A 56,443-nucleotide genomic window follows, 5' to 3' on the forward strand; every position below is an offset into this window, starting at 1 on the left:
CGGTATTGATGGACGGAGCTGGGGCAGCGACTTCCTTCTCGGCAAACATGTTGAATCCTTCCAGAGATGAACCCCCCGCGTAGCCCGGTATGGCCGCGCTGCGCTCATCCCCATAGGATCTCTACCCACCCCAAGATCGAGCGCGACGGCGCAAATCCGACCTGTTCGGCGACGATGATCCGTTTGAGGGTAAAAGCCGGATCGAAAACATCGGCCCCGAATTCCGCGCAGAGCTTTTGGCCCGCTATGGCGGAGCAGAATTCACCCCGGAACAGATTTTCGGCTACGTCTACGCCATTCTGCACGCGCCATCCTACCGCGCGCGCTACGCCGAATTTCTGCGCATCGACTTTCCGCGCATCCCGCTCACCGAGCATCGGGCCGATTTCGAACGCCTCGCCGATCTCGGCTGGTCCCTCGCCCAAATCCATCTGATGAAAACCCTGCCGCGTTCAACCCTCGGGCGCTATCGCGGTAAAGGCGATAATTCGGTCGAAAAACCCCGCTACGCCGAGGCCGAACCGGCGGTTTATATCAATGCGGCGCAAAAATTCGCACCGATCCCGCCGGAGATATGGGCGTTCCAAATCGGCGGGTATCAGGTGCTCGACAAATACCTGAAATCGCGGAAAGGGCGGGTGCTGACGCTTGATGAGGTGACGCAAGTCGAGCGGATCGCGGCGGCGCTGGAGGCAACCATCGCCGCAATGGCGGCGATCAATGTGACGTATCGCGCGGCGTTTGAAGCGGCGCGGGGTTGAGGCGCGGTTGTGCGGCGGAATGGATTGCTTCAGCCACTGCGCGGCTTCGCAATGACGTGTTCGGGCGCGGTACTGTGCGAGCAGGATAATGCGATGATCGGTGTGAGCGGCTGATGGCGAAACTGGTCACTGAATTGAATAGCGCTTCAGATCGCGTGCAGCGTTGCCTGTCGCTGGAGATCACCTATCGCACCTTCGAGTTTGGGTGGGTGTTCTATAATATCTTCCCGAGCTTCGATGATCAGCCGATCCTGAACGACGCGGTGCTGAAGAACAGCGCGGATCGCGGTGGCACGAAGCCGGGCTCGCTTCATGCAAACGAGGACGAATTCTGTAGCCTGTTGCCCGACATGCGCCGGTTTCTGGAAAACGGGGAGACAGTGTTCTGGATGCCGGTGGAGGCGGATGTGGCGCTGGAGATCAAGCGCTGGAGCTTCGGCGACATCGAGCCGTTTGATCCAAGTCGCGCGGATCAGGATCAGAGTAATGTCGAGCTGATATTGGACATCGATCACTACCAGTTCCGCGACGTCACCGCCTATGGCGGTGGGATGATCAAAATCGTTTATCTCTGTTCCTGGACCGCCTTGCGGCAATTCTACCGCGATCTACGTGCCGAGTTCCTGACGTTCCGCGATGCGAATGACATTACTGCGTATAATGTCACACGCGGTTTCGACCGGCCCGAGCACGACTGGTTCTGATGCGGCAGACTTGCGCCCTGGCGCTTTGAGCGGCGTGGATTGCTTCGGCACTGCGTGCCTCGCAATGACAGGGTGGGATTGATTCCGGGTTTCCAAAGGCCTGCGGCCTTTGGCGGGTCCAGGGCAGAGCCCTGGCCTCACCTTGGCTGATTGTCAGTCAGAACGCGGCGTCTTCGAATTCCATCATGGTGGCGGAGCCGGACTGGATCGCGGCGAGCAGGGCACCGGTCTGCGGCAGCAGGCGTTCCATGAAGAATTTTGCCGTCTGCACCTTGGCCCGATAGAACTGGCCGGCGCCGTTTTGCTCGTCCGCCTTGGGTGCGGCGATGGCGACCATGCGCGCCCAGACGAAGGCCAGTGCGGTCAGGCCGAACAGGCGCAGATAATCGACCGAGGCGGCGCCGATTTCGTCATGGTTGGACATCGCGTTTTCCATGATGAAGCCGGTCGCGACCTGGACGTGTTCCAGCGCCTGCTGCAGCGGCGGTAAAAACGGCTCCAACGCCGCGTTATCGGCGTTGGCTTCGATGAACTCCATCACCGGATCGAGAAAGCGGGTGAGCAGGCGCCCGCCATCCTGCGGCAGTTTGCGGCCGACCAGATCGAGCGCCTGAATGCCGTTGGTGCCTTCATAGAGCATCGAGATGCGCGCATCGCGGACATATTGTTCGATGCCGTGATCGCGGATGTAGCCGTGGCCGCCATAGACCTGCACGGCGGTCGAGGCGATTTCGAAGCCAAGATCTGTGAACATGGCTTTGACGATCGGCGTCATCAGCGCGGAGAAATCATCGGCGGCCTGTTTCGCGTCGTCGTCGGTCGATTTGTGCAGGATTTCCAGCTCGCGCGCGACCCAGCCGGCGAGCGCGCGGCAGCCTTCGATATAGGCGCGCATGGTGAGCAGCATGCGGCGCACATCGGGGTGGACCAGGATCGGGTCGGCCTGCTTGTCCGGCGCCTTGGTGCCGGTCAGCGCGCGGCCCTGGATGCGGTCGCGCGCATAGGCAACCGCGTTCTGATAGGCGGTTTCGGCGATGCCGAGACCCTGGATGCCGACCGACAGCCGCTCGGTGTTCATCATCTTGAACATCGCGGCAAGGCCCTTGTTGGGCTCGCCGACCAGCCAGCCCTTTGCATCGTCGAAGCTGATCGCGCAGGTCGCCGAGCCCTTGATGCCCATTTTATGCTCGATCGCGGTGCAGGACACGCCGTTGCGCGGGCCGAGCGAGCCATCGTCCTTGACCAGCACCTTCGGCACCAGGAACAGCGAGATGCCCTTCACCCCGGCGGGTGCGTCCGGCAGGCGGGCGAGCACCAGATGGATGATGTTCTCGGTCAGGTCGTGTTCACCGGCGCTGATGAAAATCTTGTTGCCGGTGATGCTGTAGGACCCATCGTCGTTCGGCACCGCCCTGGTGCGCAGCATGCCGAGATCGGTGCCGCATTGCGGCTCGGTGAGGCACATGGTGCCGGACCATTTTCCTGACACGAGGTTAGGCAGGTAGGTTTGTTTCTGTTCCTCGGTGCCCGCGTGTGACAATGCCACATAGGCGCCGTGCGACAGGCCGGGATACAGGCCGAACGCCACGTTCGCCGAGCAGAGCATTTCCTCGACCATCAGTGCCGCCGGAATCGGCATGCCCTGCCCGCCATAGTCGGGAGATGCGCCCATCGCGGTCCAGCCGCCGTCGCGGAAGGTTTTGTACGCCTCCTTGAAGCCGGACGGTGTGCGGACCACGCCGTTTTCGTAGGTGCAGCCCTCGAGATCGCCGGACTGGTTGAGCGGGAACAGCACGGTTTCGGCCAGTTTCGCGGCCTCTTCCAGCACGCTGTCGATCAGCTCGGGGGTGAACTCCGCGTTGCCCGGCAGTTCGGCGAGCGCGGTACTGTCATAGAGTTCGTGGAGGACAAAGCGCATGTCCTCAAGCGGTGCCTTGTAGATCGGCATGGTCAGTCTCCGTTTGGTTCGTTCAGTTCCGCAAGGGCCGGCCGGTGTCGAGAATGTGCTTGATCCGCGCCTGGCTTTCCCTGGTGCGGAACAAAGCCATGAACGCCTCGCGCTCCAGCGCCATCACGTCGGTTTCCGAAACCGGGTCGACGATATCGACATCGCCGCCGGTCAGCACGCGGGCGAGATGCGACGCCACCGTGACATCGTGCGGTGTCGCGACGCCTTTTTTTCGGAATTCCTCCACCGCCATGCCAAGGCCGACCCGGCCGCTCGCACCGGGCAACTGCAGCATGGCCGGCTCGGGCTTCGCGTAGCCGTCGACCAGCGCGAGTGCGCGGGATTTGGCATCAGCGAGAACCCGGTAGCGATTCATCGTAATGCCGTCCTCGGGTTTCAGAAATTTCAGGTCCTTCGCCTCGGCGGCGGAGGTCGAGAATTTCGCGGTGGAGACCATTTCGAAGACTTTAGCGACAGCGGGCATCGGGCCTTTCGGCGCGTCCTTCGCGGTCTGCCAGCGGGCCAGCATGGTGGCGCAACCGCCCCAGCCGGGAACCAGCCCGACGCCGCATTCGACCAGGCCCATATAGGTTTCCGCGTAAGCCTGCACCGCGGAACAATGCAGCAGGATTTCGCAGCCGCCGCCGAGCGCGCGCCCAGCCGGCGCGCCGACCACCGGGAACGGGGCGTAGCGCAGCGCCTGATAGGCTTTCTGGCCTTCCTTGACGCTGCCTTCGATTTTTCCCCACATGCGCAGATTGGCGGCGAACACGGCGAGGCCGAGATTGGCGCCGACCGAGAAATTCTCGCGGCCCGGACCGGCGCGCAGATCCTCGCTATGGATCACCAGCGCCTTGTAGGATTTCTGCACCAGCGCGATGGTTTTTTCGAGCAGGGCGAGAATGTCGCCGTCCAGCGAGTTCATGATCGAGTGGAACTCGAAGCAGAGAACGCCGTCGCCGATATCCCAGACCGAGGCGGATTTGTTAGTGAGAACCGGCTTTGCACCGCGTTTGACGTCTTCCAGCAGCAGAACGCCATCGGGGCGTTTGACCGGACGATAGGTACCGTCGGAGCAAAATTGCAGGAGCGCGCTGCCTTCGGTTTTGTAAAAGGTGCCTTTGCCGAGCCTGGTGAGAATCGGCGGCACCGGGATCGACAATGCGGCAAGTTTTTCCGAAACCCAGTCCGCGCCCAATTTGTCGATCAACTCGAACGGGCCGTATTTCCAGGTATAGCCGAGGCGCATCGCCTCATCGACGCTCGCGATATCGTCGGCGATTTCCGGGATCAGCGAGGCGGCATAGGCGAGCACGCGGCCGAGCACACCCCAGGCATACTGGCCCGGCTTGCTCTTGGCGCCGACGAGTTTTTTCAGATCCTTCTTCGCGTCCTTCACCTCGTCGATTTTCGGGCGGACCGTGGCGCGCCATTCGAGGCGGCCCTGCGCGGCCGCCTTGAGCGACAGGGTTTCCTTCACCTTGTCGGCGCCGCGGCCGGAGCTGCGATAAAAACCGCCCTTGCCTTTCTTGCCGGTATAGCCTTCGGCGATCAGTTTTTCGATCATCGAGACGTCGCGATTGATCGCGTGGAACGGATCGGATTTCGGCAACAGGCGGGCGAGCGATGCGTTGACATGCGGGCCGAGATCGATGCCGACCAGATCCATCAGGCCGAATACGCCGGTCGACGGGAATCCCATCGGCTTGCCCATGATCGCGTCGGCTTCCTCGACCTCCAGGCCCATATCGAGCGCCAGAACCATCGCGCTCTGAATCCAGTAGGTGCCGATGCGGTTGGCGATGAAGCCCGGCGTATCGCGGCAGGAAATCACCGATTTGCCGAGAGTGACGTCGCAGAATTTCGTTATTTTATCGATGGTATCTCCGCGCGTGTCTGGGCCGGTCACGAGTTCCAGCAGGCGCATATAGCGCGGCGGGTTGAAGAAATGGGTGATGACGAAATCGGGTTTGAGCGTGTCCGGCATGTCCGACATCAATTCGGACAGCGGAATGGTGGAGGTGTTCGAAGACACCACCGAGCCCGGCTTGCGCACCTCGGCGATCCGCTTGTAAAGCGCCTGCTTGATGTCGAGCCGTTCGATGACGGCCTCGACGATCCAGTCGCATTCGGCGAGGCCGGCGAAATCGTCCTCGGTATTGCCCGGTGTGATCAGCCGCGCCGCCTTGGGCGACATCAAAGGCGCCGGCTCGATTTTCTTGAACCGCTCGATCGCGCCCCTGGCGATCGCGTTGCGGTCCGCGCTGCCCGGCTTGACGATGTCGAGCAGCTTCACCTTGATTCCGGCATTGGCGACATGGGCGGCGATCGCCGCTCCCATCACGCCGGCGCCGATGACGGCGACGGATTTGATTTCGCTTGCCATGTCAGACCGCCTCCAGCACCGTCGCGATGCCCTGGCCGCCGCCGATGCATTGCGTCGCCAGCGCGTATTTGCCGCCCTCGCGCTTGAGCACGGACGCCGCCTTGCCGGTGATGCGCGCCCCGGTGGCGCCGAGCGGATGGCCAAGCGCGATCGCCCCGCCGTCGAGATTGACGGTGGCGGGATCGAGTTCGAGATCGCGGATGCAGGCGAGCGCCTGCGAGGCAAAGGCTTCGTTCAGCTCGACCACGTTGATGTCGCGCGATGTCAACCCGGCGCGGGCAAGCGCTTTCCGCGAAGCCGCAACGGGCCCGATGCCCATGATGTCCGGCGCGCAGCCGGCGACGGCGATGGACTTGATTCGCGCCGTGACCGGCAGCCCGTGCTTCATCGCGTAATCCTCCGAGCAGACCAGAACCGCGGAAGCGCCGTCGGTCAGCGGCGAGGACGTGCCGGCGGTGACCGTGCCATTGGCGTCGAAGGCCGGCTTCAGCCCCGCGAGGCCCTCGCGCGAGGCGTCGTGGCGGATGCACTCGTCCTGGCTGACATTGGCCTTGTTCAGTGTGATCGGTACGATTTCGTCGGTGAGTTTGCCAGCCTTCTGCGCGGCAGAGGCCTTGACGTGGCTCGCGAGCGCAAATTCCTCCTGCGCGTCGCGAGTGATCTGCCAGCGCTGCGCGACATTCTCGGCGGTATCGCCCATGCCCATATAGGCGGCGGGGTTTTTCGCATGGAGCGCGGGCGAGGGCATCGGGTTGTAGCCGCCCATCGGCACGCGGGTCATGCTTTCCACGCCGACCGCGATGAACGCCTCGCCGGCGTTCATCTGGATCGCTCCGGCGGCCATGTGGATGGCATACATCGACGAGCCGCAGAAGCGGTTGACCGTGGCGCCGGCGACGGTGATCGGCAGATCGGCGAGAAGCCCGATCAGGCGGGCGACGTTCAACCCCTGCTCGGCCTCGGGGAAGGCACAGCCGACGATGATATCCTCGATGTCCTCGGCCTTCACCCCGGTGCGGGTGATCAGCGCGCGCACGACCTCCGCCGCCATTTCGTCTGGCCGCACCCGCGTCAGCCCGCCTTTCTTGGCGAGGGCGAAGGGTGAACGGGCATAGCCTGCGATGACGACGTTGGTCATTTGTGTAACTGGCTCCTGAACCTGTGGGTTGGGACTATTTTGGGCGCTGCTGGAGAGCCGCCTCGGCCTGGCGTTCGATATCCGCGAGTTCGGCGAGGCTCTGCTCGAGGGCCGCGCGCTGCTCCTGCAATTTGGCGATCCGCTTGCGCACGCCGGTCAGCAATTGCCTGACCTGGGTGTGCTGGGTCGGGTCGATATCGTAGAGATCGAGATAGTCCTTGATTTCGCGGAGCGAAAAGCCGAGCCGCTTGCCCCGCAGGATCAGCATCAGCCGGGCTCGGTCGCGCGGCGTATAGACGCGCGTGGTGCCGGCGCGGCTCGGGTTGATCAGCCCCTTGTCCTCATAGAAGCGTATCGTCCGCGCGGTGACACCGAGCTGACGCGCCAATTGGCTGACCGAGTAGAGCGCGTTCGCCTGGCCGCCGGCCTCGGCCATCTCGCGTTGGTGCCGCTGGTGCAGAGCGGTCATCGCCGGGCTATCCGTTGTCGTCATAGTCATACCCCATCCTGTGCCGTTCGAGAGACGTTTTTTTGGTTCAGCGTGGACGAACATGACCGATTCCGGGAGTTAACGCAAAGAGAATAGCCATTACGTATAGGTCATGCCCATACCTTTGTCCAGTGGAGAATGTCAGGATTTGGCGGTCTTCGCCGCCTCCTCGGCCACGAGCTCCTTTTTCGATAATTTGCCGACCATGGTTTTCGGCAGGGTTTCCCGGATTTCGACCGATTTCGGGATTTCGATCTTGTTCAGGTGGTCCTTGAGAAAGGCGAGAATCTCCTCCGGCGTCGCTTTGGTTCCGGGACGCAGGGTGACGAACAGCTTGGGCGCCTGACCGCGATAGGTGTCCGGGATGCCGATGGCGATCGCGTCCTGCACCGACGGGTGCTGATACGCCGCTTCCTCGATCACGCGGGGATAGACGTTGTAGCCGCCGCAGAGGATCAGATCCTTGATGCGATCGACGATGAACAGATAGTTGTCGGCGTCGAGATAACCGATATCGCCGGTGCGCAGCGCGCCGTCGACGAAGACCTTCGCGGTCTCGTCCGGGCGGTTGTAGTAGCCCTTCATCACCTGCGGGCCGCGCACGCAGATCTCGCCGCGTTCGCCCTGCGGCATCAGCCGTTCGGGGTGTTCGGGGTCGCGGATTTCGACGATGGTGCCGGGCAGCGGCGTGCCGACCGAGCCGCGCCTGACCCCGCTTGGCGGAGTCGCGGTGACGACCGGCGAGGTTTCCGACAGGCCGTAGCCTTCCAGCACGGCGCATTTGGACAGGCGCTCGAACCGCTCGGCGCCCTCGATCGAGATCGGCGCGCCGCCGGAGATGCAGAATTTGATGAAGGACAGATCCTTCCCCTCGCCCGCCGCGTTGCAGATCGCGGTATAGAGCGTGGGCACGCCCGGCATGATGGTGGGGCGCTTGCGGGCGATCGCCGCCATCAGCATTTTCATGTCGAGACGCGGCATCAGGATGAGTTCGGCGCCGATCGAAACTCCGAAATTCATCACCGCCGTCATCGCGAAGACGTGGAAGAACGGCAGGATGCCCATGATCCGCTCGGCGCCCTCGTCCATCGGCGGGCTGCCGGCGAGAACCTGCTGGACATTGGCGGTGATGTTGGCATGGGTGAGCATCGCCGCCTTGGGGACGCCGGTGGTGCCGCCGGTATATTGCAGCGTGGCGATATCGTTCTCAGGATCGATCGCGACCGGGCTGGGTTTGGCGGCGCCTGAAATCAGGGTCTCGAAGCGGAGATAGGGTAGTCCGGCGGGGATTTTCGCGAGTTCCTTGCTCTTGAACAGCCGGAACAGCAGCCCTTTGAGCGGCGGCAGCGCCGCAGCCATCGAGCAGACGATAACCCGCTGAAACAGCCCATTGGCGGCAAGCTTGCCGATTTTTTCGTGGATCATCGCGACATCGAGCGAGACCATGATGGTGGTGCCGGAATCGCGAACCTGTGCGGCGATCTCGCGCTCGGTATAGAGCGGGTTGTAGTTCACCACGGTGCCGCCGGCCTTCAGGATGGCGAAGTACATGACGACGAAATAGGGCGTGTTGGGCAGGCAGAGCCCGACCCGCGTGCCTTTGGCGACGCCGAGTTTCTGCAGTCCGGCGGCGGCGCGGTCGGCAAGCGCTGCGATCTCGCCCCAGTTCCAGCCCCGGCCGAGGAAATCGATCGCCGGGCGGGTGCCGAACCGGCGCGCGGCATCGTCCAGCATCGTGCCGGCCGGGCGGGCGACGGCGGTGAACTCCGCGACGGGACGAGGGGCGGCGAGATCGTTCATGGCGTTTTCCTCCAGAGACGGCTTGCGACACGGCTCAAAGGCCGCGTTCACTCAGGATGCGTTTAGTTGCCGTTAACGTAAATGTCTATCAAAACCTGCCGGCATTCGCAAGGATTTCGGTATGAATCGATGAAAAAACGGGACAAAAAAAGGGGCCCCGAAGGGCCCCGTTCCAACCGGCCGAAGTATCGGGAACTTCAAACCGCCTTGAGGTTGATGGCCGCGGCCTTGCCGCGTTCCATCGCGATTTCGTAGGAAACTTTCTGGCCTTCGTTCAGGCCGCGCATTCCGGCCGCCTGAACCGCGGTGATGTGGACGAAGACATCCTTGCCGCCGTCTTGCGGCACGATGAAACCAAAGCCTTTCGTGGTGTTGAACCACTTGACAGTGCCGATCGCCATTGCTGCGTCGTCGCTCCTTAGACACACCCGCCGTACGACCGCCGCACGGCTCAAGAGGGACAACCGGGTTTTGGACGTCTTGGCCGCATACGGAAACCCCCGTCTCGCGCAACAAGGCAAGCCAAAGTCGATTGCAGCGTTAATGACGCAGAAACACTCCGGCCTGTCAACGCGAATACGCAATGGCGCGGCGGGATTCCTGGCGATTCCAGCATGAAAGCGATACATTCTTCCGATCGCATAAACCGCCGCCGGCCGATTGCGCGGGCGGGACGGCGCGGCGATAGTGCAGCCATTCCAACGGGAGAAAACGATGAGCGGACCGAAAATTTTGGAAACGATCTCCGTGCAGAAATGTTTCGGCGGCACCCAGGGCGTGTATCGTCACGAATCGGCCGAAACCGGCTGCGCCATGCGATTCGGCCTGTTTCTTCCGCCGCAGGCGGAGCGCGGCAAGGTTCCCCTGCTCTACTGGCTTTCGGGCCTGACCTGCACCGAGGAGAATTTCGTGGTGAAAGCCGGCGTGCAGCGCGTTGCCGCCGAACTCGGCATCGCCATCGCGGTTCCCGACACCTCGCCGCGCGGGCTGGGCTATCCGGGCGAGGACGATGCCTATGATTTCGGCTCCGGTGCCGGGTTTTATGTCGATGCGACCGAGGCGCCGTGGCATCACGGTTATCGGATGTATTCCTATGTGACGAAGGAGTTGCCGGCGCTGATCGGAGAAAAATTTCCGGTCGATCCGGCGCGGGTGGGGATTTTCGGCCATTCGATGGGCGGCCATGGCGCGCTGACCATCGCGCTGAAAAACCCGGCTTCCTACAAATCGCTCTCGGCATTCTCGCCGATCGTCTCGCCGATGCGCTGCCCCTGGGGCGAAAAGGCGCTGACGGGATATCTGGGCGCCGATCGGGCCACGTGGCGGGATTACGATGCGACCGCGCTGATCGAGGCGCGGGGCTGGCAGGGCCCGCCGATCCTGGTCGATCAGGGCGATGCCGATCCGTTCCTGGAGCGGGAGCTCAAGCCGGAATTGCTGCGCGAGGCCTGCGCAGCGAAGGGCGTTTCACTCGATCTCAGGATGCGGGAGGGCTACGATCACTCCTATTTCTTCATCGCCAGCTTCATCGAGGATCATCTGCGGTTTCACGCGAAATATTTGTAAATGGAATGACTGAGCAGCGGAACGAGCTGACGCTACGTTCCGCTGTTATGATCCGGTGTCAGTCGGCGCTGGGGCCTTCCACGCTGTTTTCCAGAACCGCGCCTGTCTTGGCATCGACGCCGATTTCATGGGTCGCGCCTGTGGTTTTGATGTCGAAGGAATAGCGCAGGCCGCTGCCGCCTGTCTCGCGTTCGAGTTCCATGGCGGCGATCGTGCCGGGCTGCGCGCGCAGCGCGATCTGCCGCGCCCGGACCGGAGTGACTTTGGCGTCCTTCTGCAATGCCTGGCCGCTATAGGCGAAGGCCGAACCAGTGGCGGCGAGCGACAGAGCGGCGGCGATGGCGAAGCGTTTGGTGATGAGGGTCATCGGTGTTTCCTTGTCCTGCGGCCCGATGCGGGCCGGGAGCGGATGAGGCGCCGGCGCGCCGTGCCGGATCGTGACCGCAAGCTTGTGTCTCGGTAAGCCGGGCGATACAGTCGGTTTTGCGACGGTTCCGCGCGAGCGGATCAAATGGGAATGCCGTGACGCCTCGGCCGGGACGCAATCCCGGAGGCCAGTCGGTAGCTGCCCCCGCAACTGTGAGCGGCGAGCAAGGATGCATGGGCCGGCAACGGCCCGCCACTGGGGATTTCCCTGGGAAGGTGCATCGGCGCTGTGACCCGCGAGCCAGGAGACCTGCCGGCGCGGCACGAACAGACCCACCGGGCGGGGTGCCCCGGTCAAGGAGGCAGATATGGTGTTTTCAGAATTCCGGTCCGGCGGAGGGCATCGCGCATGACCGTCGCCAGCAATCTCGGCTTTCCGCGCATCGGCCATCGGCGTGCGCTGAAGACGGCGCTCGAAGCGCACTGGGCGGGCAAGAGCGGCGAAGCGGCCTTGCTGCGCGAGGCAGCAGCGCTGCGGGAAGCCCATTGGCGGCATCAGCACGGCGCGGGACTCGCGCATATCCCGTCCGGCGAATTCTCGCTTTACGATCATGTGCTCGATACCGCGACGATGCTGGGCGCGGTTCCGGCTGGCTATGGCTGGGACGGCGGCGGGCCGGTATCGCTCGCGACCTATTTCGCCCTCGCGCGCGGCAATGCGGAGAAGCCAGCGCTCGAAATGACCAAATGGTTCGACACCAATTACCATTATCTGGTGCCGCTGCTCGCGCGCGATCAGCGTTTCGTCCTTACCGAGAACCGCCCGCTCGCGTCGTTCCGCGAGGCGGCCTCGTCCGGCCTGCGGACCAGGCCGGTGCTGCTCGGGCCGGTGAGCTTCCTGCGCCTCGCCAAGACCACCGACGGCTCCGATCCGCTCGATCTGCTGGACGCGCTGGTGCCGGTCTATGCGCGCATCCTGCGCGAACTCGCCGAGGCGGGGGCGGTGATGGTGCAGATCGACGAGCCGGTGCTGGCGCTCGATCTGCCCGCCCGCGCGCGTGACGCCTTCGCCCGCGCCTATGGCGCGCTCGCCAAGGCCGGCCCGGAGCTTCTGCTCGCCAGCTATTTCGGGCCGATCGGCGACAACCTCCCGACGGTTCTCGGCCTGCCGGTCGCCGGACTGCATCTCGATCTCTGCCGCGGCTCGCTGGATCTCGGGCCTGTGCTGGAACAGGCGCGGCCCGATCTCGCTTTGTCGCTCGGGCTGGTGAACGGGCGCAATATCTGGCGGGCGGATCTGCGCGCCTGCCTCGCGACGGCGCAGCGCGTCGCCGAGGCGCGCGACGCGCGGCTTCTGATGATCGCGCCCTCCTGCTCGCTGCTGCATGTGCCGCTCGATCTCGCCGAAGAAACCGGGCTGCCGGCGGAGCTTGCCGGAAATCTGGCCTTCGCGATGCAGAAACTGGTGGAAATCAAGCTGATCGCGCGCGGCCTCGACGAGGGCGAGGCCGCGATCGCGGCAGCGCTCGACGAGTCGGATGCGGCGATCGCCGCGCGGGCGGCCAGCGACTCGGTGCATAACAAGGCGGTCGCATCCCGGCTCGCCGAAGCGACCGATGCGATGACCCGACGGCGTTCGGCGTTTCCGGTGCGCCGGGTAGCGCAGCGCTCAGCACTCGATCTGCCGCGCTTTCCGACCACCACGATCGGCTCGTTTCCGCAGACCACCGAGGTGCGCCGCGCACGGGCGGCGCACGCCAAGGGGGCGATCGACGATGCGGCCTATGACGCGGCGATCGAGACCTGGACGCGCGAGGCGATATCCTGGCAGGAGGCGATCGGGCTCGACGTGCTGGTGCATGGCGAATTCGAGCGCAACGACATGGTGCAGTATTTCGGCGAGCGTCTCGCCGGATTCGCCTTCACAAGGCATGGCTGGGTGCAATCCTATGGCAGCCGCTGCGTCGCGCCGCCGATCATCTGGGCGGATGTGTCGCGCCCCGCGCCGATGACGGTGCGCTGGGCGCGCTTCGCCCAGTCGCTGACCGAGAAGCCGGTGAAGGGAATGCTGACCGGGCCGGTGACCGTTCTGCAATGGTCGTTCGTACGCGAGGATATTCCGCGCGAGACGACCTGCCGGCAGATCGCGCTGGCACTCCGCGACGAGGTCGCCGACCTGGAAGACGCCGGCATCCGGGTGATCCAGATCGACGAGCCGGCCTTGCGCGAGGGGCTGCCTTTGCGTGCCGCCGAACGCGACGCCTATCTCGCCTGGGCGGTGGACTGCTTCCGTCTTTCGGCTTCGCCGGTGCGGGATGCGACCCAGATCCACACCCATATGTGCTACGCTGATTTCGAGGATATCCTCGATGCGATCGCCGCGCTGGATGCCGACGTGATCAGCATCGAGGCGACGCGAAGCCGGATGGCGCTGCTGGAGGCGTTCGAGAAGCGCAACTATCCGAACGAGATCGGGCCGGGCGTGTGGGACATCCACAGCCCGCGCGTGCCGGAGGCCGCCGAGATGGCGGCGCTGCTGGAACGCGCGGCGGCCCGGCTCGACCCCGACCGGCTCTGGGTCAATCCCGATTGTGGCTTGAAGACCCGGCGCTGGGACGAGGTTCGGCCCGCGCTGGAAAACATGGTCGCGGCGGCGCGGCGGCTGCGGGCCGCGACTCACTCGACCTGACGCATCTTCGCCCCCTCGCCGGAGGCAAACTCCGGCGAGGTTTCGGCGATGATCGCGGCGCGGCGGCGGAAATAGCGTTCGCGCTTGGTTTCCGCCGCAACGACGCGGTGATGCACGCGCAGCAGATCGGCGCGCGAAATGATCCCCTGGAGCCGGCCTTCATGATCGACCACCGGGATGCGCGGCGTGTCCTCGGTGATCATGCGCGAAGCGACGGTGATCGCCATCTCGCCTTCCCAGGCGGTGACCACGCGGCGATGGGCGAGCGCCGCACCGAGTGGAATCGCGCGATCCGCTTCGTTGCCGATCCAGGCGAGGATATCGGCGCGGGAGACCAGGCCGGCCAGATCGCCGTTCTCGTCGGTGACCGGATAGGCGCGATGGCGCGGCTCGGGGGCGAGGAAATACTCGATCGCGTCGCCGATGCTCATATCGGAACCGAGCGTCTCCACCGGGGTCGCCATGATCTCGCCGGCGCGCGCGATGGCGAGCGGATCGACGCTGTATTCCCGCGTCAGATGATGGCCGCGCCGGGCGATTTTCTCGGTCAGGATCGAGCGTTTCATCAGCAATACGGTAACGCCCATGCTCGCCATGCTGGCGGTGATGACCGGGAGCAGGATGAGATGATTGCCGGTGAGTTCGACCGCGAACAGGGTCGAGGTGAGCGGCGAGCGCATGGTTCCGCCCATCATCGCCGCCATGCCGACCACCGCCCAGAAGCCGGGTGCCGCGTGCGGCATGAACGGCGCCAGCACGGCGCCGAGCGCGCCACCCATGATGAGCAAGGGCGCCAGCACGCCGCCCGAGGTGCCCGAACCGAGAGCGACCGACCAGATCACGCTTTTGACCAGAACCAGCCTTATCGCCGCCGCGCCGACGAGGCCGCCGGCGAGAAGCTTGGCGATATCCGGGTAGCCGACGCCGAGCGCGAGCGGATCGAAGATGCCGCCGATACCGACCACCACGCCGCCGAGCACCGGCCACCACATCCAATGGATCGGCAGTTTCAGGAATCCGTCTTCGGCGGCGTAGACCATCATGGTGAGCAGCGCCGAACCGAGACCCGCGATCAGGCCCAGCCCGACCCAGCCGAGCGCGTGGAGCGGGTCGATGATGACGTTGTCGACATAGGGAAACAGCGGCGCGGGCGTGAGCACGTAGCGCCGTTCGATCGCGGCGGTGATGCACGCGATCGCGACCGGCAGCACGCTGCGCGGCTTCCATTCGAACAGCAGAAGCTCGACGGCGAGCAGGATCGCGGCGACCGGGGTGCCGAACACCGCCGTCATGCCCGCGCAGGCACCGGCGACCAGAAGCGTCTTGCGTTCGGCGTCGGTGAGGGAAAAACACTGCGCGAGCAGAGAGGCAGCCGCTCCGCCGGTCATGATGATCGGGCCCTCGGCGCCGAACGGGCCGCCGGTGCCGATCGAGATCGCCGAGGAGATCGGCTTCAGGATCGCGACCTTGAGGTCGAGCCGAGCATTGCCGAGCATGATCGCCTCGATCGCCTCGGGGATGCCGTGACCGCGGATTTTTTCCGAGCCGTAGCGCGCCATGATGCCGATGATGACCGCCCCGGCGACCGGGATCAGGATGGTCCAGAGCGCCGGATGGCCATGATGCGGCACCCCGCCGGGCTGCATCACCCTGGTGGACCAGATGCCGTAATAGGAGATGTTGTTGATCAGCGCGATCAGCCGGAGCAGAATCCAGCCGGCCGCGACACCGAAGGTTCCGGCGAGCAGCGCAAGGGCGGATAGCGGGAACAGGCGCTTATCCGTCGTGAAATCGCCGAGATCCGCGATACCGGATGCCGGTCGGGTACTGGGTTTCATGGAGCTGGAATCCGATTGAAGAGGAATATCGTTCTGTCGCGGCGCTAATATCGTAATACGACATATATAGACAAGAGGCGTTTCGGGTTACACTCGCGTATGTCCGACATGACCCTTTCCGATCACGACTACCGGACGCTCGCGGAGTTCCGATATGCGCTGCGCCGGTTCCTGTCCCTGAGCGAGACGGCGGCGCGCAGCGCCGGGCTGACGCCGCGCCAGCACCAGGCGCTGCTCGCGATCAAGGGGGCCGATGGCGCCGCGCCGATCGGCCTCGGCGATCTCGCCGAGCGGCTGGCGTTGCACCACAACAGCATGGTGGAATTGGCCGACCGGCTGGCCGATTCGGGCCTGGTTTCCCGGATTCCCGACAGCACGGACCGCAGGCGGGTGCGGCTGGCGCTGACGCCGGCGGGGGAAGAAAAACTCGCCGCGCTGTCGGCGATTCATCTGGAGGAACTGCGCCGGATGCGCCCGGTGCTGCAGCGGCTGATCGACCGGCTCACATAGATGCGTCCCGTGCGGGTTTGCGAACCCGCGCGGGACGCGGTGCGGGGCTACTGATTGACCTGCTCGGAACGGCTGGTCGTCGTCGTTACCGTCGAGGGTGCCCCCGGCACGGCCATGGGCGGCGGTGCCGGCACCAGCACTGGTCTGGTGGTGGTTTCCTCGGTGCTCGTGATGGTCCGGGTCGGCGGCGGGCCGGAACAGGCGGACAGGGCCGCCATGCCGCCGATCAGGGAAAGCCCCAGCGCCAATCGTACGCCGGCTTTGTTCGCGATCATCGCCATTCTCCTGTTGCTGTCAGGCCGCATCAAGGCGTGGTCGTTGTCGTGGTGGTGCGCCGCGTCGAGGTTGCCACGTAAGGCGCCGGCTGGGTGACCGTGACGCTCCTGCTTTCCGAAGCGGCGGTATCGGGATTGCCGTAGGTGGTTTGCTGCGAGTAACTCCGCGTGCCGTAGCCGTTATCGGTGCGCCTGGTCACCGTGGTGCTGAGCGTGCCCGGCGGCGGCGGAACGATGGCGGGTGGCGCCGGAGGCACGACGGCGGTGGTGGTCGTGGATTGATAGGTGGTCGATTGCGCCAGCGCGGCACCGCTCATCAGAGCCAGGGCCGCCAGACTCGGCAAGATATATTTTTTCATAACAATATCTCCTCTCATTGCTTCGCGAAGACAAGTCACCATACGGGACGTGTCGCCACACGGAACAAGTCGCCTGCAAAATATAGGCAACCGAGCCGAATCGTTCCAATAAAATCGTCATTACAGATTCGACATTTATTATAAATCAACCAAAAATATGTCGCCATTATTTTGACATGAACATTTTTGATTTAACGCCTGTTTTCAAACACCGTCACAAAGATGCCGGAATTTTTGTTGCCGCCGGATTACCCGAATGCCAAAGGTCGGTGCCGGCGTTGTGAAGGGCGGGCAGTTGCATAAGCGCGCCAGGTTTCGCCGCCGCGGGAAATCGCCCTATAGTCGGATCATGAGCATCCTTTCGAAGCTGACCCTCACCGCCGTTCTGGGTGTTGCCGCGCTGTCCCTGTCCGGTTGCGGCCTCGCCGCGGCGCCCTGCCGCGTCACCTCCGCCGGGCTGAAGATCGTGCCGCTTCTCGGGCCGGTCGCCGCGGCGCCGACCGATGCCTGCGCGAACGTGATCGACCCGACGCCGACACGAAGCTGACGGACAAACGGCGCGCCATACCAGCCAGCCCGTCCATCCATGTCGCGGCGGTCGATCGGCGCGGAATTTCATGGCTTTGTGGATCGCTGTGCGATTCCACTTAAAGCCATATTGCTCTAGGTCCCGGTATCGGCATTTGCGGTCGCAACCGGTGCCGTGCGATCCGCCGAGCCGCGCGCTTCGATCGCCTCATGGCGCTCGATCAGGGCCTGCGCCCGGCGCACCACGGGAACATCGATCATCCGCCCCTCGAAGGCAACCGCGCCCCGCCCCGCTTTCGTCGCCTCCTCATAGGCCGCGACCAGCCGCCGCGCGTGATCGAGTTCGGCCGACTGCGGGCGGAACGCCTCGTTGAGGATCGCGACCTGTCCTGGATGAATCACCGACGCGCCGGAAAAACCGAGGCGGCGGGAGCGTTCGATCGTGGCACGGAAGCGGCCGAGATCGGCGAAATCGGCGACCGTGCCCAAAAAGCCGAGCGGCAGGATGCCGGCGGCGCGCGCCGCGAAGATCGCCTGCTGCTTGGGAAACAGCAAACCATCGGCCTCGGGTACCATGCCGACCGCGAGTGCCAAATCCTCCGACCCCACCGTCAGCGCCACCAGACGCGGATGGGCGCGGGCGATCGCCTCGGCCTGGAAGATGCTGCCGGGGGTCTCCAACATCGCGATCAGCCTGGTGTGCCCCGGAGCCATGCCGCGCTCGGCCTCAATCTCGTCGACGGTTTCGGCGATCAGGCGCAGATGGTCGGCGCTCTCGATCTTCGGGAGCATGAGTGCGGTGACCCCTGGGGAAACCGCCACCTCCAGATCGCGCACCAGCATCCGCCAGGGGCGGTTGACGCGGACGATCACATTCGCGCCGGCAGCACTCACGGTTTTCGTGGCGGCGGCGATCATGCCACGCGCGAGCTCCTTCTCGGCGACCGGGATCGAATCCTCAAGATCGAGAATGATCGCATCCGCACCGCGCCGCGCCGCGCCGGCGACGAAGCGTTCGACCGTCACCGGCACGAACAGCATGGAACGCCAGATCGGCAGGGTTCGGCCCGAAAATTCAGTCATGATGTATCCTTTGCTCTGATGCCCGCGGCACGACCATGGCTGGCGGTTCGCGACGTTCTATAACCTGCGCCGCAGTTATGGGAGACGATCGGAATGGACGCTGGCCTGCATCAGAAGGAGTACGAGCCCGGTGCGCGAGCGCCGCTGAACGGCGTGCGGGTGCTCGATCTGTCGCGCCTGGTCGCCGGCAATGTCGTGACGCATGTGCTGGCCGATTTCGGTGCCGATGTCATCAAGGTAGAAAACCCAGCGACCGGCGACGATCTGCGCCACTGGCGCGTCGACGATATTTCCACCCACTGGAAAGTCTATGCCCGCAACAAGCGGAGTCTCGCGCTGGATTATCGCGACCCCGAAGGGCTGGCGCTGCTGCTGCGTCTGGTTGCGATCGCCGACGTACTGGTGGAGAATTTCGTCCCCGGCAAGCTCGAACGCATGGGGCTAGGGCCGGATATTCTGCTGGAGGCGAACCCGAAGCTCGTCGTCGCGCGAATCTCCGGCTGGGGCCAGACCGGGCCGTTCCGCGCCAAGCCGGGCTTCGGCAGTCTGGTCGAGGCGATGTCGGGCTTCGCCGCGATGAACGGCTACCCGGACCGTCCGCCGGTGCTGCCGCCGCTCGCCCTCGCCGACATGATCACCGGGCTTTACGGGGCAACCGCGATCATGATCGCGCTGCGCCATGTCGAAGTGGCGGGCGGGCGCGGCCAGGTAGTCGATCTTTCGCTGTTCGAGAGCATGCTGAGCGTGCTCGGTCCGCAGGCGGCGAATTATGCGCTGACCGGCCGCGCCCCGGCGCGTCACGGCAGCAGGTCGGGCACCACCGCGCCGCGCAACGTGTATCGGTGCGCAGACGGCAAATATGTCGCCTTGTCGGCCTCGATGCAGCAAATGGCCGAACGCCTGTTCCGCGTCATCGGGCGGCCTGAACTGATCGTCGATCCGCGATTCGCGACCAACAGCGCGCGCGTCGCCCATAACGATCTGCTCGACCCGATCGTGGCCGAGTTCATGGCGGCGCACACGCAGGCGGAGAATCTGGCTTTGTTCGATCAGGCGGGCGTGACGGTCGGGCCGGTCTGCGACCCAGCGGATTTGATAGCCCACGATTTCGTTCGCGAACGCGAGGCGCTGATCGCCCTGCCGGACCCGGAGATGGGATCGCTGCCGATGCACAATATCCCGGTACGCCTGTCCGAAACTCCCGGCGCGCTGACCCGCCCGGCGCCGGAGCTTGGGGCGGACACCGAGGATGTGCTGGCCCTGATCGAGACCGACACGGCGGCGATCGCCGCGCTGCGGGAGCGCAAGGTCATCAAATAAGCAAGAGCCGTCTTCCGCGTATGGAATTTTCTATAGAAAACCCGTCGAAATCCATGGCACGGCGGCGACGACGATCAGAGCGACGACGAGTGTTGCCATGTAGGGCCAGATGCGGCCCAGCGCTTCGTCGCTCGACGCCTTGCTGATCAGGCAGGTCTGGTAGAAGCCGACGCCGAAGGGCGGCGAGAACAGGCCGATGCCCATCGCGAGGATCGAGACGATCGCATACTGGATCACGTTGATGCCGACCTGCCCCGCGATCGGAAACAGCAGCGGGCCGAACAGCACCATCGCGGGCAGTCCCTCAAGCACGCTGCCGAGCACGATGAACAGCAGGATCGACACCGCCATGAAGCCGTATTTGCCGCCGGGCAGCCCGGTCATCGCCGCGGTCAGGGTCTGCGCGAAACCCGCCTGGGTCAGCGCCCAGGCCATCGCGCTCGCCGCCCCGATAATGAGCAAAATCGCCCCCGAAAGGGCCGCCGTTTCGACCAGAATCGGAAACACCCGCCGCCAGTCGAAACAGCGATAGACGACGAGGCCGACCAGCACGGCGTAGACCACGCCGATCGTGGCAACCTCGGTCGCGGTGGCGATGCCGGCCAGCACGGCATAACGGATCAGAAACGGCAGGATCAGCGCGGGAATCGCCACGAGGAACAGGCGCGCGGCTTCGCGCGGTGCCACGGTCGCGCCGCTCGGCCGCTCGTTTCTGGTACGGAAGAAAATCAGGATGATCAGGCCGAGCGCGGCCACCGCCGCCGGCAGCAGGCCGCCGGTAAACAGCGCGGCGGTTGACACGCCGGTCACCGCGCCGACGATGATCAGCACGAGGCTCGGCGGAATCGTTTCCGACATCGCGGCGGCGGCGGCGAGCTGGGCGACCAGTTCGCCCGGCGGCGTGCCGCGCCGCTTCATTTCCGGCAGCAGCACCGGGGCCACCGCCGCCTGGTCCGCCGCCTTCGAGCCGGAAATCCCGGCGATCAGATAGATCGCGCCGATCAGCACATAGGACAGCCCGCCACGGCGGTTGCCCACCAGCGCGCTCAGCAGATCGACCAGTGCCCGCGCGATGCCGGTCATTTCGAGCAGCAGGCCGAGAATGACGAACATCGGCACGGCCAGCAGCTCGATCGACGCCATGCCCTGATCCATCTGGCTGATCACGATGGACAGCGGGATCGAGCTGGTAAAATAGATATAGCCGATCGTCGCGATGCCGAAGGCGAAGGCGATCGGCACGCCGGCGAAAATGCAAACCCCGACGATGAGAACGAAGAACACGACAAGATCGCCATTGCCGATGGCGTAGAGCAGCGGCTCGGCGGCCCACAGGCCGAGGCCGATCACGACCCCGATCGCCAGCGTGATCAGCAATTCCCGCCATGCCGCGCCGGCGAACAGTTGCCGGAGCGCGACGTAAAACAGCATCATCAGAGCAACCAGCTGCCCGGCAACCTCCCAGGAACCGGGAATATGCAGCGTCGGCGTGGTGATGGCCTGCTGTTCGTACATATAGCCGATTCCCGGCACGATCAGTTCGAGGGTGAATACCGCGACGATCAAGCCCGCGATGCGCGCCAGAAAGCGCTGCCGCCCCGGCGTCAGCCGGGCGACCAGAACGGTCATCCGCATATGCTCGCCGCGCCGCAGTGCGATGACCGCACCCAGGCTGACGAGCCAGAGAAACAGAATCTCCGCGAGTTCGTTCGACCAGATCAGCGGCTTGTCGAGCACGTAGCGCCAGATGATGCCGGCAAACAAAATGATAATTTCAATAACGACAAGGGCTGCCGCCAGCCCTTGCGTTATCCAGTCGACCAGCACGTCCAGCCGCCGGAGGGCGGCGGCTGGGGTATTCGGTTGCACGTTCATTCAGTGTGTCAGGAGAGCTTGCCGGTATAGGCTTCGAGCGCCGACCATAGCTTCGGCCCGAATTTCTTCTCCCAATCCTTGTAGAAACCGGCTTTGATCAGGGCGTCCTGGAACGCCTTCGGGTCGGTGCTGTTGAACACCATGCCCTGCTTGGTCAGCTTGCCTTTCAGCGAGTTGTTCAGCGTGTTGTTGGCGACGCGCTGCTTGGGCGCCTGTTCGTTGAACGCGGCCTCGACGATTTTGCGGTCCGCTTCCGGCATGCTCTTCCAGAACGCGCCGTTCACCAGCATCCAGTAACCCACCCACATGTGGTTGGTCATCGAGCAGTATTTCTGGACCTGATAGTATTTCTGGGTTTCGATCAGGCCGAGCGGATTTTCCTGACCGTCGACCACCTTGGTCTGCAGCGCGGTATACAGCTCCGCGATGTTCAGCGAGGTGGGCGCCGCGCCCAGATATTTGAACAGCGACACCGAAATGGGGCTGGGCGGGACGCGAATTTTGAAGCCCTTGAGATCGGCCGGGGTCTTGATCGGCTTGGTGCTGGTGGTGATTTGGCGGAAGCCTTCGTCCCAGATCCGGCGCATCGGGTAGAGACCGAGCTTCATGATATCGGCGCGCACCACAGCGCCGACCTTGCCGTCGAGCGCTTTCCAGGCGGTTTCGATATTCTTGAACGCGAAGCCGACATTGTCGATCGCCGCACTCGGCACCAGGCTGGAGAGGATGTTGTCGCCGATCCCCATCATCTGGATCGCGCCGGAGCGCACTTCCGACAGCATATGCGTGTCGTCACCGAGTTCGTTGCTCGGGAAAACCTGCACCCGCACCCGCCCCTTGGTTTCGGCGGCGATGCGCTTGCCGGCCTCGGTCGCGTTGACCGCGGTGGGATGATCGGCCGGCACGTCGAGCCCGAGCTTGATCAGGAACGGCCGTGCCGCGCGCGCGGAACCCGGCGCCAGAGCCGCCGCACCGGCCATGGCACCCGCGCCGGCCAGAAATTGCTTGCGCGAAATAGTTGCCGTCATTTCAACTCCTCCGTGTTGACTGCCTCACCCGGATATTTCCAGGGTTGGCGTTGATTTCAGTGGCCTTCCGGCCGCACCGGCGCCCTGATTATCGGCAACCCGCAGCATTTACAAATGCGCGCCGGCGTCGCCGCGCCGGGCGCTGGGGTGATGCGTCCGGGGTTTCTCCAAATATATGACGAAACAAATGCTTATCTACCGGAATCGCTTGCGGCGGAACGGGTCGGCATATCGCCGTATCCGGCGAGGGTCGCCGCGACCTGCTCGCGCAGCCAGATCGCGGCGGGATCGCGGTCCCACTGGGCGGACCACACCATCGACACGGCCGGCACCCGCAAGTCCAGCGGTGTCGCATATCCTGAACCGCGGCGGTCTCGATCGACTCAGCCTGATCGGCATGTCCTGGGGCGGGTCGGTAACCGCCGCCTATACCGCCGCGCACGGCGAGACCGTGGCGAAGCTCGCTCTGATCGCGCCGCAATGGCTGACGGAAGGGCCGGTGCGGATCGACGCGGGCGGCCCGCTCGGCGCTTATCGGCGCATCGACGTGCAGGCATTCCGGCAGCGCTGGCTCGATGCCGCACCGGCGGACCGGCGCGACGGCCTGATCCCCGCCGGCTGGTTCGATTCTTGGGCGGAGACGACGCTGGCAACCGATCCAGGAGCCGGCGCGCCCGGCACGATCCGCGCGCCGAGCGGTGCCGTGCTCGACGTGCGCGAATACTGGACGGCGGGGCGGCCGATCTACGATCCCGGCGCGATCCGCTCCCCGGTGCTGCTGACCCATGCGGAATGGGATGCCGACGTGACGATCGACCGCATACAGGCGCTGTTCCTGCGCCTGACCGGCGCACCTTACCGCCGCTGGGTCGAGATCGGTGAGGGAACCCATATGGTCGTGCTGGAGAAGAATCGCTGGCAGGTAATCGACGCCATCGTGGCCTTCCTAAAGGAAACCCGTGCACTGATCGACTGAAATCGGCTAAAGCCGGGCGAGAAGCCCGGTTTTGACGATGCGTATCTGCTCCTCGTCCCGCTTGTAGAACGTCCATTGCTTTATCCGCCGGGCGCGCACCAGGCCGGCCTGGGTCAGGACGCGCATGTGCTCGCTGAGCGTCGCCTGGGTGATGCCTAGCTTTTCGGCGAGCAGGAGGGCGCAGACGCCATCCTCCGTCAGATCGCCGTCGACCTGCGGCGGGAAATGGGCGCGCGGGTCTTTCAGCCATTCGAGGATTATCAGGCGGCGCTCATTGGCGAGCGCCTTGATGATATCGACATCTTGCATTTCGTTAATTTGCCAAGTTACTAATTATTATCGATGTCGTCCAGAAAATCCTGAGCAAAGAGCAGAAGATGACCCCGGATACCCCGATCACCGCCGACCGGATCGCCGCAACCGAGCGGCTGATCCGCCCTCACATCCGCCGCACGCCGGTTCTCCGGCTCGATCTCGAAGATTTCGGCCTCGCGCCCCGGCCGATCGCGTTCAAACTGGAGTTTCTTCAGCATTCCGGTTCCTTCAAGGTGCGCGGTGCGTTCGCCCACCTTCTGACCCGGACCGTGCCGAAAGTCGGCATCGTCGCGGCCTCCGGCGGCAATCACGGCGCCGCGGTCGCCTATGCTGCCATGCGCCGCGGCGTGCCGGCAACCATTTTCGTGCCGAGCGTCACCTCGCCCGCCAAGGCCGAACGCATCCGCGGCTACGGCGCCGATCTCGTCGTCGGCGGCGACCGCTACGCCGATGCGCTCGCCGCAAGCGAACGCTTCGCAGCGGAACGGGGAGCCCTCGTCATCCACGCCTATGACCAGCCCGAGACGCTGCTCGGACAAGGCACCATCGGCCCCGAACTCGAAGCCGACTGCCCGGACATCTCGACCCTGCTGGTGGCGGTCGGCGGCGGCGGGTTGATCGGCGGCATCGCTGCCTGGTTTCGCGGGCGGATGAAAATCGTCGCGGTCGAGCCGGAGGATTCGCCCACTCTGTGGCGCGCCTTCGAGTCCGGGCGTCCGGTCGATGCCGAAGCGGGCGGCATCGCGGCCGATTCCCTCGCGCCGAAACGCGTCGGGGACATGATGTTCCCGATCGCGCAAGCCTTCATCGAGCGCCCCGTCCTCGTTGCGGACGGCGATATCCTTGCGGCACAGCACGCGCTCTGGGATAAAATCCGCGTCGTGGCGGAGCCCGGCGGCGCCGCGGCCTTTGCCGCCCTGCTGTCCGGCAAATACGCGCCGGCCGCCGGCGAGCGCGTGGCCGTTCTTCTCTGCGGCGCCAACACCACCGCGGTCCGCTTCGAACCCAGAATCTGAAACCGCGAGTTCACTCGCCGCCGTCGCGGGCGGCGGAATGGCTCTCCTGATCGAGGACGACCCGCGCGATCGCGGCCTCGCCCCCGACGGCGATCCGGTCCCGGCGGTTCATCGGCCTTTACGCCGCCTGCCTGATCTGCTCGTTCGGCGTGTTCGTGCCGTTCGTCGATCTCGTCCCCGATGCGATGGGTCACGGCGTTCCGCAATTTTCGGCGGTTCTGCTGCTGAGTGTGATCGGCATCGGGAGCACCGCCGGGCGCTTCTTTCTCGGCGGGCCGGCCGACCGGATGGGCCGTTCATGTGCGCTGATGGCGATGTTCGCCGGCATGGGGTTTGCCCTGGCCATCTGGGCGGTCTCGAAGGATTTCTGGGCGCTCGCCGTCTTCGCGTTCGTCTACGGCGTCGTCTACGGCGGATGGGTCGCGATTCTTCCAGCCGTGGTCATGGATTATTTCGGCGGTCGCAATGTCAGCGGGATCATCGGCATTCTCTATACCAGCGTCGCGATCGGCACGCTGATCGGCCCCATCGCCGCCGGATTCGCCTTCGATATGAGCCACAGCTACATGGTACCGATCATTGCCGGCGTCTGCGCGAATTTCATCGCCGCGGGAATCGTGGCCGGCACCTCGAAGGTGCGTGAACCGATAACCGATATGGTGGAACCAACATGACAACCGGCACCGATATCAGCATTCGTCCGTTGCAGCGCGAGGATCATTCGGCCTGGCTGCCGTTATGGCGCGGGTATCAGGCCTTCTATCAGGTCGATATTCCGGCGGATGTTTCCGACCTGACCTGGGCGCGGCTGCTCGATCCGGCGGAACCGGTTTCCGGCGCGCTCGCCTGGGATGGTTCCGTGGCGGTCGGCCTGGTCCATCACATCAGGCATCGCTCCACCTGGACATCCGGCAATTACTGCTATCTTCAGGATCTGTTCGTCGCATCGGCGACTCGCGGCCAGGGGATCGGCCGCAAGCTGATCGAGCATGTCTATGCGGCGGCGGCGCGCGACGGCTGCGCGCGGGTCTACTGGCTGACCCACGAGACGAACGCGCCGGCGATGCGGCTCTACGATAATGTCGCGGAGCGGTCCGGGTTCATCCAGTATCGCCATCGCCTCGACTAACGCTCGTGAGCGAGACGCCGCCGGCACAGACCGCGAGCAGCGAAACCGGACCGTAACGCTCCGCCGCGCCGCGCAGCGCCCGCGCATCGTCTTCATGCGTGAGATCGCCGCAATCGGCATGTTTCGCTGCGCTTGAAGATTCATCCCGGCGCGCGTGACCAAGGCCGGGAACATATCGGCCATCGCCGACGCCAGACATCGCCGGCACCAGCCAATCTTCCTGTGCGTCAAACCGGAAACCATGGTCGGAGCGGCGGGATTCGAACCCACGACCCCCAGTCCCCCAGACTGATGCGCTACCAGGCTGCGCTACGCTCCGACGGACATTCCCTTAGCAACTGCGCCGATGCGAGGCAATCGAGCGACGGCCGCCAAACCGATCAGCCGGCCAGCCGGTCGCGGAGACGCTCAAGCTCGGCGAGCGCCTCGCGCAGTGCCGCGCGAAGCAGCGCGGCCGCGCGGGTTTCACCGGGCGGGGTTATGGGAGCGCCATCGCGCTGGACCGGCGCGGCCTGCCGGCCCGGTTGGGGAGCGGGGGCGATCGGCAGTTCGGGAAGATCGCTCGCGCGCGGCTTCATCGGCGCCATGGCGCCGGCCTGTGCGCGCTCGGCGGCGGCGGCGGCCCGTTCCTCGTCCGACGCGGGCGGGATCTCGTCGTGAAGGGCACCGCCGCCTTCCTTCAGAAGCCGCTGCACGCCTTTGATCGTATAGCCTTGAATATACAGCAAATCGGCGATCCGGCGCAGCAAAACCACATCGTCCGGCCGGTAGTAGCGCCGGCCGCCGCCGCGCTTCAGCGGCTTGATGCGCGGGAATTTGGTTTCCCAGAATCGCAGCACGTGCTGAGGCACATGCAATTCGTCGGCGACCTCGCTGATCGTGCGATAGGCTTCGGCGGATTTGCGGGGCCGCGCCCTTGCGGGTTCGTCCGGTTCGCCGCTCAGTCCGGTCAGGGTATCGGTCAAGAGCGGGACGCCTGGCCGGCGGCGTTGCCGGCATCGACCGCTTCGCGCAGAATCTGGCTGGCGCGGAAAATCAGCACGCGGCGCGGCAGGATGGGTACTTCGCGTCCGGTTTTCGGATTGCGGCCGATCCGACGCCCCTTCTGCCGCACGGAAAACGTTCCGAACCCGCTGATTTTAATGGAATCTCCATCGGCAAGGGCGCGCTTCATGCGATCGAGCACCGCTTCCAGCAGGTCGGCGGATTCGTTGCGCGACAGACCGACCGCCGCATAGATCGATTCAGCCAAACCGGCGCGCGTCAACGTGCTCATTTTTCAAGATTACCAAGAACTCGGGCCCGGTCAACACGCAAGCACCGGCAAACCCCGCCTCAAAGACGGATCAGCGCCGATCCCCAGGTCAATCCGCCGCCCAGCGCCTCGAGCAGAACGAGATGGCCGGGTTTGATCCGTCCGTCCTGGACCGCTTCGGCCAGCGCCAGCGGGATCGACGCCGCCGAAGTGTTGGCGTGGCGCTCGACCGTCATCACCACCTGGTCCGGCCTGAGATTCAGCCGCTTGCCCATGGCATCGATGATCCGCCGATTGGCCTGATGCGGCACCAGCCAGTCGATATCGGCGTGGGAGAGATTGTTCGCCTCCAGCGCCTCGTCGACCGCGGCGGCGAGCTTGGCGACCGCATGACGGAACACCTCGCGGCCGTTCATCACCAGGTGCTGCGACTTGCCGGTCTGCCCGGTCGCGCCGTCGATATACAGGATGTCGCCGTACCGCCCGTCGGCATGCAGATGGGTCGAGATGACGCCGCGCGACTCGCCCTGGCCGGACGCGCGCAGAAACACCGCACCAGCGCCGTCCCCGAACAGGACGCAGGTGCCGCGATCCTGCCAGTTCAGGATGCGCGAATAGACCTCGGTGCCGATGACCAGGACGTTGCGACACTGGCCGGCGCGGATCATGCCGTCCGCGACCGACAAGGCGTAGACGAAGCCGGAACAGGCGGCGGAAATATCGAAGGCGAAGCCCTGGGTGACGGCGAGCGCGCTCTGGATGTTCACGGCGGTCGCGGGGAAACCCTGATCCGGGGTCGATGTCGCGACGATGATCGCATCGACGGCGCCGGCCTTCGCCCCGGCGGCGGCCAGGGCACGTTTCGCGGCTTCGGCGCCCATGAAGGTGGCGGTTTCGTGCGGTCCCGCGATATGGCGCTGGGCGATGCCGGTGCGCTCGCGTATCCAGGCATCCGACGTATCGATCCTGGCGGCGAGTTCGTCGTTGCTGACGATTCGTTCGGGCAGATAGGCGCCGACGCCTTCGAGCAGGGTTCGCATCCGCTACCCCGCCGTCGCGACCGGGTTGGCGCCGAGTGCCGCCTCGGTCGCCGGCTCGGCGACGAGCGCGGCGCGGCCTGCATATTGGCTCAGCCCGTCCTTGATCCGCTCGTTGAACCGATTGACGATCATGTCCATGGCGACATCGACGGCATGGGCGAAGCCTTGGGCATCGGTGCCGCCGTGGGATTTGACCACCACGCCGTTCAGGCCCAGCAGCACCGCGCCGTTATAGCGCCGCGGATCGAGCCATTCGCGCAGCCGGTTCAGCCCCGGCCTCGCCAGCAGATAAGCGAGTTTCGCGGCGATGCTGGCGGAAAACACGCGTTTCAGCAGGTCGCCGACCAGCCTGAGCGCACCTTCCCCGGTTTTGAGCGCCACATTGCCGGTGAAGCCGTCGGTCACGACGACATCGACGGTGCCGCCGGCGATATCGTGCCCCTCGACGAAACCTTGGAATTGCGGGCTGAGCGGGCTGGCACGCAACGCCTCGGCCGCGCGCTTCAGGATTTCGTCGCCCTTCATTTCCTCCGAGCCGACATTGAGCAACCCCAGCGTCGGGCTCGGCAGACCGAGCACGGTGCGGGCGAACATATCGCCCATCACGGCGAATTCGACCAGGTTGCGGGCATCGCAGACCATGTTCGCGCCAAGATCCAGCATCACGACATCGCCCCTGGCCGAAGGGCCGATCGCCGCCATCGCCGGACGGTCGATCCCGCTCATGGTCTTGAGAACGATTTTCGCGAGCGCCAGCAAGGCGCCGGTATTGCCCGCGGAAATCACGCCTGCCGCCTCGCCGGCGGCGACCGCGTCGATCGCGCGGCGCATCGAGGCGTCGCGCAGGCGGAGTGCCGCGGTCGGCTTCATATCGTCCGGGATCGTCTCGGTGGTTGGCCGCACGACCACCCGGTCTTTCAGGCGCTTGGTCTGCCGCAGCAATGCGTCGATCCGAGCCGGATCGCCGAAAACCTGGAAAACCGCTTTCGGGTGGCGTTCGGCGGCGATATCGAGTCCGGCGATCACCACGTCGGGCGCGTGATCCCCGCCCATTGCATCGACCGCCAGAACCGGCGCCGACGATCTGGCCTGCGATTCCGTCGCCGAGGGACCTTGCGGGTCGATCATCATGACCGGATCATGGAAAAATGCGAAACGCGATGTGCCGCGGCCCGCTCAGATCCGAACCGTGCCCTTCAGCTCCTTACCCGCGGCGACAACCTCGCGGCCGTCATAATGGCCGCAATAGCCGCAAACGTGATGCGGCCGCTTCAGTTCGCCGCAATTGCTGCATTCGGCATGGGCTTCGCCGCGCAGAGCCAGGTGGCTGCGGCGCATGCCCTGCCGGGAGGGGGAAGTCTTTCGCTTGGGTACGGCCATGATCGGGTCTCGTTTCTGGTGTCTCGGCGGCGCGACAACGCACCACCGTCCCGTGGACAGGGATGATCTCAAGCACGGGCGTCTAGCAGACGCGACTTCGGGCAGCAAGCGGGCCCGCGCCGCAGTTGGGCATGCCTATTTGCCTGGAGCTTTGCCGAGTCCCTTGAGCGCGGCCAAGGCAGCGAACGCGGCCTCACCCGGTGCCGCGGCAAGTCCGGGCAGTTCCGCACCGGGCTTGCGCGGATAGGGGTCGAGCGCCAGTGCCAGTTGCTCGGCGACCAGGGCGCCGAGATCGACGATGGTGCCATCCACGACGATTTCGTCCGGCGAGTCGAGATCGGCGATCAGGGTGTCCTCGGGCTCGGTTTCGCCGCCGGCCGACGGCATGATGACAAGCGCGGTCCGCTCGGCGATGTTCTGTTCGAACGGATCGAGCGTGACGACGCAAACCTGGGTCACACGGGCGGCAAGGTCGAGCCGTGCCGCGACTCGCCCGTTCGGCATCCGGCTCAGCCGGATTTTGCCGCCGAGCGAAGCGATGGCGGGCAGAGCGAAGGCGGCGGCGACGGCAGCGCACTCCTCGGGCGAGGCGGTGACGGTGATCGTCTCCGGCTTGCCGGCAAGCCGGGCGAGATCGAATTTGCGGGAAAAACCTTGTGACGCGCTATGCTGCATGGCCGATTAGTCGCGCATCTTGCGCGATCATGGAAGCTCGCCCATAGGACTGCGATCAGATACAACCAAGGACCGAGCCGCGTGCGCCGACCCGCCATCAAGCTCCATCGCCTGTTTCCGCTTCTGCTACTGCCCGCGCTTGCCGGCTGCGCAATCTTTTCGGCGCGCCCGCATTATCGCGGCAATGCGGTCTCGGCCCATGAGCTGAAACAGCTCAGGCCAGGAGTCTCGACCAAGGCCGATGCGCGGGCGCTGCTCGGCTCGCCCACGTTGCGCGAGACCTTCAACGACGACGACTGGCTTTATGTCAGCCAGATCACCAAGCGCCGCATCGCCCGCACCCAGGGCGTGATCCGCCAGCATGTGGTGGTGCTGCAGTTCAACCAGCAGGGCGTGCTGCAGTCGATCCACGGAATCGACAAGAAGAACGCCGTGATGGTCGCGATGGCGGGCGGCCACACCCCCGCGCCGGGCGGCCGGGCGAGCCTGTTCCAGCAACTGGTCGGCGGCGTGGGGCATTACAATCCTGGCCTCGGTGCCGGCCAGCCCGGCGGATTTGGCGGCGGCAGTCCCGGCTATGGCGGTGGCAACGCGGGCGGCTTCTCGGGCTTCTGATTTTCGGGCCGCCGATTTATCGGCGAGGGTTCTGCCCGGCATGTTGCATTCCTATTTTCCGAATGACTCGATCAGGAGGACGCCATGCTGAACCAACCCGACCGACTGAAGCTGAACGACCCGACATTGCTGCGCGAGGCGAACTATATCGGCGGCAAATGGATCGGCGCCGATAGCGGCAGGACGGTCGACGTTCCCAATCCCGCGACCGGCGAACTGGTCGGGCGGGTGCCAGCGATGGGCGAGGCGGAAACAAGCCGCGCGATCGAGGCCGCCGAGCGCGCCTTCGACCCCTGGCGCTCGATGCTTGCGAAGGAGCGCGCCGCGATCCTGCGCCGACTGTTCGATCTGATGATGGCGAACCAGGACGACCTCGCCGTCATCATGACGGCGGAACAGGGCAAGCCGCTCGCCGAATCGAAAGGCGAAATCGCCTACGCCGCCGGCTTCATCGAATGGTTCGCCGAGGAGGGCAAGCGCATCTACGGCGACACGATTCCGCAGAACGCGAAGGGTCGGCGGATCATCGTGCAGAAACAGCCGATCGGAGTGTTCGCCGCGATCACGCCGTGGAACTTCCCCGCCGCGATGATCACCCGCAAGGCCGGACCGGGCTGGGCGGCGGGCTGCACCGGGGTGATCCGCCCGGCGAGCCAGACGCCGTTTTCGGCGCTTGCCCTCGCCGTGCTTGCCGAGCGCGCCGGAATGCCGGCCGGGGTATGCAACGTGATCACCGGACCGTCCGGGCCGATCGGCAAGGAGCTGACCGGCAATCCCTTAGTGCGGAAATTATCGTTCACCGGCAGCACCGAGGTGGGTGCGAAGCTGCTCGCGCAATGCGCGCCGTCGATCAAGAAAACCTCGATGGAACTGGGCGGCAATGCGCCGTTCATCGTGTTCGACGACGCCGACCTCGACGCCGCCGTGAGGGGCGCGATCGATTCCAAGTTCCGCAATGCCGGCCAGACCTGCGTGTGTGCCAACCGGCTTCTGGTGCAGGATGGCGTGTTCGATGCATTCGCCGAAAAGCTCAAACGCGCGGTCGAGGCGCTGCGCGTCGGCAACGGCATGGAGCCAGGGGTGACGCAGGGCCCGCTGATCAATGCCGAAGCGGTGACGAAAGTCGAGCTGCATATCGGGGATGCCGTGAAGCGCGGCGCCCGCGTGATGACCGGCGGCGAACGCCATGCGCTCGGCGGCAATTTCTTCACCCCCACCGTGCTGGCCGACGTGCCGCATGACGCCTTGATCTTCCGCGAGGAAACGTTCGGGCCGGTGGCGCCGTTGTTCCGCTTCAAGACCGAGCGGGAGGCGATCGACCTCGCCAACGACACCGAATTCGGCCTCGCGAGCTATTTCTACGCGCGCGATGTCGGGCGGATTTTCCGCGTCGCCGAAGGGCTGGATTACGGTATCGTCGGCATCAACGAGGGCCTGATCTCGACCGAGGTGGCACCGTTCGGCGGCATGAAATATTCCGGCCTCGGACGCGAAGGCTCGAAATACGGGATCGAGGATTATCTCGAAATCAAATATCTGGCGCTGGGTGGCCTCGGCGGCGACAGGTAGCGGCGAAATACCATTCGGGCCGGTGGAGACTGCATCATGTCATTCGACGTTACCCGGTTCTGTGTCGCTTTGACCTCCGCGATGGCCGATGCGGTCGTCTATTCCGACGCCGCCGGCAAAATCCAGTTCTGGAACCAGGGTGCGGAGCGGGTTTTCGGCTTCACCCAATCCGAGGCGATGGGGCAGTCCCTCGACATCATCATCCCGGAGAACCTCCGGCAGCGCCACTGGACCGGCTATGACCAGACGATGCGGACGGGAAAGACCCGTTACGGCGCCGGCGACATGCTGGCGGTTCCGGCACTCCGCAAGGATGGCCAGCGAATCTCCATCGAATTCACCATCACGCCGTTCCACGACGAAACCGGTGCCCTGGCCGGTATCGCCGCGGTGATCCGGGACGTTACCGCGCGGTTCGAGGAGATGAAGCGATTGCGGCAAGAACTCCGGGCATTGCGGGCCGTGGCCAAGACCGAAGGATAGGGTTTCGCGCGGCGCCTATTCGACGAACCGGGCCAGCCGCACCGCCGTATGGCCGCGCCCGGTGCGCAGGCTCGGCATGATGAGCAGGCAATCGTCGTGCGGTGTGCGAATCTCCGCCGTCCCGTCATGCGCGAGCAGCGTTTCGCGCCGGCGGATCACCTCGCCGCCCCGGAACGGCCGGACGAAGGCAAACCGCCCGGTCGTCGCCGTGACCACCCGCGTCACCTCGGCGAAGCGCGCGCCCGCCGAGCGTGCCGGCACCGGTTCGACCATTCCGGCATGGGCGAGCAGTGCGGCGATGCTCGCCTGCATCTGGCCCACCGTGGTTTCCTGCCAGTGCTGCCCCGCTTCGACCAGGACCGAGGCCGCGTCGCCCCGCTCGGCGGTGAAGCGCGGATAGTCGATCAGCCGGCGGCCGCCGGCATGGCCCCCATCGGCAACGACAAGGCCTGGTGTCGCGATCGCCAATGCCAGCGCCTTGCCGCGCGCGCCGCTGCCGCAGAGCAACAGCGGATCGGACGGCCAGAGCATCGAATGGAGATCGAGCACCCAGTCCGCCGTGTCGATCAGCGTGCGCATCTCCCGCGCCCGGTCGAGTTCCAGCGAGCGGCGCGGCCCATCCAGCGTCGCCACATCCCATACCCGGTTCATATCCTCGTCGACGAAACGCGACGCGATCGGGTTCGCCGGGTCGAATCGGCCAAATGCGTCGATATTGGCGAAGCCCAAAGTGAGCCGCCCGCGCATCGGCCGCAGTTCCGCGCGCAGCATTGTATCGAGCGCGATGGCGCCGCCGATTTCGTTGCCGTGAATCAGGGCGATGATGACCACGTGCGGGCCGGAACGCGGTGCCGCGAAACTGGTAAATCCGCGCACTCCGGTATTGCCTTCGAGCCAGGGCGACAGATCGGGCGGCGCGAGCGACACGGCGAAACGCGGCCACTCGGCCGTTTCGATGCCCTCCCCTGGGGGTGCGATTACGCTCATCACTCGCTTTGGCACTCGCTTTGGTCGTCGCTTTCTGGCACCCGCTTTCGGCGAGATACGGACACGCACTCTAAACGGAGATCGAAACATCGCAACCGTCCCGCGCCAGCGACGCCAGGAACCGGCGTGACCGGCCGGCTTGGCAGGCTGCACCAAATCTGGCGCGCGATTCCGCCGGCGCCGCGCCGCGCCGCGCTGCGCGCGCTGACCTTGGCGGCGGCACCACGCGCCGACGCCACACCGCCGACATCGAGCGCCGGAGCCGTGATCGCCGGCGAGATGGCGCGAATCTCCGGTCTCGGCGAGGCGGCCCGGCTGCTTCATGCGGGTCTTGCCTCACTCGGAGCGGATCGCGGGGCGGTCGAACTCGGCGTGCTGCGCCCGCCGATACCGACCACCCTTCCCGAGGATGCCGCGCTGATCCTGCACGTCAACGCGCCCTCGATCCCGCTGATGCTCGCGCGCGCGGAAAAAAATTTCCTGCGCGGACGGCGTGTCATCGGGTTCTGGAACTGGGAATTGGAATCGCTGCCGAAGAACTGGCGCCGGGCCGAACAGTTCGTCCATGACATCTGGACGCCGTCCGCCTTCACCAAGGCGGCGATCGAGACAATCTATCCCGGACGGGTGCGGCTCGTCCCCTACCCGCTCGCGTCGCTCGATCTTGCCCCGGCGATGCCGGATCGCGCGTCGATCGGCCTGCCCGACCACGCGGTGATCGTCACGGTCATCGCCAATCTCGGCGCCAGTTTCGCGCGCAAGAATCCGCTCGGCGCGATCGCGGCCCATCGCGCTGCTTTCGGCAACCGTGCCGATCGCATCCTTGTTTTGAAACTCGCCGGCGGCGATGCGTTTCCTGGCGACATGGGGCGGGTGCGCGCGGCGATCGGCGATGCCGGCAACATCCGGCTGATCGACGAAACGTGGCCAGGAGAAAAGCTGCGCACCCTGCTCGCCGGTACCGATATCCTGCTCTCGCCGCACCGCGCCGAAGGGTTCGGGCTGGTCCCCGCCGAGGCGATGTTGCGCGGGATTGCCGTGGTCGCGACCGGATGGTCCGGCAATCTGCAATTCATGGACGAGACCAGCGCCGGGCTGGTGCCATACCGGCTGATCCCGGTCGCCGACGACCGGGGCGATTATGACGTGAAGGGCGCGGTCTGGGCCGAACCGGATATCGACGAAGCCGCGTCCCTGCTCCTCCGCCTCGCCGACGATCCCGCCAGGCGCATCGAGCTTGCGCTGCGCGGGCAGGCCTATGCGCGCGCCGCATTGGGTCTCGATCCGCTCGAATCGGCGCTGACCGCCAATGGCATCGGTTGACGAAACCGGGAGGCGGACCCAAAACCGCGCGATGCAAGCTGCCCGCAACGATGTCCTGGACGCGCCGCGCATCGATGCCGCGCCGAAGCCCGCCCCGGTCGCTCGCATTCTGTGCACTGATCTCGCCGGGCTGCGCGCCCAGGCGCTCGGCCTCGCCGAAGCTGCCGGTTTCACGCCCGATTGCAGGGTCATCACGCCGAAAACGCCCTGGTCGTTCCTGTCGCCGATGCTCTGGCCCGATCCGCGCCGGGCGATCGATCCGGCCGCTCTCGCCCCGCCGGAAGGCGATCTGCTGATCGGCGCGGGCGGTGCCGCCGCGCGCCTGCTCGGCACGCTGCGCCGGCGCGACCTGCCCGCCGTCATCGTCCAGCATCCGCGCATGGACCCGACACGGTTCGATGCGATTGTCGCGGCGAAACACGACGGCATCACCGGCCCGAACGTCATCGTCACCCGCACCGCGCTGCACCGGGTCACCGCCGCGCGCCTCGCCGAGGAACGGACGCTGTGGCAGCCGGTTTTCGCGCAGCTCCCGCGCCCGCTGGTCGCCGTCCTGGTCGGCGGGTCGAACGGCCGCTACCGGCTGGATGCGGCGGCGGCGCGCGCCTTTGCCGATGGTCTCGCCACGATGATGGATCGCGACCGCGTCGGCCTGATGCTCACCCCGTCGCGCCGCACCGATGCCGGTGCCCGTGCGACACTCGCGGAGGCCCTGGCACCGCGCGGCGCCTGGATCTGGGACATGACGGGCGAAAACCCGTATTTCGGGATGCTGGCCCTCGCCGACGCCATCGTGGTCACCGCCGATTCGGTCTCGATGGTCTCGGAAGCGGCCGCCACGGCAGTACCCGTCCTGCTCGCCCGCCTGCCGGGGCGATCGGTGCGCATCGGCGCCTTCATGGACGACATGGTCGCATGCGGCCGAGCCCGAAACTTCGCCGGCCGGCTCGACCTCTGGCCGGCTGAGTCCCTGAACGACACGCCGATGGCCGCGGCCGAATTGCGCCGCCGCCTGGGATTTTGAACGATGCTCGATATCGAAACCTTCGACAATCTTCGTGGCGGCAACGCCGTCTACAAGGCGCTGGCGCATCCGCTCGCCGCCGAAAAGCTTGCGGAACTCGCAAACCGTCTCACGGCGCTCGGTCCGGTTGCCGTCTATGATCCCGAGCGGATTTTCGCCCCGCTCCGCGCGCTCGCGCCGGATTTCCCGGTCGAAGGCGTCTATGTCCATGACACTCTGGCCCTGGGGGAGCTGCGCGGTGGCGCGACAACCCGCCCGCTGACCGAACTGCCCGGCGCGAACACCCGAATCGTGCTGATCGCCGCGTTCGATGCCCATCGCCTCGCCGCGCGCATCAAGCCGTTTGCGCCCGCCGGAGCCGAGATCGTCACGCTGGATGCCGTCCGCCTGCCCGACTCGATACTGACCAATCCGCGCCGTTATCTCGATCCACTCAACTTCGCGACCAATTTCGTGTTTTTCCGCGATGACGACAGGATGGCCACACGCCTCGTCACCGCCAATTACTGGACCGGCTACGGCGCGAAATCGGTGCGGCTCTGGTGCCGCCTGTTCGACGCGGCGGGCGGCCCGATTGCCGAATTCGAGCACGCGATCCCGGATCATGCGGGCACCATCGCGATCGGCAGCGACGCTATCCGCCGCCGCTTCAATCTCGGCCCGTTCACCGGCCAGCTCTTCATCCACGCGATCGGCGTGGCCGGCCACGACGTGGTGAAATATGCGCTCGACACCTTTGCCCGCGACGGCCATGGCAGCCTGTCCTGCACCCATGACGCCAATGCCTGGCCGTCCGAACGGTTCGCCGGCCTGCCCGCCCCGCGCGAGGACGAACGGGTCATCCTCTGGCTGCAGAACAGCCACGCCGTGCCGATCCCGGCAGGTGCCGTCAGCCTCGACCGCATGGGCGCGGAAACTCCTGTGGCGCTAAGCGCGGAGATCCCGCCTTTCGCCACACGCGCCATCGATGTCGTGGAGCACCTGCCCGAGCTTCGCTGGCCGGCGCAGATCGAGATCCGCGCCGGGCGCCACATGGTCCGTCCGCGCTACGAGGTCGAGTGCGCGAACCGCACCCGCATCGCCCATGTCAACGTCGAGCGCGCCGATCTCAAACCCGATCCCAGCCTGAAATCGCTGTCGCCGCTGCTCGGGCGAGGCTTCCTGCTGCCCTTCCCGATCCTGCCGCGCCGGGATTTTCGCACCGTCGCCCTGCCGACGCCGATGGCGCATACCCAGGCCACGATTCCTCTCCGGCTCGATATATTCGCGCTGGACGGCACGCTCCTCGTCCAGAAATCCTATGGCGCATTACGGCGCGACCACGCGAGCGCCATCGATATCGACGAATTACTCGGCGCCGATGCCCTGCCCGAAGGCGGCCATGGCGAACTGGTCTATGATTTCTCCCAGGGCGGCGAGGCCGATGGCTGGCTGCACGGGCTGTTTCGCTACGAGCTGCGCGACGGCAGCCACGCGGCCGAAACCAGTTTCGGCGCGCATATGTTCAACACGATCATGACCTGGAAGAACGAGCCGCAATCCTATGCCGGGCCACCGCCGGGCCTTTCGACCCGGCTGTTTCTCGATCTCGGCACCGAAGCGAGGCCAAGCTTCTGCGTGCTGACCTATCCGGCCTCGGCGCGATGGCACGCTTTTTCCGACACCCATCTCGTCCTGCACGACGCCGAAGGGCAGGTGATCGCCGAGGAGCCGCTCGCCATCGCCTGCTCCGGCTCCGCCATGGTCGAACCCTGGCGCATTTTCACCTCCGAGGCGCTTTCCCGCGCCGAAGGCGGCTACGTGCTGATCCGCGACGCCACCTGCCGGCTGTTCGGCTATCACGGCAAGCGGAGCGGCAGCGCGTTTTCCTTCGACCACATGTTCGGGTTCTGAATTCACCGCAATCCGACCGGCCCGCGCTCGCGGCGGCCGGGAAAATCACGTATGGCAGACATCATGCAGCAGTCGAAGCACTTCCGCCGGATGGCGATCATCGTCGTGGCGATTGTCATTCTGGTGCCGGTTGCCGCCGTCGCGATCTTCGTCGCCAGCTTCAATCCCGACCGTTACAAGCCGCAGATCGTCGCTGCGGTCGAGCGGGCGACGCACCGGCAACTCACCATCGCGGGACCGCTGCACATGCGCCTGTCGCTGGTGCCCACCATCTCCGCCTCTGGCATCGTTCTGGCCAATCCGCCCGGCTTTGCCGATGCGGACATGGCCACGCTGAAGCGCGTGGAGGCGAGGGTCGCGCTGCTGCCCCTGCTGAGTCACCGGATCGACATCGTCAAGCTGGTCCTGGTCGATCCCGCGATCACCCTGGAATACGACGCGGCGGGACAACCGAACTGGCTGCTGAGCCAGCCGCGCCACGCCAAGGCCATCATCACGCAATCTTTATCGGTTCAGAAGAGCACAGGGCAAAAAATCGCCCTGCAATCGGTTTCGATCGAAAACGGCACGATCACCTACAAGCCGCCGGTGAGGCTCGTTCCGCTCAAGCCGGGAGCGACGCAAGCGGTGCCGCATGGGCAGCCCGTTACCCTGACCATCGCGCATTTCACCGGCCGGGCCGACGCGCTGGATGCGCCGCTGCACGTGTCGATGCAGGCGCGGTATAACAGCGCGCCCTTCACCCTGGACGGCACGGTCGGGCCCGTCGCGCGCCTTACCGGCACGGGGAACGCCCCCTGGCCGGTGGATGTCACGCTCGGAGCAGCGGGGTCTGACCTGCACATAAAAGGCAGCGTCGCCCATCCGCGCCTGCTGCGCGGCTATGTGCTCGATCTTCACGCCACCATTCCCGATCTCGCCGCGCTCGATCCGTATCTGGGCGGCATGAATGCCGGCAAGTCCGGCCTGCCGCCGCTCAAATCCGTCGATGTCAAGGCGCAGCTTACCCAAACCGCCTCGGGTCTGTTGCCGGCGATCAGCAATGCGAGCCTGACCGCTGGCCGGTCGGATCTCGAATCCTGGCGCAAAGGCCTGTCCATCGCATCGCTCAATGCAACCATGGCCTCGCTCGATCAGCCGCTCAATGTGGCGATGGCGGGACAATATCAGGGCAAGGTACTGGGTCTGGAAGGCACCGCCGGACCGCTCGGCCCGATTCTCGAAGCCGCCTTTCACGGGACGAAACCCGCGCAGCCCGGCAATCCCGCGACCATGCAGCGCTTTGGCATCAATCTCGCCGCCAAGGTGGGTAATGCGCAATTCGGCGTCGCCGGCGGAATCGCGAGCCCGGCAAAACTCGCGGGCGTGGCCTTGAAACTCACGGCAAAAATTCCCGACCTCGCGCATCTCTCCGACCTTGCCGGAATGAAGCTGCCCGCCTGGACCAATATCGGCCTGTCCGGCCTGCTCACCGATCCCGGCGGTCAGGGGCTCGACCATGCAATCGGCCTCGACAGCCTCGCGGTCAGCTCGGATCAGGCGCAGTTCGGCGGCGCGTTCAGCCTGATTTTCGCCAAGGCGCCCGATCTGCAGGCGGTGATCAATGCCCCGCGCGTCGATCTCACCGCCTTGATGCGGGCGATGCCGAAGCCCTCCGCCTCGGCGTCGGACGGCGGCAATCCGCCCGCGCCTGCCCCAGCCGCCGGCAAGCATGCCGGCACCGGTCCGCTGATTCCGTCGACGCCCCTGCCCTTCGGCCTGCTGCGCCGGGGCAACGGCAATGTCGAACTCACCATCGGCGAGTTGATGTATGACGGTGCGACCTATGACGCGATCACCGCGCACGGATTGTTGCAGAACGGCGTGCTGACGGTCCGGCCGATCAGCGCGGAACTGCCCGGCGGCTCGGTCTCCGGCACGCTGAACGTGGATGCCACCGCCAATCCGCCACGTGTTCACGTCACGGAGGCGGCGCCGGCGTTCCGCCTGGCGCCGCTGCTGACCCTGCTCGGCTTGCCCAACGCGGCGGGAGCGACGGTGCAGCTCTATGCCGATCTCGCCGGCCAGGGGAACACGCCGCGCGGAATCGCGGCCACGCTCAACGGCAATCTCGGCATGGCCACGGTCAATGGCGAGGTGGACGGCGCCTTGCTCAACCGGCTGTTCGGCAACGCGCTCGGCGCCGCCGGCCTGCCCGCGGGTATGGTGGGGGCGCAGGGTCCGGTTTCGGTGCGCTGCTTCGCCGCGCGGCTCGATGCGAAGAACGGTCTGGCCAGCCTGCGCGCGTTCACTCTCGATTCCAGCCGGATGTATCTTACCGGCACCGGCACCCTCGATCTCGGCGCCGAGCGGCTCAATCTGGTTCTGCGCCCGCAGGTTCGGATGGGCAATGGCAGCGCGCCGGTGCCGGTCGCGATTAACGGAACGTTCCGCAATCCGCATGCCGGCGTGGCATCGCCCGGCGCCTATGGTGCCACGGCGGCATCGCTCGCGCAGCAATTGGGCGGCGCCAACGGCAACACGGTGCTGGGGCGGTTTGCCCGGCAACTCGGCATCGGCATCGGCGCGCCGCCGAACCCGCAAAGCTGCCGGGGCGCGCTGGCGCTGGCGCGGATGGGCCATCCCGGCCCGATGCCGGTCACCGCCGCCGCGCCGGGAGTCGCGCCGGCGCAGGGTACGACGCCACAAGGCGGCCCGCAGAACCTGCTGCAATCGCTGTTCCGGTAGGGGTCGATGAAACGGTTCTGGCACTCCGCCGCCTGCGTGGTGGTGGAGGATGGATTCGGCATCTCGCTCGACGGCAAGCCACTTCGCCTGCCCGGCGGCGCGCCGCTCGCGGTGCCGTCCCGTCCGCTCGCCGAGGCGATCGCCGCCGAATGGAGCGCGGCCGGCCACGGCATCGCGGCGGATGATTTGCCGCTCACCCGGCTCGCCGGTGCAGCGATCGAGCGGATCGCTCCCGATCCCGAGCCGGTCCGCGGCAATCTGCTTGCCTATGGCCGCACCGATCTGCTCTGCTACCGCGCCGAGGCGCCGGACGATCTCGCCAGCCTCCAGCATCAGGCGTGGCAGCCCTGGCTCGACTGGGCGGCGGAGAGCTTCGGGGCACGGCTTGCCACGACGACCGGGATGATCGCCGTCCATCAATCCGATGCGGCAATCGCCGCCCTCGCGCGCGTGCTCGTAGCGGAAAATTGCTGGGCCCTGGCCGGACTCGGCGTCATCGTGCCGGCGCTTGGCAGCCTCGTGCTCGGCCTTGCCACGCTGCGCGGCGCATTGGCTCCCGAAGCGGCCTACGGCCTCGCCACCCTGGACGAGACCTGGCAGGAGCGGAAATGGGGGACCGACCCCGAAGCCCTGGCACGGCGCCGCGCGGTCGGTGCCGAGATTGCATCCGGCGTGAGGTTCGTTACACTCGCGCGGTCATGATGGGCATGATCGCACGGCACGCGCCATGATCGCGAAGACCCTGCGCCTGTCGGGCCGGGTGCAAAATGTGGGGTTCCGCGACTGGATGGTGACGCGCGCCCGCCGCCTCGGCCTCGCCGGCTGGGTGCGCAACCGGCGCGACGGCTCGGTGGAAGCGCTGATTGCCGGGGATGCGCCTTCGGTCGAGGAATTGCTGCGCGCCTGCCGGCGCGGGCCGCCCGGTGCCGAGGTGCGCGACATCATCGAGGATTTCGCCGACCCGCCCGCCGAGCCTGGTTTTTTCAAGCGGCCGTCGGAATAGGCGAACGACATACCGGGTTTGAGCGTTCACCGCGGCAGATAGACCGACGCAATCAGCCCTTTGCCGCCGTGTTTGTTGGCCAGGGTGATATCCCCGCCATGGGCGCGGATGGCGTTGCGCGCGATGGCAAGTCCGAGCCCGGTGCCGCCGGTTTCGCGGTTGCGGCTGGACTCGACCCGGCGGAACGGCTCGAAAACCCGGTCGAGCTCGGCGGCGGGAATCCCCGGCCCGTCATCCTCGATGTCGATCCGCAGCGTATCGCGCGCCGCATCGCGCAGCGTTACCCGCGCCGAATCGCCATATTTCAGCGCATTGCCGATCAGATTCGCAAAGGCGCGCTTGAGTGCCAAGGGCCGGGCGCGCAATGTGACATGCGACGGCCCGTCATAGCGCAGCGCATCGGCGCATTCCGGGATGATATCGGCGGCTTCGTCGAGCACGGTGCGCAGCAGGGTCACGAGATCGACAGGCACGCTCGCCTCGCTTTGCGCCACGTCCCGCCCGAAGGCGAGAGTCGATGCCAGCATCGCCTCCAACTCGTCGAGATCGCCGAGGAATTTTTCCCGCTGCTGATCGTCTTCCAGAAATTCGGTGCGCAGCTTGAGCCTGGTGATCGGCGTGCGCAGATCGTGGCCGATCGCCGAAAGCAGGAAGGTCCGGTCCTCGACGAAGCGGCGGATTCGCATGGCCATCGTATTGAAGGCGACCGCTGCGGTGGCGATTTCAGTGGGGCCACTTTCCGGCAATGCGGGTGCGTGGGCGATATCGCGCCCGAGCTGTTCGGCGGCCTCGGCCAGGGTGCGCACCGGCGCGGTGAGCCGGAATACCGCCCAGAAAATCAGCAACGCGCCCAGGACGAACATCACGATGAAGGCGGTCGCGAAGCCGGGGCTTTGCCAGGGTGCCGAGGGATGAAACGGCGAGGAGATGGTCAGCCAGCCCTGATCCGGCAGTTTGAAGCTCAGGATCATGCGCGGTGGCGACTGGATTCTGCCGCGCATCAGGATGCGGTGCGGGCGAAAGCGCGGTTTCATCGGAAAGGCCAGGATGGAGCCGCGGATGATCTGCCGTGCCGGCAGCGGCAGGGCGAAGCTGCCCGAAAAAGGCGGGATGGGGTCCAGGCTGATCCGTTCGCCGTTCAGCCCCTGCTCGGCGGCGACGATCGACGGGCGATCCTCCGCCGGCGCCAGCGCGACGCGCCGATAGAGCAGGATATCCCGCGTCGCGATTTCGCGCTCGGCGATGATGTGATTGAGCGCCATCTGATTGGCCGTATGAATCCCGAGCCCGATCGCCTGCACCACCGCGAATCCGGCAAGCAGCGTCAATGCGGTGCGCCAGGCGAGGCTGGCCGGCCAGAGACGGAATCGCATCGGGCGTGAGATCATGTGCGCTCGACCGAGGCGGCGAGCACATAGCCGCCGCCGCGCACGGTCTTGATGAGCTGGGCGTTGCGCCCGTCATCCTCCAGTTTGCGGCGCAGCCGGGAAATCGCGACATCGATCGCCCGGTCGAACGGGCCGGCCTGCCGGCCGCGCAAGAGGTCGAGCAGCATGTCTCGGGTCAGCACGCGGTTCGGCCGGTCGAGCAGCGCCACCAGCAGATCGTATTCGCCGCCGGTCAGCGCCACATCGACGCCCTGCGGATCGACCAGCCGGCGCCGCGCGGTTTCCAGAACCCAGCCGGCGAATGTGTAGAGCCGTGCCGGCTGCTCCCGGCCGCGCTCCTCGCCCTCGCCCACCCGGCGCAGCACCGCGCGGATGCGCGCGACCAGCTCGCGCGGGTTGAACGGCTTGGTTACATAATCGTCGGCGCCGAGTTCGAGGCCGATGATCCGGTCCGGCTCCTCGCCCAGCGCGGTGAGCATGATGATCGGCACCTTGGTTTCAGTGCGCAGCCAGCGCGCGAGATCGAGCCCGGATTCGCCCGGCAGCATCAGGTCGAGCACGACAAGCTGGTAATGTCCGTTGAGGAAGGCGCGGCGCGCCTCCCGCCCGTCGCGCGCGGCGGTGACGCGGAAGCGCTGGCGTTCGAGGAAGCGGGCGAGCAGGTCGCGGATGTCCCGATCGTCGTCGACCACCAGAATATGCGGCATGGTTTCCATGGCTGTTACAATAGCGTGAAGCCGCGGCGCGCGGCAGGCCGCGTTGCACTTCATTACGTTTCGTACCCGGCGCTCACGATCGGGCCGGCGAAATAAAATTCACTTGCGCCAGCGGGGGTTTGGGTCTATCGCGCCGCTCACGCAGCGCGTCACAGGCGCTGCTCACGCAGCAACGCACGTGCCTCTGCCTCCCATCCGGGGGTTACGCAACGACGTCAAGCGTTCTGGCAACACCCGGCGCCGCACGCGCCGGTTTCGTCTGGTCGCTGGTTCGTTCGACCGTTTCGCAACCCGTCCCGCGCATCGCGCGGGGCTGCACGTCTGGAAAGGGAGTGGGTTCATGACCCCGAAACTCGCCCGTTTTCTCGATTCCGGCGCCTACGCCACCCCTGCCGTCGCGGTTGATCTCGATCGCGTGGCGGCGAATTTCGCCGCTTTGCACGCGGCGTTGCCCGACGCCGCGATCTATTACGCCGTGAAGGCCAACCCGGCCGCCCCGATTCTCGACCGTCTGGCCGGGCTTGGCTCGCGCTTCGACGCCGCGAGCATCGAGGAGATCCGCGCCTGTCTTGCCGCCGGCGCCGATCCAGGCACGATCAGCTTCGGCAATACGGTGAAGAAGCAAAGCGCGATCGCCGAGGCGCATGAGCACGGCGTTGAGCTGTTCGCCTTCGATTCCGGCGAGGAACTGGCGAAACTGGCTCAAGCGGCACCAGGAGCGAAAGTGTATTGCCGGCTTTCGGTCAGCCAGAGCGGCGCGGATTGGCCGCTCTCGCGCAAATTCGGCACCTCGGCGGATCATGCGCGCGATCTGCTGATCGAAGCGCGCGATCTCGGGTTGATTCCGCACGGCGTGTCGTTCCATGTCGGCAGCCAGCAGACCGGGGTTGGCGCCTATCGGACCGCGATCGCCCAGGCGGCGATGGTGTTCACCGATCTGCGCGCTCGCGGCATCGACCTGCGCCTGCTCAATCTCGGCGGCGGCTTCCCGATCCGCTATCGCGAGGACGTCCCGCCGATCGAAACCTTCGGCGAGGCCATCATGGCGTCGGTGCGCGCCGCCTTCGGCAACGACCTGCCCGATCTGCTGATCGAACCGGGCCGCGCGGTGGTGGGCGATGCCGGGGTCGCGGTGTCCGAAGTGGTCCTCGCCTGCGCGCGCGCCGAAGATGGCGGGCGGCGCTGGGTCTATCTCGATATCGGACGGTTCGGCGGTCTCGCCGAAACCGAAGGCGAAGCCATCCGCTACCGGATTTCCGCCCCCGGCATCGCCGGTGCGGCGACGCCCGCCGTGATCGCAGGACCGTCCTGCGACGGGGTGGACGTGATGTATCGCGACACCGGGTATCGCCTGCCTTCGGCGCTGAAAGCGGGCGACCGCGTGCTGATTCACGACACCGGCGCCTATGTCACAACTTATGCGAGCCAGGGATTCAACGGTTTTCCGCCGCCGCAGGAATACTATCTGTGATGTCGGTCGCGCTGCCGACGGAATCCGGCGGCGCATGGCAACCGCAACAGGGAGGATATCATGACGGACAAGATCACCACCACGACCGGCAGCATCGAGATCGAGGCCGCCGACGGCAGCGGCAGCTTCAAGGCTTATACCGTAACGCCCTCGACCAAACCGACCGGCGCCGTGGTTGTCATCCAGGAGATTTTCGGGGTGAACGACGCGCTGCGGGCGACCTGCCAGGAAATCGGCGAGATGGGCTATATCGCGGTCGCGCCCGATTTGTTCTGGCGGCAGGAACCAGGCGTGGACATCACCGACAAATCCGAAGCCGAGTGGAAACAGGCCTTCGCTTTGATGAACGGGTTCGATCAGGACAAGGGCATCGATGATCTCAAATCCACCCTGGTCGCCGCGCGCAAAATGCCGGGCTGCAACGGCCGCGCGGGCACCGTCGGCTTCTGCCTCGGCGGCAGGCTCGCGGTGATGATGGCGACGCGTTCGGACGCCGATATCAACATTTCCTATTACGGCGTCATGCTCGACAAGCTCGTGCCCGAATTCGGCAACATCAGGCACCCTCTTCTGGTGCATATCGCCGAACAGGACGAGTTTTCCAGCGAAACGGTGCGCAACGCCGTGCTCGCCGGCGCGAAGGGCAATCCGCATATCGTGACGCACATATATCCGGGCGTGCCGCACGCCTTCGCGCGGGTGAACGGCGTGCATTACGACCGTCGCGCCGCGACCATCGCCAATGGCCGCACGGCGGAAGCGCTGGTCTCCGTGCTGGGTTGATCAAGCGCCGCTCGCTGATCGCCGGTATCGTTTCGATGCCGGCGGCGGGGTGGGCCGGGGCATCGAAGCCTCTTTCGCTCGCGCAACCGCTGACCGGGGCGATCCGCAAGCGGCTCAGCGCCGTTCCGCGAGGGCCGGCGCTCCTCGCGAGCTATCCCGATGCGGCAGCCAATGCGGATTTTCCAGAATTCGCGCCGGCCAACGACACGGCAGCCTATACCTATGACAATGCGTTAGCCGGGCTGGCGCTGCTCGCCGCCGGACACGCGCTGGAAGCCGCGCGGATCGCCGATGCATTTGTGGCGGCGCAGGCGCATGACCCCGATTTTCGCGACGGCCGGCTGCGCAACGCCTATCGCGCCGGCCCGGTGACGCCGCCGATCGCCCTGCCCGGCTGGTGGGACGCGGAGGCGAAGCTCTGGGCCGAGGACCCGTATCAGGTGGGCAGCGAGGCGGGGCCGATCGCCTGGGCGATCCTGCTCTGGACCGCTTTGCGCGAGGCGGGGGTGAACGGCGCGCGCTATGACGCGGCGGCACGGCGCGCGGCGGGCTGGATCGTGGCGCATTGCCATGACAAGAACGGTTTCTCCGGCGGATATTTCGGCTTTCCGCCGCATCCGCAAAAACTTCTCTGGCTCAGCACGGAGCAGAATACCGATCTCGCAATCGGTTTCGCGCGGCTCGGGATGCACGCGGATGCTGCCCGCGCCGCGGGATTCGTCCGCTCGATGCTCGATCCCGCGACCGGATTGTTCGCCGCCGGGCTGACGCCGGATGGCGCGCGCAACGGACTGCTCGCGGCCGATGCGAATCTCTGGCCGTATCTCGCCGGATTGGCGGACGGATCGGTCATCGCGCCGGCACTGCGCGCGCTCGGCTGGCCGCACGCCCACCCCGCCGGCATCGGATTCAGCGCGGCGAGCCGTGGCATCTGGACCGAAGGCACTGCCTTCGCGGCGCTGTCGCTTCGGCGTGCCGGACGAACCCGCGAGGCGGCACGCTTTCTCGCCACACTCGGGCATCAGGGCGCACCTGACGGTTATCTCTTCACGACGGATCAGCAGAGACTGGCCACCGGCCTGACCATCGGACCGGGTGCAAATTCACCGAAATTCGCCTATTACCGGGTTCCGGCCCTGGCACCCACAGCCTGGTCGGCGCTTGCGGCCCTTGGAATCAACCCGCTGCGCCGATGAATTCCGGCGCGCCACAAAATTCTTGCGCCACCCGATATTCTGTTGTTCAACCTGTATATTCGTTGGGATGAGTAAATAATTTGCCGAAAACTGCGGTTGAATTGTTGCGGGGAGAAACGGAGATCGATGCCGCCTGGGCGGTGTTCGATGCCGAATGGTATCTGGCCACCTATCCCGAGGCCGATCATTGCTGCGGCAGCGATCCCGGCCTCGCGCTCGATTATTATCTCCGCTTCGGCTGCAGGCTCGGCCACAGCCCAAGCCCGCTCTTCGACGAACTGTTCTATCTGAACCGGAACCCGGATGTCGCCGCCCTGATCCGTGCCGGCCAGTATCGCTCAGGCTTCGATCATTACTGCCAGCACGGCTATCGGGGGCTTTCGCCGCACTGGCTGTTCGACGATGCGCTTTACGGGCGGCTCTACGAGGATATGACCCTCGACAATCTCGACCGGCATCGCTGTTTCGGCCGCTACGACCATTGGCTGAAATCGGGCCAGCGCGAGGCGCGGATCGGCCATTTCATGTTCGACCCGCAATTTTACCGCGCGCGCGCGATCGAGGCGGGCGCCGATCCCGAAGACCTCGAACGGTGCGGCCCGTTCGCGCATTATCTGTATGCGCTTTACCGCGATGTACCGGAATTGGCCGCCTCGCCCTATTTCGCGCCGGATTGGTATGCCGCGACCCACGACCGGGCGCGCGCCGCGATCGCCGCAGGCATCGTGCGCAACGCGCTGCACCATTATGTGACCCTCGGCGGCCAGGACGGTTTCGATCCGGTGCCGGAATTCTCCGAATCCTATTATCGCGACACCTATCCCGACATTCGGGCGGCGATCGAAGCCGGACATTTTCCGAGCGGTTACCGGCACTTCGTGCAATTCGGCGCGTTCGAACTGCGCCGGCCGCGCGGCGATATCGACCTGCTCTATTATCGCGACATGAACCCGCGCGTGCGCGACGATCTCAACGCGGGACATGTGCGCGATGCGTTTGCCCATCTGCGCATGATCGGGTTGAAGGACAATCTCGTCTTTTGCCCACCCGAACGCGTACCGGACATTGCCGAGCCGGCGGCGAAGCAGCTTTTCGAACTCAAGGCCCGCAATCAGGTCGCGCTGTTCGCGCGCAGGCGGCTGAATTTTGCACAGCACGGACCTGCGGCGCTCGCCGTGGTGATGGTGCTGTTCAACAGGTTCGAGCTGACGATGCTGGCACTTGCCTCGTTGCGCGACAATTACGCGGACGATATCGAGCTTATCATCATCGACAACGCCTCGACCGACGACACCAGGCGGATCGAAACCTATGTGATGGGTGCGACGATCGTTCACAGCCGGGAAAATCTCGGTTTTCTCAAGGCGTGCAACCGGGCATTGGAACTGGTGACCGCGCCCGCGCTGCTTTATCTCAACAACGATATCGAACTCGGCCATGGCGCGATCGCCGCCGCACTCGACCGCCTCGAAACCGATACCGCCATCGGTGCGGTCGGCGGCAAGGTCATTCGTACCCATGGCCGCCTGCAGGAAGCCGGCTCGATCATCTGGGCGGATGGCAGCACGATCGGTTACCTGCGCGACGCGTCACCGTTAGCACCCGAGGCCAATTTCGTGCGCGACGTGGATTACTGTTCGGGCGTGTTCCTGCTCTGCCGGACCGATCTGATCAGGCGGCTCGGCGGCTTCGATGAGGCATTCAGCCCCGCCTATTACGAAGAAGTCGATCTCTGCGTACGGATGATCGAAGGCGGGCATCGCATCGTCTATGATCCCGATGTCGTCGTGCATCATCTCGAATTCGGCAGCGCCGCCAATACCGAAGCATCGATGGCACTGATGCGACGGGGGCGGCGTGTATTCAAGCGCAAACACGCCGCGTTTCTCAAGACCAAATTCGAATCCACGCCTGCCAACATCATCAAGGGGCGCGCGTTGGACGGCAGGGGAAAGCGCGTTCTATTCCTGGAAGATACCGTGCCGGTGCGGCGCCTGGGTTCCGGATTCGTCAGATCCAATGACGCGGTGCGCGCGATCGCCGAAGCGGGCTGGCGGGTTTCGGTGCTACCGGTCAACGGCGCGCGCCACGATATCATGAGCCTGTTCGGCGACCTGCCTGACACGGTCGAGGTCCTGCACGACCGGACCATCCTGACCCTACCGCAATTGCTGGAGGAGCGGCAGGATTTTTACGACGCGATCTGGATTTCCCGCACCCATAATCTCGACCGGACTTTGCCGATCTTCCGGGAAGCCGGCATCGATCCGGTGCGCACTCCGTTCGTTCTCGATACCGAGGCGATCGTGGCCGCACGGGATGCTGCGTCCGCTGCCGTCGGTTCCGAGCGAGGCGATTTCGATCTTGCCGCCGCTTTGCAGGACGAATTCCGCAACGCCGATGTCTGCCGGCACGTGACGGCGGTGAACCAGGCCGAAGCCGCGATGTTGCGCGAACTGGGCCTGCCGCAGGTTTCGGTTCTGGGGACGATCCGCGATCTCGATCCGACACCGCGCGGTTTTTCCGCGCGTGAGGGGATTCTGTTCATCGCGAGCATCCATCGGCGCGACAGCCCGAATTTCGATTCGCTGCGGTGGTATCGCGATGCGATCCTCCCGGCGCTGATCCGCGAGATGGGCACGCCGCCGAAGCTCATTTTCATCGGCTACACCGCACCGGATATCGATCTTTCGGAATTCGCCGATAATCCTCATATCGAGATTCGCGGCAGCGTGGACGATATTCGCCCCGCCTATAACAGCCACCGGGTTTTCATCGCGCCGACGCGATTTGCCGCCGGCACGCCCTACAAGGTTTATGAAACCGCGTCGTTCGGATTGCCTTGTGTCGCAACCGATCTGCTGATCCGTCAGCTCGGCTGGGACAAGGATGCGGAAATCGCCGGCGCCGCGGTGGACGACGCGCGCGGCTTCGCCCGTGAAATCGCCCGCCTCTATTGCGACGAAGAGACCTGGCGGGGGATGCGCGAAGCGGCTTTGCGCCGGCTGGAACGCGAGAACACCCGCGCGCGTTTCGACGCCACTGTGAAATCGATTCTCGACGAGGCAGGCAAGCCAGCATCGAAACGCCGTCCGTATCTGCGTGCCGTTAGTTAGAACGTGATCGGTTCATGCCGATCACGCTCTACTCATATTTTGGCGAGCAAGTTGGCCGGTTCCGATTGAACGAAATGGTTCAATCAGAACCTACCTTGCTCTAAGCTGTGCGGTCGCCGCCAACGCCGATCGCCGCCTGGGCGGCCGCCAAGCGCGCCACCGGCACGCGATACGGACTGCACGAGACGTAATCGAGACCGATTTCCTCGCAGAACATGATCGATGTCGGATCGCCGCCATGCTCGCCGCAAATACCGAGCTTAAGGTTAGGCTTGGTAGCGCGGCCTTTTTCGGCCGCGATGCGCACCATCGCGCCGACGCCTTCGATATCGATCGTGACAAACGGATCCTTCGGCAGGATGCCGGATTCCACGTAGCGCGGCAGGAATTTTCCAGCATCGTCGCGTGATAGGCCAAACACCGTCTGCGTCAGATCGTTGGTGCCGAATGAGAAGAAATCGGCGGATTCGGCGATCGCATCGGCGGTCAGGGCCGCACGTGGCAATTCGATCATCGTGCCGATGCTGTATTCCAGCGTCTGGCCGGCCTCGTCGAACACCGATCTGGCGACGCGCTCGACCTGCTCGCGGGTGATGTCAAGCTCGCGCTTCATGCCGACCAGCGGGATCATGATTTCCGGCACCGGCGCCTTGCCGGTTTCCTTCGCGACCTCAAGCGCCGCTTCGAAAATGGCGCGGGCCTGCATTTCATAAATTTCCGGGTATGAAACGCCGAGGCGGCAGCCGCGATGGCCGAGCATCGGATTCGCCTCGCTGAGTTCGGAGGCGCGCTGGCGCATCGCGTCCACGCCCATTCCCAATGCGATTGCCACCTCCTCGAGTTCGGCCTCGCCATGCGGCAGAAATTCGTGCAGCGGCGGATCGAGCAGGCGGATCGTTACCGGAAGCCCGGCCATGATGCGGAACAGACCGACGAAATCCTTCCGCTGGAATGGCAGAAGTTTTTCGAGTGCGATGCGCCGCCCGCGTTCGTCGGACGCCATGATCATCTGTCGTACCGCCCCGATGCGCTCGGGGTCGAAGAACATGTGTTCGGTGCGCGACAGGCCGATTCCCTCGGCGCCGAATTTGCGCGCGGTTTCGGCATCGAGCGGCGTCTCGGCATTGGCGCGAACTTTCAGCCTGCGAATGTTATCGGCCCAGCCCATCAGCTTTGCGAAGTCGCCGGAGAGTTGCGGTTCGATCATCGGCACCGATCCGGCGAAAACCTCGCCGGTGGCGCCGTCGAGCGTGATGGTATCGCCGGCACGGATGCTGACGCCGCCGGCCGAAAGCGTCTTGGCGCCGTAATCGACATGGATACCGCCGGCACCCGCGACGCAGGGGCGGCCCATGCCACGCGCAACGACTGCGGCATGACTTGTCATGCCGCCGCGTGTCGTCAGGATGCCGCGCGCGGCGTGCATGCCGTGGATATCCTCGGGGCTGGTTTCGATCCGCACCAGAATGACCGCTTCGCCTTTCTGCGCGCGCATTTCCGCCTCGTCGGCCGAAAACACGACGAGGCCGGAGGCAGCACCTGGCGACGCGGGCAAGCCCTTCGACAGCAATTTGCGCGGCGAGTTCGGATCAAGCGTGGGATGCAACAACTGGTCGAGCGATTGCGGGTTGACCCGCGTGACCGCCTCGCGCTGGTCGATCAAATTTTCCTCGGCCATTTCGACCGCGATGCGCACACTCGCCGAGGCAGTACGTTTTCCGTTTCGAGTTTGCAACATGTAGAGCTTGTTGCGCTGAATCGTGAACTCGATGTCCTGCATGTCGTGATAGTGGCGTTCCAGCGTCTCGCGCACTCGCTTGAGCTCCGCATAGGCCTCGGGCAAAGCCTCTTCCATGCTGATCTCGCCGGGTTTCGCATAGGATTTCGAAAGCGGGCGCGGCGTGCGGATGCCTGCGACCACGTCTTCGCCCTGCGCGTTGACGAGATATTCGCCGTAGAATTCATTGAGCCCGGTGGACGGATCGCGGGTGAAGCACACGCCGGTCGCGCAGTCCTCGCCCATATTGCCGAACACCATGGCCTGGACATTGACCGCCGTGCCCCAGTCGGCGGGAATTTCGTGCAAACGGCGATAGGTGATGGCGCGCTGGTTCATCCACGAGCCGAACACGGCGCCCATGGCGCCCCAGAGCTGATCGTGCGGGTCCTGCGGGAAGGGCTTGCCGGTTTCGGCCTGGACAACCTCCTTGTAGCTTTCGACGACGCGGTGCCAGTCCTGCGCGGTGAGCTGCGTGTCTTCGACGGTGCCTTCGTCGAGTTTCACGTTCTCGATGATTTCCTCGAAGCGATGATGGGCGACGCCGAGAACCACCGAACCGTACATCTGGATGAAACGGCGGTAGGAATCCCAGGCAAAACGCGCATCGCCAGCACCTTCGGCAAGTCCCTGGACCGTGACGTCGTTGAGGCCGAGATTGAGCACAGTGTCCATCATGCCGGGCATCGACACCCGCGCACCGGAGCGCACGGAAACCAGCAGGGGTTTGTGCTTGTCGCCGAATCTGCGGCCGACTTCCTGCTCGATTTTCGTGAGCGCCGCATCGACCTGATTCTGCAATCCAGCGGGATATTGCCGGTCATTGGCGTAGAACTGGGTGCAGACCTCGGTGGTGATGGTGAAGCCGGGCGGCACCGGCAGGCCGATGCTGGCCATTTCCGCAAGGTTGGCACCCTTGCCGCCGAGCAGGTTGCGCAGCGCGGCACTGCCATCGCTGGCACCGGGGCCGAAACTGTAAACATATTTGCTCATGGCGGTGTTACCCTTCCAGTTTCGAGAAATCGGCGATTTGGTGCATCACGTCGCGTAGCCTTGCGAGCAGGCGAAGCCGGTTGCGGCGCAGCGCCGGATCGTCGGCGTTGACAGTGACGTGTTCGAAGAAGGCATCGACGGGTTCGCGAAGTGTCGTCAATTCACCCAATGCCGCCCCGAACTGATCTGTTGATAAAAAAATTTTGACCGATTTGATAATGTCATCGAGCTTGTTTCGAAACGCGATTTCTTCATCCGCAATAAGACTGAGCGGCTCGATTTCCCCGATATGCGGCCCATCCTTGGCGTCTTCGATCCGCAGGATATTGGCCGCCCGCCGATACGCGACGACAAGATTGGCGCCATTATCGGTTGCGAGAAAATTACCGAGATCGTCGGCACGTTTCATGATTCGAAGCAGATCGTCATCCGGTGCGGCCTCGAATACGGCGTTGAGAATGTCGAATCGCCGGCCTTCACTGCGCAACTTCACGCGCAGCCGGTCGAGAATGAAGTCGAACAGCTCCGTGTTTTCCAGCAACAAATTCAGCTTCAGGGTCAGCCTGTTTTCGAGGATGATCCGAATGACGCCGAGGGCGGCACGGCGCAGCGCGTAGGGATCGCCGGAGCCGGTCGGCTTCTCGCCGATGCGGAAGAATTCGCGCAGCGTGTCGAGCTTGTCGGCAAGTGCGACGGCGCAGGGAATGATACCGCGCGACACCTCGTCGCTCGGGCCTTTGGGTTGGTAATGGGTGCGGATCGCCGCTCCTACCGCCGGATCATCGGCATAATAGCCGCCCATGATGCCTTGCAGTTCGGGAAATTCGCCGACCATACCGGTCACAAGGTCGGCCTTGCAGAGCCTTCCCGCCCGTTCGGCCTGATCGGCAACGGAATCATAACCGAGAGCTGCGGCGATTTCGCGCGCGAGTGTGGCGATGCGTTCGGCGCGGTCGAACTGCGTGCCGAGCCTGGCGTGAAACGTGACGGATTTCAGCTTCGGCAGATAATCCGACAAAGAATGCTTGCGGTCGAGGTTCCAGAAATGCTCGGCATCGGCGAGGCGCGCGCGCAGCACCCGCTCGTTGCCGGCGACGATCGTGGCACCGCCGTCATTGGCTTCGATATTGGCGACGAAGGCGAAATATGGCGCCGGATTTCCCGATGAATCGCGCGTGGCGAAATAACGCTGGTTCACCCGCATCGACAATTCGCGCACTTCCGGCGGCAGCGCCATGTGCCGTGGCTCGATGCGTCCGATCAGCGGCACCGGAAATTCGACCAAGCCGGCCACTTCATCGAGCAGGGCAGCATCTTCGACGAGGGTGAGGCCACGCGACGCGGCTTCCGCGCGCAACCCCGCTTCGATTTTGGCTCGTCGCTTCGCCGCATCCGCGACGACATAACGGCGTTCGAGTTCGCTTTCCCATTGCGCGGCGCTGGTGACCCTGAATGTGCCCGGCGCCATGAAACGATGGCCTTCGCTCTCGTCCGAGGCGGTGACGGGGCCGATGGTGATGGGCACTACCTCGCCATCGAGCAGGCAGGTGATCCGGCGTAGCGGCCGCACCCAGGCAAAATCGCCCGACTCGCCCCAGCGCATCGATTTCGGCCAAGGCAGCTTGCTGACGACAGACGGCAAAACCTCTGGGATAATCGCTCGCGCTGGCCGGTTCCCGATCGTTGGCCGCAGGACAAAGAATTCGCCCTCCCGCTCCAACGCATCGGCGGTAACCCGGTGTTTGCGCAGGAAGCCTTCGATCGCCGCCGGCAGCGCGCCAACGCGCGGTCCGCGAATCGCTGCGGTGCCAGCGTCGCTGGACAGTGCCGCATCGATTTCCGCACGATAGGCGATGCGGCGCGGGGCAAACCAGATTTTGCCAGCACGCGGCCGCAGACTGCCGAACGCGCGTTCGACGATACGCTGCAACTGTTCCGCCGCCGCCGCCTGCATCCGCGCCGGGATTTCCTCGGAGAACAGTTCCAGAAAAAACTCGGGCATCAGGCCGTCTCCCCGGCAACCCACGCCTCGGCGCAGGCTTTGGCGAGGGTTCTCACCCGGCCGATATAGGAGGCGCGCTCGGCGACCGAAATCACCCCGCGCGCGTCGAGCAGGTTGAACAAATGGCTCGCCTTGATGCAGTAATCATAGGCGGGAAGCGCCAGTTTGCGCGCGACCAGCGCGCCGCATTCGGCTTCCGCGTCCGCGAAATGGCGGATCAGCATATCGGTATCGGCGAATTCGAAATTATGCGCCGAATACTCTTTCTCCGCGCGGAGAAACACATCCCCGTAGGTGGTTCCCGCGTCGTTGAAGCGGAGCGAAAACACGTTCTCCACGCCCTGGACATACATCGCCAGACGTTCCAGCCCGTAGGTCATCTCGAAGCTCGGCAGATCGACCGCGATGCCCCCCACCTGCTGGAAATAGGTGAACTGGCCGACCTCCATGCCGTCGCACCAGACCTCCCAGCCGAGCCCCCAGGCACCGAGGGTCGGGCTTTCCCAGTCGTCTTCGACGAAACGAAAATCGTGGCGCAGCGGATCGAGGCCGATCGCGCGGTAGCTTTCCAGCAGCAGATCCTGCGCGTCGGCCGGGCTTGGCTTGATGATGACCTGGTACTGGTAATAATGCTGCAGCCGGTTCGGGTTCTCGCCATAGCGCCCGTCGGACGGCCGGCGCGACGGCTGAACGTAGGCCGCCGCCCATGACTTCGGCCCCAGGGCGCGCAGCGTGGTGGCCGGGTGGAAGGTGCCGGCGCCCATTTCCATATCGTAGGGTTGCAAAATCACGCAGCCCTGGCGCGCCCAGAACCGGTGCAGGGTGAGGATGATATCCTGGAAGCTCAGCGCGGAAGAACTGGCGGCGTGTTTCAGGTCGGCCATGATACCATGTTAAGAGGGTGGCGTTTCGCGACGCACCATTACG

51 protein-coding genes, 1 tRNA gene, 1 pseudogene and 1 riboswitch are annotated in these 56,443 nt (G+C 65.1%); of the genes and pseudogenes, 24 read left to right on the forward strand and 29 right to left on the reverse strand.

Translation table 11 applies throughout. The features are described 5' to 3' along the window. Positions 1 to 161 precede the first annotated feature (161 nt). The gene (locus L2A60_RS11195; RefSeq protein ID WP_268920231.1) at positions 162 to 761 is read left to right on the forward strand and encodes a type ISP restriction/modification enzyme; all 600 of its coding nucleotides are present in this window, start codon (positions 162 to 164) and stop codon (positions 759 to 761) included. Between the two features lie 113 nt (positions 762 to 874). Beyond that, complete coding sequence (locus tag L2A60_RS11200) at positions 875 to 1,465, forward strand: hypothetical protein (RefSeq protein WP_235704463.1); 591 nt, start codon at positions 875 to 877, stop codon at positions 1,463 to 1,465. 157 nt (positions 1,466 to 1,622) lie between these two features. Here L2A60_RS11200 and L2A60_RS11205 read toward each other — a convergent pair whose 3' ends face one another. From L2A60_RS11205 to L2A60_RS11230, 6 genes are all read right to left on the reverse strand, one after another. Beyond that, positions 1,623 to 3,413 carry an acyl-CoA dehydrogenase C-terminal domain-containing protein gene (locus L2A60_RS11205; RefSeq protein WP_235704464.1) on the reverse strand — a complete coding sequence of 597 codons (1,791 nt, stop codon included), beginning with the start codon at positions 3,411 to 3,413 and terminating at the stop codon, positions 1,623 to 1,625. A 22-nt stretch (positions 3,414 to 3,435) separates the two neighbouring features. After that, a complete protein-coding gene (locus tag L2A60_RS11210; protein WP_235704465.1) occupies positions 3,436 to 5,799 on the reverse strand; it encodes a 3-hydroxyacyl-CoA dehydrogenase/enoyl-CoA hydratase family protein in 2,364 nt (787 codons plus the stop codon). 1 nt (position 5,800) lies between these two features. Then, the gene (locus tag L2A60_RS11215) at positions 5,801 to 6,937 is read right to left on the reverse strand and encodes a thiolase family protein (protein ID WP_235704466.1); all 1,137 of its coding nucleotides are present in this window, start codon (positions 6,935 to 6,937) and stop codon (positions 5,801 to 5,803) included. Positions 6,938 to 6,971: 34 nt separating this feature from the next. Then, positions 6,972 to 7,430, reverse strand: coding sequence for a MerR family transcriptional regulator (locus tag L2A60_RS11220; RefSeq protein ID WP_456237168.1), 459 nt, complete (start codon positions 7,428 to 7,430; stop codon positions 6,972 to 6,974). Positions 7,431 to 7,568: 138 nt separating this feature from the next. Then, positions 7,569 to 9,227 carry a long-chain-fatty-acid--CoA ligase gene (locus L2A60_RS11225; protein WP_235704467.1) on the reverse strand — a complete coding sequence of 553 codons (1,659 nt, stop codon included), beginning with the start codon at positions 9,225 to 9,227 and terminating at the stop codon, positions 7,569 to 7,571. Positions 9,228 to 9,424: 197 nt separating this feature from the next. Beyond that, positions 9,425 to 9,628: a cold-shock protein gene (locus tag L2A60_RS11230; RefSeq protein WP_029312631.1), complete on the reverse strand. Its 204-nt coding sequence runs from the start codon at positions 9,626 to 9,628 to the stop codon at positions 9,425 to 9,427. Positions 9,629 to 9,941: 313 nt separating this feature from the next. Here L2A60_RS11230 and fghA point away from each other — a divergent pair, with 313 nt between their 5' ends. Beyond that, positions 9,942 to 10,793, forward strand: coding sequence for an S-formylglutathione hydrolase (gene fghA / locus L2A60_RS11235; protein WP_235704468.1), 852 nt, complete (start codon positions 9,942 to 9,944; stop codon positions 10,791 to 10,793). 58 nt (positions 10,794 to 10,851) lie between these two features. Here the strand turns inward: fghA and L2A60_RS11240 are convergent, their stop codons facing one another. Next, the gene (locus L2A60_RS11240; RefSeq protein ID WP_235704469.1) at positions 10,852 to 11,160 is read right to left on the reverse strand and encodes a PepSY domain-containing protein; all 309 of its coding nucleotides are present in this window, start codon (positions 11,158 to 11,160) and stop codon (positions 10,852 to 10,854) included. A 105-nt stretch (positions 11,161 to 11,265) separates the two neighbouring features. Continuing rightward, a riboswitch (cobalamin riboswitch) is annotated at positions 11,266 to 11,491 on the forward strand. 77 nt (positions 11,492 to 11,568) lie between these two features. Here L2A60_RS11240 and metE point away from each other — a divergent pair. Beyond that, complete coding sequence (gene metE, locus L2A60_RS11245; protein ID WP_235704470.1) at positions 11,569 to 13,848, forward strand: 5-methyltetrahydropteroyltriglutamate--homocysteine S-methyltransferase; 2,280 nt, start codon at positions 11,569 to 11,571, stop codon at positions 13,846 to 13,848. Here the strand turns inward: metE and L2A60_RS11250 are convergent. After that, entirely contained in the window at positions 13,836 to 15,686 is a 1,851-nt protein-coding gene (locus L2A60_RS11250; RefSeq protein WP_235704471.1) for a chloride channel protein, read from the reverse strand. The genes metE and L2A60_RS11250 overlap by 13 nt on opposite strands. Before the next feature lie 108 nt (positions 15,687 to 15,794). On the opposite strand from L2A60_RS11250, the gene L2A60_RS11255 reads away from it, so the two are divergent. Continuing rightward, on the forward strand, positions 15,795 to 16,196 hold the full coding sequence (locus tag L2A60_RS11255) for a MarR family winged helix-turn-helix transcriptional regulator (protein ID WP_235704472.1): 402 nt from the start codon (positions 15,795 to 15,797) through the stop codon (positions 16,194 to 16,196). A gap of 47 nt (positions 16,197 to 16,243) precedes the next feature. On the opposite strand, the gene L2A60_RS11260 is transcribed toward L2A60_RS11255, so the two are convergent. Beyond that, positions 16,244 to 16,471, reverse strand: coding sequence for a hypothetical protein (locus tag L2A60_RS11260; RefSeq protein WP_235704473.1), 228 nt, complete (start codon positions 16,469 to 16,471; stop codon positions 16,244 to 16,246). A 29-nt stretch (positions 16,472 to 16,500) separates the two neighbouring features. Beyond that, entirely contained in the window at positions 16,501 to 16,830 is a 330-nt protein-coding gene (locus L2A60_RS11265) for a hypothetical protein (RefSeq protein WP_235704474.1), read from the reverse strand. Positions 16,831 to 17,179: 349 nt separating this feature from the next. On the opposite strand from L2A60_RS11265, the gene L2A60_RS11270 reads away from it, so the two are divergent. Continuing rightward, positions 17,180 to 17,377 (forward strand): DUF6726 family protein, encoded by a 198-nt coding sequence (locus tag L2A60_RS11270; protein ID WP_235704475.1) that lies wholly within the window; start codon positions 17,180 to 17,182, stop codon positions 17,375 to 17,377. Positions 17,378 to 17,493: 116 nt separating this feature from the next. Here L2A60_RS11270 and L2A60_RS11275 read toward each other — a convergent pair whose 3' ends face one another. After that, the gene (locus tag L2A60_RS11275) at positions 17,494 to 18,441 is read right to left on the reverse strand and encodes an HpcH/HpaI aldolase/citrate lyase family protein (RefSeq protein WP_235704476.1); all 948 of its coding nucleotides are present in this window, start codon (positions 18,439 to 18,441) and stop codon (positions 17,494 to 17,496) included. A gap of 93 nt (positions 18,442 to 18,534) precedes the next feature. On the opposite strand from L2A60_RS11275, the gene L2A60_RS11280 reads away from it, so the two are divergent. Continuing rightward, the gene (locus L2A60_RS11280) at positions 18,535 to 19,761 is read left to right on the forward strand and encodes a CaiB/BaiF CoA transferase family protein (RefSeq protein ID WP_235704477.1); all 1,227 of its coding nucleotides are present in this window, start codon (positions 18,535 to 18,537) and stop codon (positions 19,759 to 19,761) included. Between the two features lie 30 nt (positions 19,762 to 19,791). Here the strand turns inward: L2A60_RS11280 and L2A60_RS11285 are convergent, their stop codons facing one another. The 3 genes from L2A60_RS11285 to L2A60_RS20600 all read right to left on the reverse strand — a co-directional run bounded on the left by L2A60_RS11285 (position 19,792) and on the right by L2A60_RS20600 (position 22,981). Then, positions 19,792 to 21,636, reverse strand: coding sequence for a TRAP transporter large permease (locus tag L2A60_RS11285; protein WP_235704478.1), 1,845 nt, complete (start codon positions 21,634 to 21,636; stop codon positions 19,792 to 19,794). Between the two features lie 8 nt (positions 21,637 to 21,644). Further along, complete coding sequence (locus L2A60_RS11290; protein ID WP_235704479.1) at positions 21,645 to 22,664, reverse strand: TRAP transporter substrate-binding protein; 1,020 nt, start codon at positions 22,662 to 22,664, stop codon at positions 21,645 to 21,647. Positions 22,665 to 22,855: 191 nt separating this feature from the next. Continuing rightward, positions 22,856 to 22,981: a hypothetical protein gene (locus L2A60_RS20600; RefSeq protein ID WP_268920230.1), complete on the reverse strand. Its 126-nt coding sequence runs from the start codon at positions 22,979 to 22,981 to the stop codon at positions 22,856 to 22,858. Positions 22,982 to 23,010: 29 nt separating this feature from the next. On the opposite strand from L2A60_RS20600, the gene L2A60_RS11295 reads away from it, so the two are divergent. Continuing rightward, positions 23,011 to 23,640 carry an alpha/beta fold hydrolase gene (locus L2A60_RS11295; protein WP_235704480.1) on the forward strand — a complete coding sequence of 210 codons (630 nt, stop codon included), beginning with the start codon at positions 23,011 to 23,013 and terminating at the stop codon, positions 23,638 to 23,640. A gap of 6 nt (positions 23,641 to 23,646) precedes the next feature. On the opposite strand, the gene L2A60_RS11300 is transcribed toward L2A60_RS11295, so the two are convergent. Beyond that, positions 23,647 to 23,949: an ArsR/SmtB family transcription factor gene (locus L2A60_RS11300; protein ID WP_235704481.1), complete on the reverse strand. Its 303-nt coding sequence runs from the start codon at positions 23,947 to 23,949 to the stop codon at positions 23,647 to 23,649. Between the two features lie 68 nt (positions 23,950 to 24,017). Between L2A60_RS11300 and L2A60_RS11305 the strand changes: the two genes are divergently transcribed. The 3 genes from L2A60_RS11305 (at position 24,018) to L2A60_RS11315 (ending at position 26,100) form a co-directional block, all read left to right on the forward strand. Beyond that, positions 24,018 to 24,971 (forward strand): threonine/serine dehydratase, encoded by a 954-nt coding sequence (locus L2A60_RS11305; protein WP_235704482.1) that lies wholly within the window; start codon positions 24,018 to 24,020, stop codon positions 24,969 to 24,971. Between the two features lie 134 nt (positions 24,972 to 25,105). Then, positions 25,106 to 25,645 (forward strand): MFS transporter, encoded by a 540-nt coding sequence (locus L2A60_RS11310; RefSeq protein WP_329603570.1) that lies wholly within the window; start codon positions 25,106 to 25,108, stop codon positions 25,643 to 25,645. Beyond that, a complete protein-coding gene (locus L2A60_RS11315; RefSeq protein ID WP_235704484.1) occupies positions 25,642 to 26,100 on the forward strand; it encodes a GNAT family N-acetyltransferase in 459 nt (152 codons plus the stop codon). The genes L2A60_RS11310 and L2A60_RS11315 overlap by 4 nt, the downstream gene beginning before the upstream one ends. Here the strand turns inward: L2A60_RS11315 and L2A60_RS11320 are convergent. From L2A60_RS11320 to L2A60_RS11355, 8 genes and pseudogenes are all read right to left on the reverse strand, one after another. Further along, positions 26,072 to 26,308, reverse strand: a complete 237-nt coding sequence (locus L2A60_RS11320; protein ID WP_235704485.1) for a hypothetical protein — start codon at positions 26,306 to 26,308, stop codon at positions 26,072 to 26,074. The two genes, L2A60_RS11315 and L2A60_RS11320, sit on opposite strands and share 29 nt — an antisense overlap. A 34-nt stretch (positions 26,309 to 26,342) precedes the next feature. Further along, a tRNA-Pro gene (locus L2A60_RS11325) sits at positions 26,343 to 26,419 on the reverse strand. Between the two features lie 342 nt (positions 26,420 to 26,761). Continuing rightward, a pseudogene (locus tag L2A60_RS21020) lies at positions 26,762 to 27,053 on the reverse strand (MerR family transcriptional regulator); the annotation flags it as partial. A gap of 8 nt (positions 27,054 to 27,061) precedes the next feature. After that, on the reverse strand, positions 27,062 to 27,376 hold the full coding sequence (locus L2A60_RS11335) for an integration host factor subunit alpha (protein WP_235704486.1): 315 nt from the start codon (positions 27,374 to 27,376) through the stop codon (positions 27,062 to 27,064). A 59-nt stretch (positions 27,377 to 27,435) separates the two neighbouring features. Further along, the gene (locus L2A60_RS11340) at positions 27,436 to 28,395 is read right to left on the reverse strand and encodes a beta-ketoacyl-ACP synthase III (protein WP_235704487.1); all 960 of its coding nucleotides are present in this window, start codon (positions 28,393 to 28,395) and stop codon (positions 27,436 to 27,438) included. A gap of 3 nt (positions 28,396 to 28,398) precedes the next feature. Further along, positions 28,399 to 29,523, reverse strand: a complete 1,125-nt coding sequence (gene plsX / locus L2A60_RS11345; RefSeq protein WP_235704519.1) for a phosphate acyltransferase PlsX — start codon at positions 29,521 to 29,523, stop codon at positions 28,399 to 28,401. A gap of 48 nt (positions 29,524 to 29,571) precedes the next feature. Further along, positions 29,572 to 29,775: a 50S ribosomal protein L32 gene (gene rpmF / locus L2A60_RS11350; protein WP_235704488.1), complete on the reverse strand. Its 204-nt coding sequence runs from the start codon at positions 29,773 to 29,775 to the stop codon at positions 29,572 to 29,574. A gap of 135 nt (positions 29,776 to 29,910) precedes the next feature. Continuing rightward, positions 29,911 to 30,450, reverse strand: a complete 540-nt coding sequence (locus L2A60_RS11355; protein WP_235704489.1) for a YceD family protein — start codon at positions 30,448 to 30,450, stop codon at positions 29,911 to 29,913. Between the two features lie 81 nt (positions 30,451 to 30,531). On the opposite strand from L2A60_RS11355, the gene L2A60_RS11360 reads away from it, so the two are divergent. The 3 genes from L2A60_RS11360 (at position 30,532) to L2A60_RS11370 (ending at position 33,117) form a co-directional block, all read left to right on the forward strand. Further along, positions 30,532 to 31,065, forward strand: a complete 534-nt coding sequence (locus L2A60_RS11360) for an outer membrane protein assembly factor BamE (protein ID WP_235704490.1) — start codon at positions 30,532 to 30,534, stop codon at positions 31,063 to 31,065. 84 nt (positions 31,066 to 31,149) lie between these two features. Beyond that, complete coding sequence (gene gabD / locus L2A60_RS11365; protein ID WP_235704491.1) at positions 31,150 to 32,634, forward strand: NADP-dependent succinate-semialdehyde dehydrogenase; 1,485 nt, start codon at positions 31,150 to 31,152, stop codon at positions 32,632 to 32,634. Positions 32,635 to 32,670: 36 nt separating this feature from the next. Further along, a complete protein-coding gene (locus L2A60_RS11370; protein WP_235704492.1) occupies positions 32,671 to 33,117 on the forward strand; it encodes a PAS domain-containing protein in 447 nt (148 codons plus the stop codon). A gap of 15 nt (positions 33,118 to 33,132) precedes the next feature. Here the strand turns inward: L2A60_RS11370 and L2A60_RS11375 are convergent, their stop codons facing one another. Beyond that, complete coding sequence (locus tag L2A60_RS11375) at positions 33,133 to 34,104, reverse strand: M14 family metallopeptidase (RefSeq protein ID WP_235704493.1); 972 nt, start codon at positions 34,102 to 34,104, stop codon at positions 33,133 to 33,135. A 126-nt stretch (positions 34,105 to 34,230) separates the two neighbouring features. On the opposite strand from L2A60_RS11375, the gene L2A60_RS11380 reads away from it, so the two are divergent. Genes L2A60_RS11380 through L2A60_RS11405 form a run of 6 tightly spaced genes read left to right on the forward strand, consistent with a single transcriptional unit; the run spans position 34,231 to position 42,074 of the window. Beyond that, on the forward strand, positions 34,231 to 35,427 hold the full coding sequence (locus tag L2A60_RS11380; protein ID WP_235704494.1) for a glycosyltransferase family 4 protein: 1,197 nt from the start codon (positions 34,231 to 34,233) through the stop codon (positions 35,425 to 35,427). 31 nt (positions 35,428 to 35,458) lie between these two features. After that, positions 35,459 to 36,451 carry a mitochondrial fission ELM1 family protein gene (locus tag L2A60_RS11385; protein WP_235704495.1) on the forward strand — a complete coding sequence of 331 codons (993 nt, stop codon included), beginning with the start codon at positions 35,459 to 35,461 and terminating at the stop codon, positions 36,449 to 36,451. Positions 36,452 to 36,454: 3 nt separating this feature from the next. Then, positions 36,455 to 38,344, forward strand: a complete 1,890-nt coding sequence (locus L2A60_RS11390; protein WP_235704496.1) for a hypothetical protein — start codon at positions 36,455 to 36,457, stop codon at positions 38,342 to 38,344. A gap of 51 nt (positions 38,345 to 38,395) precedes the next feature. After that, complete coding sequence (locus tag L2A60_RS11395; protein WP_235704497.1) at positions 38,396 to 41,071, forward strand: AsmA family protein; 2,676 nt, start codon at positions 38,396 to 38,398, stop codon at positions 41,069 to 41,071. A gap of 6 nt (positions 41,072 to 41,077) precedes the next feature. Next, positions 41,078 to 41,773 (forward strand): ATP12 family chaperone protein, encoded by a 696-nt coding sequence (locus L2A60_RS11400; protein WP_235704498.1) that lies wholly within the window; start codon positions 41,078 to 41,080, stop codon positions 41,771 to 41,773. Positions 41,774 to 41,798: 25 nt separating this feature from the next. Beyond that, on the forward strand, positions 41,799 to 42,074 hold the full coding sequence (locus L2A60_RS11405) for an acylphosphatase (RefSeq protein WP_235704499.1): 276 nt from the start codon (positions 41,799 to 41,801) through the stop codon (positions 42,072 to 42,074). 26 nt (positions 42,075 to 42,100) lie between these two features. Here the strand turns inward: L2A60_RS11405 and L2A60_RS11410 are convergent, their stop codons facing one another. Beyond that, entirely contained in the window at positions 42,101 to 43,462 is a 1,362-nt protein-coding gene (locus L2A60_RS11410) for an ATP-binding protein (protein WP_235704500.1), read from the reverse strand. Further along, positions 43,459 to 44,178: a response regulator gene (locus L2A60_RS11415; RefSeq protein ID WP_235704501.1), complete on the reverse strand. Its 720-nt coding sequence runs from the start codon at positions 44,176 to 44,178 to the stop codon at positions 43,459 to 43,461. The genes L2A60_RS11410 and L2A60_RS11415 overlap by 4 nt, the downstream gene beginning before the upstream one ends. 340 nt (positions 44,179 to 44,518) lie before the next feature. On the opposite strand from L2A60_RS11415, the gene L2A60_RS11420 reads away from it, so the two are divergent. The 4 genes from L2A60_RS11420 to L2A60_RS11435 all read left to right on the forward strand — a co-directional run bounded on the left by L2A60_RS11420 (position 44,519) and on the right by L2A60_RS11435 (position 50,744). Further along, a complete protein-coding gene (locus L2A60_RS11420) occupies positions 44,519 to 45,649 on the forward strand; it encodes a type III PLP-dependent enzyme (protein WP_235704502.1) in 1,131 nt (376 codons plus the stop codon). A gap of 60 nt (positions 45,650 to 45,709) precedes the next feature. Beyond that, the gene (locus L2A60_RS11425) at positions 45,710 to 46,432 is read left to right on the forward strand and encodes a dienelactone hydrolase family protein (protein ID WP_235704503.1); all 723 of its coding nucleotides are present in this window, start codon (positions 45,710 to 45,712) and stop codon (positions 46,430 to 46,432) included. Beyond that, entirely contained in the window at positions 46,429 to 47,628 is a 1,200-nt protein-coding gene (locus tag L2A60_RS11430) for a hypothetical protein (protein WP_235704504.1), read from the forward strand. Before L2A60_RS11425 ends, L2A60_RS11430 begins: the two co-directional genes overlap by 4 nt. A gap of 104 nt (positions 47,629 to 47,732) precedes the next feature. Next, positions 47,733 to 50,744 carry a glycosyltransferase gene (locus tag L2A60_RS11435; protein ID WP_235704505.1) on the forward strand — a complete coding sequence of 1,004 codons (3,012 nt, stop codon included), beginning with the start codon at positions 47,733 to 47,735 and terminating at the stop codon, positions 50,742 to 50,744. A gap of 100 nt (positions 50,745 to 50,844) precedes the next feature. Here the strand turns inward: L2A60_RS11435 and ppdK are convergent, their stop codons facing one another. The 3 genes from ppdK to L2A60_RS11450 are packed head-to-tail and all read right to left on the reverse strand — an operon-like array spanning position 50,845 to position 56,400. After that, a complete protein-coding gene (gene ppdK / locus L2A60_RS11440) occupies positions 50,845 to 53,514 on the reverse strand; it encodes a pyruvate, phosphate dikinase (protein WP_235704506.1) in 2,670 nt (889 codons plus the stop codon). Between the two features lie 7 nt (positions 53,515 to 53,521). Next, the gene (gene glyS, locus L2A60_RS11445) at positions 53,522 to 55,516 is read right to left on the reverse strand and encodes a glycine--tRNA ligase subunit beta (RefSeq protein ID WP_235704507.1); all 1,995 of its coding nucleotides are present in this window, start codon (positions 55,514 to 55,516) and stop codon (positions 53,522 to 53,524) included. Continuing rightward, the gene (locus L2A60_RS11450; protein WP_235704508.1) at positions 55,516 to 56,400 is read right to left on the reverse strand and encodes a glycine--tRNA ligase subunit alpha; all 885 of its coding nucleotides are present in this window, start codon (positions 56,398 to 56,400) and stop codon (positions 55,516 to 55,518) included. The genes glyS and L2A60_RS11450 overlap by 1 nt, the downstream gene beginning before the upstream one ends. Positions 56,401 to 56,443: the final 43 nt, after the last annotated feature.

Origin of the sequence: Acidiphilium iwatense (assembly GCF_021556475.1) — a bacterium.
In the GTDB taxonomy this organism is placed as follows: Bacteria; Pseudomonadota; Alphaproteobacteria; order Acetobacterales; family Acetobacteraceae; genus Acidiphilium; species Acidiphilium iwatense.

Excerpts from the sequence above, each read along its gene's own strand:
- L2A60_RS11370 (WP_235704492.1), top strand. The coding sequence starts at position 32,671 with ATGTCATTCGACGTTACCCGGTTCTGTGTCGCTTTGACCTCCGCGATG.
- L2A60_RS11225 (WP_235704467.1), bottom strand. The coding sequence starts at position 9,227 with ATGAACGATCTCGCCGCCCCTCGTCCCGTCGCGGAGTTCACCGCCGTC.
- L2A60_RS11300 (WP_235704481.1), bottom strand. The coding sequence starts at position 23,949 with ATGCAAGATGTCGATATCATCAAGGCGCTCGCCAATGAGCGCCGCCTG.
- L2A60_RS11390 (WP_235704496.1), top strand. The coding sequence starts at position 36,455 with ATGCTCGATATCGAAACCTTCGACAATCTTCGTGGCGGCAACGCCGTC.
- L2A60_RS11400 (WP_235704498.1), top strand. The coding sequence starts at position 41,078 with ATGAAACGGTTCTGGCACTCCGCCGCCTGCGTGGTGGTGGAGGATGGA.
- gabD (WP_235704491.1), top strand. The coding sequence starts at position 31,150 with ATGCTGAACCAACCCGACCGACTGAAGCTGAACGACCCGACATTGCTG.
- L2A60_RS11340 (WP_235704487.1), bottom strand. The coding sequence starts at position 28,395 with ATGCGAACCCTGCTCGAAGGCGTCGGCGCCTATCTGCCCGAACGAATC.
- L2A60_RS20600 (WP_268920230.1), bottom strand. The coding sequence starts at position 22,981 with ATGGTGTGGTCCGCCCAGTGGGACCGCGATCCCGCCGCGATCTGGCTG.
- metE (WP_235704470.1), top strand. The coding sequence starts at position 11,569 with ATGACCGTCGCCAGCAATCTCGGCTTTCCGCGCATCGGCCATCGGCGT.
- L2A60_RS11260 (WP_235704473.1), bottom strand. The coding sequence starts at position 16,471 with ATGATCGCGAACAAAGCCGGCGTACGATTGGCGCTGGGGCTTTCCCTG.
- L2A60_RS11415 (WP_235704501.1), bottom strand. The coding sequence starts at position 44,178 with ATGGAAACCATGCCGCATATTCTGGTGGTCGACGACGATCGGGACATC.
- L2A60_RS11215 (WP_235704466.1), bottom strand. The coding sequence starts at position 6,937 with ATGACCAACGTCGTCATCGCAGGCTATGCCCGTTCACCCTTCGCCCTC.
- rpmF (WP_235704488.1), bottom strand. The coding sequence starts at position 29,775 with ATGGCCGTACCCAAGCGAAAGACTTCCCCCTCCCGGCAGGGCATGCGC.
- L2A60_RS11405 (WP_235704499.1), top strand. The coding sequence starts at position 41,799 with ATGATCGCGAAGACCCTGCGCCTGTCGGGCCGGGTGCAAAATGTGGGG.
- L2A60_RS11285 (WP_235704478.1), bottom strand. The coding sequence starts at position 21,636 with ATGAACGTGCAACCGAATACCCCAGCCGCCGCCCTCCGGCGGCTGGAC.
- L2A60_RS11250 (WP_235704471.1), bottom strand. The coding sequence starts at position 15,686 with ATGAAACCCAGTACCCGACCGGCATCCGGTATCGCGGATCTCGGCGAT.
- L2A60_RS11315 (WP_235704484.1), top strand. The coding sequence starts at position 25,642 with ATGACAACCGGCACCGATATCAGCATTCGTCCGTTGCAGCGCGAGGAT.
- L2A60_RS11355 (WP_235704489.1), bottom strand. The coding sequence starts at position 30,450 with ATGCAGCATAGCGCGTCACAAGGTTTTTCCCGCAAATTCGATCTCGCC.
- L2A60_RS11240 (WP_235704469.1), bottom strand. The coding sequence starts at position 11,160 with ATGACCCTCATCACCAAACGCTTCGCCATCGCCGCCGCTCTGTCGCTC.
- L2A60_RS11385 (WP_235704495.1), top strand. The coding sequence starts at position 35,459 with ATGCAAGCTGCCCGCAACGATGTCCTGGACGCGCCGCGCATCGATGCC.
- L2A60_RS11305 (WP_235704482.1), top strand. The coding sequence starts at position 24,018 with ATGACCCCGGATACCCCGATCACCGCCGACCGGATCGCCGCAACCGAG.
- L2A60_RS11205 (WP_235704464.1), bottom strand. The coding sequence starts at position 3,413 with ATGCCGATCTACAAGGCACCGCTTGAGGACATGCGCTTTGTCCTCCAC.
- L2A60_RS11270 (WP_235704475.1), top strand. The coding sequence starts at position 17,180 with ATGAGCATCCTTTCGAAGCTGACCCTCACCGCCGTTCTGGGTGTTGCC.
- L2A60_RS11395 (WP_235704497.1), top strand. The coding sequence starts at position 38,396 with ATGGCAGACATCATGCAGCAGTCGAAGCACTTCCGCCGGATGGCGATC.
- L2A60_RS11230 (WP_029312631.1), bottom strand. The coding sequence starts at position 9,628 with ATGGCGATCGGCACTGTCAAGTGGTTCAACACCACGAAAGGCTTTGGT.
- L2A60_RS11450 (WP_235704508.1), bottom strand. The coding sequence starts at position 56,400 with ATGGCCGACCTGAAACACGCCGCCAGTTCTTCCGCGCTGAGCTTCCAG.
- ppdK (WP_235704506.1), bottom strand. The coding sequence starts at position 53,514 with ATGAGCAAATATGTTTACAGTTTCGGCCCCGGTGCCAGCGATGGCAGT.
- L2A60_RS11220 (WP_456237168.1), bottom strand. The coding sequence starts at position 7,430 with ATGACGACAACGGATAGCCCGGCGATGACCGCTCTGCACCAGCGGCAC.
- L2A60_RS11375 (WP_235704493.1), bottom strand. The coding sequence starts at position 34,104 with ATGAGCGTAATCGCACCCCCAGGGGAGGGCATCGAAACGGCCGAGTGG.
- L2A60_RS11425 (WP_235704503.1), top strand. The coding sequence starts at position 45,710 with ATGACGGACAAGATCACCACCACGACCGGCAGCATCGAGATCGAGGCC.
- L2A60_RS11200 (WP_235704463.1), top strand. The coding sequence starts at position 875 with ATGGCGAAACTGGTCACTGAATTGAATAGCGCTTCAGATCGCGTGCAG.
- L2A60_RS11420 (WP_235704502.1), top strand. The coding sequence starts at position 44,519 with ATGACCCCGAAACTCGCCCGTTTTCTCGATTCCGGCGCCTACGCCACC.
- L2A60_RS11335 (WP_235704486.1), bottom strand. The coding sequence starts at position 27,376 with ATGAGCACGTTGACGCGCGCCGGTTTGGCTGAATCGATCTATGCGGCG.
- L2A60_RS11290 (WP_235704479.1), bottom strand. The coding sequence starts at position 22,664 with ATGACGGCAACTATTTCGCGCAAGCAATTTCTGGCCGGCGCGGGTGCC.
- glyS (WP_235704507.1), bottom strand. The coding sequence starts at position 55,516 with ATGCCCGAGTTTTTTCTGGAACTGTTCTCCGAGGAAATCCCGGCGCGG.
- L2A60_RS11275 (WP_235704476.1), bottom strand. The coding sequence starts at position 18,441 with ATGACTGAATTTTCGGGCCGAACCCTGCCGATCTGGCGTTCCATGCTG.
- L2A60_RS11255 (WP_235704472.1), top strand. The coding sequence starts at position 15,795 with ATGACCCTTTCCGATCACGACTACCGGACGCTCGCGGAGTTCCGATAT.
- L2A60_RS11265 (WP_235704474.1), bottom strand. The coding sequence starts at position 16,830 with ATGAAAAAATATATCTTGCCGAGTCTGGCGGCCCTGGCTCTGATGAGC.
- plsX (WP_235704519.1), bottom strand. The coding sequence starts at position 29,523 with ATGATCGACCCGCAAGGTCCCTCGGCGACGGAATCGCAGGCCAGATCG.
- L2A60_RS11210 (WP_235704465.1), bottom strand. The coding sequence starts at position 5,799 with ATGGCAAGCGAAATCAAATCCGTCGCCGTCATCGGCGCCGGCGTGATG.
- fghA (WP_235704468.1), top strand. The coding sequence starts at position 9,942 with ATGAGCGGACCGAAAATTTTGGAAACGATCTCCGTGCAGAAATGTTTC.
- L2A60_RS11410 (WP_235704500.1), bottom strand. The coding sequence starts at position 43,462 with ATGATCTCACGCCCGATGCGATTCCGTCTCTGGCCGGCCAGCCTCGCC.
- L2A60_RS11280 (WP_235704477.1), top strand. The coding sequence starts at position 18,535 with ATGGACGCTGGCCTGCATCAGAAGGAGTACGAGCCCGGTGCGCGAGCG.